This is a genomic window from Lachnoanaerobaculum sp. MSX33, from assembly GCF_000512995.1.
GTDB lineage: Bacteria > Bacillota > Clostridia > Lachnospirales > Lachnospiraceae > Lachnoanaerobaculum.
In genome coordinates, this window is the sequence record NZ_AZXX01000043.1 from 1 (window position 1) to 57,671 (window position 57,671).

The 57,671-nt window shown below is 37.8% G+C and carries 53 protein-coding genes and 1 pseudogene; 3 read left to right on the forward strand and 51 right to left on the reverse strand.

The features are described from left to right. Positions 1–422: 422 nt before the first annotated feature. From HMPREF1495_RS03890 to HMPREF1495_RS04010, 25 genes are all read right to left on the reverse strand, one after another. A complete protein-coding gene (locus HMPREF1495_RS03890) occupies positions 423–782 on the reverse strand; it encodes a DUF2304 domain-containing protein (RefSeq protein WP_034212234.1) in 360 nt (119 codons plus the stop codon). Further along, positions 779–1,471, reverse strand: coding sequence for a glycosyltransferase family 2 protein (locus tag HMPREF1495_RS03895; RefSeq protein ID WP_034212237.1), 693 nt, complete (start codon positions 1,469–1,471; stop codon positions 779–781). The genes HMPREF1495_RS03890 and HMPREF1495_RS03895 overlap by 4 nt, the downstream gene beginning before the upstream one ends. A gap of 2 nt (positions 1,472–1,473) precedes the next feature. Next, the gene (locus HMPREF1495_RS03900) at positions 1,474–2,409 is read right to left on the reverse strand and encodes a glycosyltransferase family 2 protein (RefSeq protein WP_034212239.1); all 936 of its coding nucleotides are present in this window, start codon (positions 2,407–2,409) and stop codon (positions 1,474–1,476) included. Further along, a complete protein-coding gene (locus tag HMPREF1495_RS03905) occupies positions 2,406–3,638 on the reverse strand; it encodes a lipopolysaccharide biosynthesis protein (RefSeq protein WP_034212241.1) in 1,233 nt (410 codons plus the stop codon). The genes HMPREF1495_RS03900 and HMPREF1495_RS03905 overlap by 4 nt, the downstream gene beginning before the upstream one ends. Before the next feature lie 13 nt (positions 3,639–3,651). Next, positions 3,652–4,659 carry an ATP-grasp domain-containing protein gene (locus HMPREF1495_RS03910; protein WP_034212243.1) on the reverse strand — a complete coding sequence of 336 codons (1,008 nt, stop codon included), beginning with the start codon at positions 4,657–4,659 and terminating at the stop codon, positions 3,652–3,654. A gap of 2 nt (positions 4,660–4,661) precedes the next feature. Continuing rightward, the gene (locus HMPREF1495_RS03915; RefSeq protein ID WP_034212245.1) at positions 4,662–6,089 is read right to left on the reverse strand and encodes a lipopolysaccharide biosynthesis protein; all 1,428 of its coding nucleotides are present in this window, start codon (positions 6,087–6,089) and stop codon (positions 4,662–4,664) included. Further along, positions 6,089–7,069, reverse strand: coding sequence for a glycosyltransferase family 2 protein (locus tag HMPREF1495_RS03920; protein WP_034212247.1), 981 nt, complete (start codon positions 7,067–7,069; stop codon positions 6,089–6,091). The genes HMPREF1495_RS03915 and HMPREF1495_RS03920 overlap by 1 nt, the downstream gene beginning before the upstream one ends. Before the next feature lie 8 nt (positions 7,070–7,077). Beyond that, positions 7,078–7,956, reverse strand: coding sequence for a glycosyltransferase (locus tag HMPREF1495_RS03925; RefSeq protein ID WP_034212249.1), 879 nt, complete (start codon positions 7,954–7,956; stop codon positions 7,078–7,080). Positions 7,957–7,965: 9 nt separating this feature from the next. Beyond that, a complete protein-coding gene (locus tag HMPREF1495_RS03930; RefSeq protein ID WP_034212252.1) occupies positions 7,966–8,946 on the reverse strand; it encodes a glycosyltransferase family 8 protein in 981 nt (326 codons plus the stop codon). A 79-nt stretch (positions 8,947–9,025) separates the two neighbouring features. After that, positions 9,026–10,690, reverse strand: a complete 1,665-nt coding sequence (gene leuA / locus HMPREF1495_RS03935; RefSeq protein WP_034212254.1) for a 2-isopropylmalate synthase — start codon at positions 10,688–10,690, stop codon at positions 9,026–9,028. A gap of 62 nt (positions 10,691–10,752) precedes the next feature. Beyond that, a complete protein-coding gene (gene glmM / locus HMPREF1495_RS03940; protein ID WP_034212256.1) occupies positions 10,753–12,099 on the reverse strand; it encodes a phosphoglucosamine mutase in 1,347 nt (448 codons plus the stop codon). Continuing rightward, positions 12,099–12,959, reverse strand: a complete 861-nt coding sequence (rfbD, locus tag HMPREF1495_RS03945) for a dTDP-4-dehydrorhamnose reductase (protein ID WP_034212258.1) — start codon at positions 12,957–12,959, stop codon at positions 12,099–12,101. The genes glmM and rfbD overlap by 1 nt, the downstream gene beginning before the upstream one ends. After that, on the reverse strand, positions 12,959–13,981 hold the full coding sequence (rfbB, locus tag HMPREF1495_RS03950; protein ID WP_034212260.1) for a dTDP-glucose 4,6-dehydratase: 1,023 nt from the start codon (positions 13,979–13,981) through the stop codon (positions 12,959–12,961). Before rfbB ends, rfbD begins: the two co-directional genes overlap by 1 nt. Before the next feature lie 77 nt (positions 13,982–14,058). Next, complete coding sequence (rfbA, locus tag HMPREF1495_RS03955) at positions 14,059–14,952, reverse strand: glucose-1-phosphate thymidylyltransferase RfbA (RefSeq protein ID WP_007594425.1); 894 nt, start codon at positions 14,950–14,952, stop codon at positions 14,059–14,061. Positions 14,953–15,206: 254 nt separating this feature from the next. Further along, a complete protein-coding gene (locus HMPREF1495_RS03960; RefSeq protein ID WP_051402803.1) occupies positions 15,207–16,106 on the reverse strand; it encodes a glycosyltransferase family 2 protein in 900 nt (299 codons plus the stop codon). A gap of 133 nt (positions 16,107–16,239) precedes the next feature. Continuing rightward, positions 16,240–16,641 carry an ATP synthase F1 subunit epsilon gene (atpC, locus tag HMPREF1495_RS03965; protein WP_034212263.1) on the reverse strand — a complete coding sequence of 134 codons (402 nt, stop codon included), beginning with the start codon at positions 16,639–16,641 and terminating at the stop codon, positions 16,240–16,242. 8 nt (positions 16,642–16,649) lie between these two features. Beyond that, on the reverse strand, positions 16,650–18,041 hold the full coding sequence (gene atpD / locus HMPREF1495_RS03970; RefSeq protein WP_009664014.1) for a F0F1 ATP synthase subunit beta: 1,392 nt from the start codon (positions 18,039–18,041) through the stop codon (positions 16,650–16,652). A 39-nt stretch (positions 18,042–18,080) separates the two neighbouring features. Continuing rightward, complete coding sequence (atpG, locus tag HMPREF1495_RS03975) at positions 18,081–18,947, reverse strand: ATP synthase F1 subunit gamma (protein ID WP_007594429.1); 867 nt, start codon at positions 18,945–18,947, stop codon at positions 18,081–18,083. Between the two features lie 12 nt (positions 18,948–18,959). Further along, positions 18,960–20,459, reverse strand: coding sequence for a F0F1 ATP synthase subunit alpha (gene atpA / locus HMPREF1495_RS03980; protein WP_034212264.1), 1,500 nt, complete (start codon positions 20,457–20,459; stop codon positions 18,960–18,962). Positions 20,460–20,504: 45 nt separating this feature from the next. After that, positions 20,505–21,038 (reverse strand): ATP synthase F1 subunit delta, encoded by a 534-nt coding sequence (atpH, locus tag HMPREF1495_RS03985; RefSeq protein WP_034212265.1) that lies wholly within the window; start codon positions 21,036–21,038, stop codon positions 20,505–20,507. Further along, a complete protein-coding gene (atpF, locus tag HMPREF1495_RS03990) occupies positions 21,026–21,541 on the reverse strand; it encodes a F0F1 ATP synthase subunit B (protein WP_007594432.1) in 516 nt (171 codons plus the stop codon). The genes atpH and atpF overlap by 13 nt, the downstream gene beginning before the upstream one ends. Positions 21,542–21,553: 12 nt before the next feature. Then, entirely contained in the window at positions 21,554–21,811 is a 258-nt protein-coding gene (gene atpE / locus HMPREF1495_RS03995; protein WP_007594440.1) for an ATP synthase F0 subunit C, read from the reverse strand. 79 nt (positions 21,812–21,890) lie between these two features. Next, positions 21,891–22,619 carry a F0F1 ATP synthase subunit A gene (gene atpB, locus HMPREF1495_RS04000; protein ID WP_007594442.1) on the reverse strand — a complete coding sequence of 243 codons (729 nt, stop codon included), beginning with the start codon at positions 22,617–22,619 and terminating at the stop codon, positions 21,891–21,893. Next, the gene (locus HMPREF1495_RS04005) at positions 22,616–23,029 is read right to left on the reverse strand and encodes a hypothetical protein (RefSeq protein WP_007594444.1); all 414 of its coding nucleotides are present in this window, start codon (positions 23,027–23,029) and stop codon (positions 22,616–22,618) included. Before HMPREF1495_RS04005 ends, atpB begins: the two co-directional genes overlap by 4 nt. Next, the gene (locus HMPREF1495_RS04010) at positions 23,022–23,312 is read right to left on the reverse strand and encodes an AtpZ/AtpI family protein (RefSeq protein ID WP_007594446.1); all 291 of its coding nucleotides are present in this window, start codon (positions 23,310–23,312) and stop codon (positions 23,022–23,024) included. The genes HMPREF1495_RS04005 and HMPREF1495_RS04010 overlap by 8 nt, the downstream gene beginning before the upstream one ends. A 343-nt stretch (positions 23,313–23,655) precedes the next feature. Here HMPREF1495_RS04010 and HMPREF1495_RS04015 point away from each other — a divergent pair, with 343 nt between their 5' ends. Both HMPREF1495_RS04015 and HMPREF1495_RS04020 read left to right on the forward strand, forming a co-directional pair. Then, on the forward strand, positions 23,656–24,846 hold the full coding sequence (locus HMPREF1495_RS04015; RefSeq protein WP_034212267.1) for a cell wall-binding protein: 1,191 nt from the start codon (positions 23,656–23,658) through the stop codon (positions 24,844–24,846). A 9-nt stretch (positions 24,847–24,855) separates the two neighbouring features. After that, positions 24,856–26,769 (forward strand): GH25 family lysozyme, encoded by a 1,914-nt coding sequence (locus HMPREF1495_RS04020; protein ID WP_034212269.1) that lies wholly within the window; start codon positions 24,856–24,858, stop codon positions 26,767–26,769. A 188-nt stretch (positions 26,770–26,957) separates the two neighbouring features. Here the strand turns inward: HMPREF1495_RS04020 and HMPREF1495_RS04030 are convergent, their stop codons facing one another. The 10 genes and pseudogenes from HMPREF1495_RS04030 to HMPREF1495_RS13545 all read right to left on the reverse strand — a co-directional run. Next, complete coding sequence (locus tag HMPREF1495_RS04030; protein ID WP_034212273.1) at positions 26,958–28,712, reverse strand: IS1182 family transposase; 1,755 nt, start codon at positions 28,710–28,712, stop codon at positions 26,958–26,960. 135 nt (positions 28,713–28,847) lie between these two features. After that, positions 28,848–29,969 carry a plasmid recombination protein gene (locus HMPREF1495_RS04035; RefSeq protein WP_242832842.1) on the reverse strand — a complete coding sequence of 374 codons (1,122 nt, stop codon included), beginning with the start codon at positions 29,967–29,969 and terminating at the stop codon, positions 28,848–28,850. A 573-nt stretch (positions 29,970–30,542) separates the two neighbouring features. Next, the gene (locus HMPREF1495_RS04045; RefSeq protein WP_034212276.1) at positions 30,543–31,325 is read right to left on the reverse strand and encodes a hypothetical protein; all 783 of its coding nucleotides are present in this window, start codon (positions 31,323–31,325) and stop codon (positions 30,543–30,545) included. A gap of 11 nt (positions 31,326–31,336) precedes the next feature. Continuing rightward, positions 31,337–32,800, reverse strand: a complete 1,464-nt coding sequence (locus HMPREF1495_RS04050) for a restriction endonuclease subunit S (protein ID WP_034212278.1) — start codon at positions 32,798–32,800, stop codon at positions 31,337–31,339. Then, on the reverse strand, positions 32,794–34,815 hold the full coding sequence (locus HMPREF1495_RS04055; protein WP_034212280.1) for an N-6 DNA methylase: 2,022 nt from the start codon (positions 34,813–34,815) through the stop codon (positions 32,794–32,796). The genes HMPREF1495_RS04050 and HMPREF1495_RS04055 overlap by 7 nt, the downstream gene beginning before the upstream one ends. 17 nt (positions 34,816–34,832) lie before the next feature. Beyond that, entirely contained in the window at positions 34,833–35,156 is a 324-nt protein-coding gene (locus tag HMPREF1495_RS04060) for a helix-turn-helix domain-containing protein (protein WP_198013543.1), read from the reverse strand. A 183-nt stretch (positions 35,157–35,339) separates the two neighbouring features. Continuing rightward, positions 35,340–35,627, reverse strand: a complete 288-nt coding sequence (locus HMPREF1495_RS04065) for a hypothetical protein (RefSeq protein WP_034212283.1) — start codon at positions 35,625–35,627, stop codon at positions 35,340–35,342. Positions 35,628–35,735: 108 nt separating this feature from the next. Next, the gene (locus HMPREF1495_RS04070; protein WP_034212285.1) at positions 35,736–36,035 is read right to left on the reverse strand and encodes a hypothetical protein; all 300 of its coding nucleotides are present in this window, start codon (positions 36,033–36,035) and stop codon (positions 35,736–35,738) included. Further along, positions 36,032–37,903, reverse strand: a complete 1,872-nt coding sequence (locus HMPREF1495_RS04075) for a recombinase family protein (protein WP_051402805.1) — start codon at positions 37,901–37,903, stop codon at positions 36,032–36,034. Before HMPREF1495_RS04075 ends, HMPREF1495_RS04070 begins: the two co-directional genes overlap by 4 nt. 84 nt (positions 37,904–37,987) lie before the next feature. Continuing rightward, positions 37,988–38,653: pseudogene (locus tag HMPREF1495_RS13545) on the reverse strand (type IV secretory system conjugative DNA transfer family protein); the annotation flags it as partial. Between the two features lie 611 nt (positions 38,654–39,264). Between HMPREF1495_RS13545 and HMPREF1495_RS04085 the strand changes: the two are divergent. Further along, positions 39,265–40,284: a hypothetical protein gene (locus HMPREF1495_RS04085; protein WP_242832843.1), complete on the forward strand. Its 1,020-nt coding sequence runs from the start codon at positions 39,265–39,267 to the stop codon at positions 40,282–40,284. A gap of 88 nt (positions 40,285–40,372) precedes the next feature. On the opposite strand, the gene HMPREF1495_RS04090 is transcribed toward HMPREF1495_RS04085, so the two are convergent. The 16 genes from HMPREF1495_RS04090 to HMPREF1495_RS04165 form a co-directional block, all read right to left on the reverse strand. Then, positions 40,373–41,053 carry a hypothetical protein gene (locus HMPREF1495_RS04090; protein ID WP_034212289.1) on the reverse strand — a complete coding sequence of 227 codons (681 nt, stop codon included), beginning with the start codon at positions 41,051–41,053 and terminating at the stop codon, positions 40,373–40,375. Between the two features lie 36 nt (positions 41,054–41,089). After that, positions 41,090–41,527 (reverse strand): hypothetical protein, encoded by a 438-nt coding sequence (locus HMPREF1495_RS13990; protein ID WP_242832844.1) that lies wholly within the window; start codon positions 41,525–41,527, stop codon positions 41,090–41,092. A gap of 249 nt (positions 41,528–41,776) precedes the next feature. Continuing rightward, a complete protein-coding gene (gene glf, locus HMPREF1495_RS04100; RefSeq protein ID WP_034212293.1) occupies positions 41,777–42,874 on the reverse strand; it encodes a UDP-galactopyranose mutase in 1,098 nt (365 codons plus the stop codon). A 14-nt stretch (positions 42,875–42,888) separates the two neighbouring features. Next, complete coding sequence (locus HMPREF1495_RS04105) at positions 42,889–43,854, reverse strand: prenyltransferase (RefSeq protein WP_034212295.1); 966 nt, start codon at positions 43,852–43,854, stop codon at positions 42,889–42,891. Further along, positions 43,832–44,707, reverse strand: a complete 876-nt coding sequence (locus HMPREF1495_RS04110) for a phosphatidylserine decarboxylase (protein WP_034212297.1) — start codon at positions 44,705–44,707, stop codon at positions 43,832–43,834. The genes HMPREF1495_RS04105 and HMPREF1495_RS04110 overlap by 23 nt, the downstream gene beginning before the upstream one ends. Before the next feature lie 8 nt (positions 44,708–44,715). Beyond that, entirely contained in the window at positions 44,716–45,312 is a 597-nt protein-coding gene (locus tag HMPREF1495_RS04115) for a CDP-alcohol phosphatidyltransferase family protein (protein WP_034212299.1), read from the reverse strand. A gap of 1 nt (position 45,313) precedes the next feature. Then, entirely contained in the window at positions 45,314–45,889 is a 576-nt protein-coding gene (locus HMPREF1495_RS04120) for a CDP-archaeol synthase (protein WP_034212301.1), read from the reverse strand. Then, positions 45,886–46,251, reverse strand: coding sequence for a diacylglycerol kinase (locus tag HMPREF1495_RS04125; RefSeq protein WP_034212302.1), 366 nt, complete (start codon positions 46,249–46,251; stop codon positions 45,886–45,888). The genes HMPREF1495_RS04120 and HMPREF1495_RS04125 overlap by 4 nt, the downstream gene beginning before the upstream one ends. Before the next feature lie 15 nt (positions 46,252–46,266). Further along, positions 46,267–47,331 (reverse strand): hypothetical protein, encoded by a 1,065-nt coding sequence (locus HMPREF1495_RS04130; protein WP_034212304.1) that lies wholly within the window; start codon positions 47,329–47,331, stop codon positions 46,267–46,269. After that, a complete protein-coding gene (locus tag HMPREF1495_RS04135; protein ID WP_034212306.1) occupies positions 47,324–49,462 on the reverse strand; it encodes a PEP/pyruvate-binding domain-containing protein in 2,139 nt (712 codons plus the stop codon). The genes HMPREF1495_RS04130 and HMPREF1495_RS04135 overlap by 8 nt, the downstream gene beginning before the upstream one ends. Continuing rightward, on the reverse strand, positions 49,459–50,559 hold the full coding sequence (locus HMPREF1495_RS04140) for a DegT/DnrJ/EryC1/StrS family aminotransferase (RefSeq protein ID WP_034212308.1): 1,101 nt from the start codon (positions 50,557–50,559) through the stop codon (positions 49,459–49,461). The genes HMPREF1495_RS04135 and HMPREF1495_RS04140 overlap by 4 nt, the downstream gene beginning before the upstream one ends. A 36-nt stretch (positions 50,560–50,595) precedes the next feature. Further along, a complete protein-coding gene (locus tag HMPREF1495_RS04145; protein WP_034212310.1) occupies positions 50,596–51,618 on the reverse strand; it encodes a threonine aldolase family protein in 1,023 nt (340 codons plus the stop codon). A 16-nt stretch (positions 51,619–51,634) separates the two neighbouring features. Continuing rightward, positions 51,635–52,792, reverse strand: a complete 1,158-nt coding sequence (gene hemW / locus HMPREF1495_RS04150) for a radical SAM family heme chaperone HemW (protein ID WP_034212312.1) — start codon at positions 52,790–52,792, stop codon at positions 51,635–51,637. A gap of 6 nt (positions 52,793–52,798) precedes the next feature. Then, the gene (lepA, locus tag HMPREF1495_RS04155; RefSeq protein ID WP_007594483.1) at positions 52,799–54,610 is read right to left on the reverse strand and encodes a translation elongation factor 4; all 1,812 of its coding nucleotides are present in this window, start codon (positions 54,608–54,610) and stop codon (positions 52,799–52,801) included. 91 nt (positions 54,611–54,701) lie between these two features. Continuing rightward, positions 54,702–55,850, reverse strand: coding sequence for a M20 family metallopeptidase (locus HMPREF1495_RS04160; RefSeq protein WP_034212315.1), 1,149 nt, complete (start codon positions 55,848–55,850; stop codon positions 54,702–54,704). Between the two features lie 5 nt (positions 55,851–55,855). Further along, the gene (locus HMPREF1495_RS04165) at positions 55,856–57,619 is read right to left on the reverse strand and encodes an ABC transporter ATP-binding protein (RefSeq protein ID WP_034212316.1); all 1,764 of its coding nucleotides are present in this window, start codon (positions 57,617–57,619) and stop codon (positions 55,856–55,858) included. Positions 57,620–57,671: the final 52 nt, after the last annotated feature.

Genomic DNA, 57,671 nt, shown 5'->3' on the forward strand with positions numbered 1-57,671 from the left:
CCTTTTAAAATTAGAAAATATAAGAAATGTAGATATAGAATTATTAGATATAATGAACTGTACTTTTAATTATTATAATAAATGGTATCGATTAAATCAATATACTTGATATAAATACAACACACTTTTGATTTCTCTTAAATTTATTGACTAATTACTCTTTTATAAATTTTCTCAACAAAAAAGCCCCGGTTTCCCCGGGACTGAAAATCAAAATAAATCACTCATCAAATCTTTTACACTATCAAAAGGGCCGTATAAGTCTTCATTATTTTGGGCAGACTCCATAGCTTTATATGTGGTTTCATTAGGCTCATCTATTTTCACCTCAAATGGTAGACCATGACATCTAAGAGCGCTTTCAACTCACTGTCCATCCTTAATGTAAGATTTCCCTTTGCCATTTCCACACCTCCTACTTACTATTTCGATGCCTCTTCTATCTTATCACCATCCTCCTTCTCCTTCAGCGCCATCTCCTGAGCCAGATTCACCACCTTGTTCTCAAGGAGCGACATCTGTATGCTCATAAAGAAAAGCTTGATAAGGAGCATGCCTATTATTATCAGATAGACTATATTGGCCGGGGATTTGGCGCCGACCAGGTCCGATATAAAATAAATTATTCTTGGGAATATGGCAAAAATTATCAGTATGATGGCAAAGACCACCCAGAAGAGTCCGTCCTCTATTCTTATCTTTGATTTTCTTATTTTTCTTATAATGACCAAAAACGACATTACAGATATTAAAATCAAACCTATTCTTAGTATAGCAGTCATATTTTTTTCTTCTCTCTAAAACTTTGAATAAATATAATGGAGCAAAGCATTCTAAACATATATTTGGCGGCATTTATAGGAGTAAGATAACTTATTCCGGCCACTCTTTCATCCATCTCGCCCTGTATCTCACAGACTCTCATGCCCTGTTTTATAAGATAGGATATGGTATCCGGCTCCGGTGCATAGTTAAGTCTGAGCGCAAACTCTGTAATCAGCTTTTCATTATACATTCTCATACCTGAGGTAGGATCATGGATTGTTGCACCTGTACTTAACTTTATTGCAAGGGCAATAAGTCTTGAGCCCAGCATTCTCATTGTAAACGGCTTTTTCTTGGTTACAAATCTTGAAACAATAACTATATCACATTCCTCGCATTTTTTTCTCATTTCAGGTATATATTCAGGTCTGTGCTGTCCGTCGCCGTCAAATTGTACCGCATACTTGTAGCCGTGCTTGTATGCATACTTCATTCCAGTCTGAAATGCACCTGCAAGGCCCAAGTTTACCGGCAAATCGATAATGTTAAATCCTCTTTCTCTGCAGATTTTAGATGTAGAGTCAATGGAGCCGTCATTTACAATCACATAGTCCACATCATTTAATGTATTTGTCAGTCGCTCTATTACATTTGCAATATTCTTTTCTTCATTAAACGCAGGTATTATTACCAATGTATCAGCCATATCTATCTCCAAAACTCTCTGTTCATACTGAAGGCTCTGACAACACTTTTGGGCAACTTCTTATAGTTTTTCCCTGCCAAAAATCCGGCATATTTGCAGGCACTTATATATACAAGCCTGATTGCACTGATATATGAATGTGTTGAAAGAAGATGCTCCATGGTTTTTAATACCATTTTCTTGCCCTCGTTCTCACTTTTTATATTCTTAAAGATATGAGGATTGCTTGCCTGTGACACTCCGATATCAAAGTTTCTTTTAAACTGCGCGACTCCGCTGTAATTATGAGAATGTGCTACCTTTGCCCATGCTTCGTATTTTATAAAATAGCCGTTTTCTATAAGCTTGTAGGCATAAAGCATATCTTCATTCAAAATCTGTCCGGTATCAAATCTGCCCAAAGCATCAAAGGTCTCTCTTTCGTATGCCGCACAGACATTTGAAGCAAAATATGTCTTTATTCCAAGAGTCTGTCTTTCATTAAATGACTTTATCATTGACTCTATAGGATAATTAAATTCTCTTGTAAACTTCTCTATTTTATTTGCATTTTTATCCGGTACCTGTCTTGCATAAGTCATCTTAATAGACTTATCCATCCCTCTAAGCAAATATTCGATAGTTTTCTTATCAAAGCAGACTGCGTCCTGAGTCATGCAAACAAAATACTCGGCCTTTGACTTTGACACCCCGAAATTTCTGGTGGCTCCATGGTCAAAATCCTGCTTTTCTATATGCTCCAATATAAGTTTCGTATCGCTTTCTTCAAAAAGCTCTTTTAATTTCTCTTCTATTCCGGTCTTATCCCATACATTTTTATCTGTATTTATAATAATAATCTTACCCGGCGCCACCGTCTGAGCCAGAAGTCTTTTTATTGATACCAAAAATTTATTGTCAGGTTTGTATGTAGGTATTATTACATCTACTAAATTCATTTTTTAACCTTTCTGAGTCCGAAAATCACTGCAATAAGGAATGATATTGAAAGTAACAGCATGGTTATCATATATGCAAAAGCCGCTCCGTTCATTCCGAAACTCTTTACCATAAAATCACTGATAAAATATGCAAGCACTGCCCCTACAGCATATATTGAAAATATAACTCCTGTCATTTCAAATATAACCAAACAGTAATATCCGAGATTTACTATTGCATAAAGTCCGCCACCAAGTATTACCAAAACCAAGGCTATTCTATAAGGCTCTATTGCATTTCCGACACTTCCAAGTGCAAGTTTCAAAACAGGAATTCCGAGAGTATATGCCATTCCCATTCCGAATAAAGTTGCTACAAATATAAATACCGCAATCTTTGATATGGTCGAAACAAACTTTTTTCTGTTACCTGTCTTATACAGCAATGAAAGCTTTGTAAGTATCGGCCTTATTATAAAACCTGCCATCAGATTTATAATGGATGTCGGGATAAATATTATACTGAAGTAGCCGTTTAGCTCCTCTCCAAGCCTGTAATTTACAGCATACTTTGCGGCCGCAAATATATAAAGATCTATAAAAGCTCCCAAAAAAAGCCATTTACTCTTATTTATCAAAGTTATATAAGAATTCTTTTTTACAACTTTATCAGGTCTTAATCGTCTTAAGGGCAGTATATCAAATATTATTGCGGCTATCACTATACTTGGTAAAAGCGCCAAAGAACTTAATTTTAAATCCTTTGTAATACCAAGCGTCGCAAGGAATATGCCTACACAAAATATTGTTCTGAAAAGCGTTGCTTTTCCGGTCATATCAAGCCTGTCCTGTCTTTGCATTTCAGACTCAAATATATCACAAAATCCGTCTAAAATCTTATACAGTGACAATATCATATATACTTCAAAGACATAGCTGTCTTTAGTCATAATGATTGTATATACAAAGCCTGCCAAAACAGCCAAAGCTGAGGTAATAACTCTAAGCCTCAGATAATCTCCGAAACTGTATTCATTTGAAACATCGGTAACCTGTATCGGCCTCATTCCAAAGTATGAAACTATATAAAGTTGCTGGCCTAATGTGGAGAATCCGAAGAAAAATATTCCTCCTGCATATGCTCCTGCAAGCTTTGTTACAGCCACACCCAGCAGCATGCTTGTAACGGCATATACGAGACTCCCAAGCATATTCCAAAAATATGCACTTCTTTCTTTACTGTCCATAATATATCCAAATCTATTTTAATTCCACCATGGTTATTTCTTTTGCAAAGAGGCCGTATTTTTTAACACTTAAATCATTTAGCTCTTTGCCTCTGCAAAGTCTTATAATTGCTTCCAGTTCGTTTACTCCTGCATTGTGAGTAAAAGGATAGCCTCCGCCAAATCTTGCATTCATATCTATTATATAGGCTTTCCCGTCCGATAAGAGTATATCCATATCAAGATTTCCTATATGAGAAAGAGTTTTTGCAATCTGCTTTCCCACAGCTTTAAGTTCGCTGTTTTCGGTAACCTCTGCAATATCGGTTTCGCCGGATCTCATGTCATATTTTCTCTTTACCGTAACACTTAGATTCTCACCTTCAAGATCATTGAAAATATCCAGTCCGAACTCATCGCCTTTGATCTTTTCCTGTATAAGTATTGCCCTGTTTATATCGGCATTTGACTCAAATCTCAAATATGATTTTTGAATACTTCTCTTCGCCTTTTCATAGAGAACTTCAAGTTCCTTTTTATTCTCGGCTTCAAAGATACTTAGTGAGCCCATTCCCCATCTGGGTTTTAAAATATAAGTTTTTTTATCAAAATCAGCCCCTTCAATTGCCTTATCAAGATCCAAATATGTTTCAGGCACAGGCATATTTATCTTCTTAAGATACTCAAGCATTTCAAATTTATCATTACAAATATTTATAACATCCTCATTTGAAACAATGACCTTTACACCCAAAGCCTCAAATTCGGCTTTATTCTTTGCGAGTATCATAAGGTCGATGTCAAAGAATGAAATTAAAATATCTATTTTTTCATTTTTACATATTTCCAGTAGAAACGGAATATAATCTTCATCATATATAAGCGGTGACTCAAAAGCCTTATCGGCCACACTCATAGCGGTGGTATTCATATCCGAATTTGTCGCCACGATATTTCCGCTTAATCCAAGATTCTTATATATGTCCCTTAAATAATCGATTATATATGCTCTTCTACCCACACTGGTTAAAAGTATATTCATTCTTATCTCACCTTACTCACTATCATCTTAAAGTTCTCATTTTTCATAACTACAGCCAATGCTATATAAATAATTACACCAAGCACTACCTGTATCAGAAGACTTAAAATACCGATTCCTATATGCTTACCTGCAATGTAAATAATAATTCCCATAATTATAGCAGGGATGAAGTTATTTAAAGCATCCAAACTCTGTTCTTTTAGGGTGTACCCTAAGAGCTTTCCGTTCGGTGCCGCATTGATATATGCACAAATCAGATCCGAAAAGGCCTTAAGCCCCACAAACACAAATACATTATACCTTATTCCAATCAGTAATATGGCAATTCCAAGAATCTTTTTTATAATTTCAAGCTTTAAAAATATATCACTTCTGCCCATAGCATTTAATGCCTCAAGGTTTGAGACATGAATCGGCCAAAATACATATGAAAAACACATCATCTGCAAAAACGGTATTGCAATCCTCCACTTCTCTCCAAGCAGTAAAAGTATCAGATTATCACTGATCGCCGCCAGTCCGCACATCATAGGTGCCACCACAAATGTGGAAAGTCTTACTGATGACTTTAAAAGTGCTTTTACATCTTCCTTACTTTCCTGTTTCTTTGACATGGCGGGAAGAAGTACGGACTGTATGGCTGATGAAAGATTGCTTACTACAAGCTTTGGAAATTGCTCACCTCTGTTGAATGAGCCGAGCATATCTTCACTGTATGCCTTACCTATAACAAGTCCGTGTATATTTGTAAAAATCGTATCTATCAGTGATGCGACCAAGAGCTTTGAGCCATAGGCAAACATGGTTTTTAATCTCTCCAAGCTGAACTTAAGTCCCGGAAAATATTTTATACCTATACCGAGTATTATAAGAAGTGCAAAATAATATACTATCTGCTGAAAAACCAAAGCCCAGACCTTGGCTCCCTCAAGCGCCATAATTACACTCACACTGCCTGAAATCACAGACGAAAGAAATGTTGCAATAAAAAGAGTTTTAAACTTCATGTTTCTGGCAACATATGAATTTTCTATTGATATAATACTTCCGGGCAGTATTATTATTCCCATAACTCTCAGTATGTCGATAAGCTCGGGATTTTTATATATACCTGCTATAACAGGTGACCCCAAAAATAGCAGTATATATATTGCCAGTGATAAGAGTACATTAAAAATCAGCACAGATGAAAAGTCCAAATCATCCGCATGAAACTTTTGTATCAGTGCTGAAGCAAATCCGTTTTGTACCAAAACATTGGCTATTGTTGTAAATATCAAAACTATTGCAACTATTCCATACTCTGACGGGCTTAAAAGCCTGGCAAGGAGTACCGACACTATAAACTGGACTCCCTGCGAACCTCCGTTTTCAAGTATTTTCCAAAAAAGAGATGTGGAAATCTCACTTTTATTTTTCTTATTCATCAGATATTCAACATCTCTCCTATTGTAAGTATTTTTGAACTTTTAAAAAATGAATATTTCAGGATATCTCTTATCTTTGATACTCTGTTTTTAGATTTCATATTTGCAAATGCATTTAAATATTTGCGTGCAAAATATGTATCGGCCGACCTGCTTTTTCCAAGTTCATCTTTATATAATCTTAAAAACTCCTCCACCTGTGCAAACATACAGTCATAGTTTTCTCTTATCCTTTGTTTGTTTCTCCTTTTTATATTGCGAAGTTCCAGAGGATTATTTGCACCAAGTTCATTGCTTTCATGTTGACGATATTTTACAAGGCATTCATTAAGATAACCGACCTTACCGAATGTAAAAGCGATCAGTCCAAGCCACCAGTCATGCATAAAAGAAACCTCAGGCCTTTTATATATATCAAGCAATGCTTTATTTATTATCACCGTATTTCCTGTAATATTGTTTTCAACAAGATATCTTGAAAAACTTTTTTCGGTGCTTATTGTATAAAGGTATTTTGACTCCTTTTTTGCATACTTTATGGCTTCATTTATACCTGTAAGCTCACTCATTTTTTTGTTTTGTGAATTCAGGTTTTCATCCACTATCTCCAAATCCGAATGCACAAGTATCGGCATTTCTTTGCCATACCTTTTTTCAAGCCTTTGTATGGCCTTCAAACTTTTTTCGAGCTTGTCGCTTTCCCAAAAGTCATCCTGATCGCAGAGCGCAATATATTCGGCATCAGCCATATCAAGCAGATTGTAAAAGTTTTCTTTTGCACTGTGAGTATTGCTCTGAACAACCTTTATCTTCTCGCCCAATACACTCTCATAGCTTCTTAATATTTCAAAAGTACAATCGCTTGAATTATCGTCACTTGCAAGTATATAGTAGTCCTTAAAACTTTGACTTGTTATACTTTCTATCTGCTCAGGCAAAAATCTTTCACCGTTATAGGTCGCAAGTAAAATTTCTATCATACGCATTCCTAGAGTAATCCGAAAATAATCACTTCAAGCCTTACAAATGCAAAGAAAACTTTTGCAAATATCTGCTGAAGAGGGTTTATCTTCAGATAATTTTTATAAAAATACATTGTGGACTCTTCTCTGATTTTCTGGCGTGAATAGAGGCTTTTTAAACTTTTTTTGATGCTTGCGGAATGTATATGCTTATACTTATATCCTGTAATAACGGCAGTCTTTAAGCCTATGCCTTCCATCTTTTTTGAAAGCAGATCCTCCTCACCGTATAAAAACATCTTTTCATCATAGCCTCTTAACCTTATAAAGGCGTCAACTCTTACCATAAGGAGTGCACCAAGTACGGCACCTACTTTTCTTATCTTGGCATTATAAAAGTTTCTGTCATAATGAAGAGCCTTTGTAAAGATTCGCCTGCATATCGGACCGTTCTCCGCTAAGGAATGAAGAAAATCTCTCATCGGCCAACATGAAGCACCTTTAAGTACATTTTCTCTGCTGCCGTATACATCATTTGTTTCTACCAAAGGAGCGCATATGCCGATATCCTCATTTTTTTCCATAGCGGACTTTAAGACTTTAACCACTCTTTCTTCAAAGTCCGTATCGGGATTTGCAATCAAAGCCAGATCCATTCCAAGCTTTTTCGCCACGAAAATACCGATATTATTTCCTGCTCCATATCCCTTGTTTTCATGGTTTTCTACAAAGTAAATTTTTTCATTATCTTCACAATAGCTTTTCAATCTGATTCTTGAATCGTCATTTGAGTCATTGTCTACCACAATTACTTTATCAAATACACCATAGTCTGCCGTCTTTCCAAGGACCTTTAAGGTATTATCCGCATCATTATAATTTAATACTACTAAAGCTGTTTTCATTTGCTCTCCTTATTTTCTTTCAGAATGCTTTTTATATGCTTTATCTATGTAATACTCGGATATTCTTTTTCTTACAGCCGGGCAAATAAATGTAACCAAATCCATCATATGATATATAAGCATATACAGATTCTTCCCCTTTTCTGTAGGAACATCTTTAAAAGGAGTCTTCTTCTTAAAGTAATCATATGCTTTCTTATACGGATTAAAACTTCCCGCTATCCAAGGTCTCTCATCTCCGGCAAAATGTAATATTACCGGTCTTCTCTTTGCTTCTTTAAGATCCTTCTTTGTGTAGGAAAGGCTTGCACCATAAACTTTAATAAATGAATTGTATGAAAAATATTTATAATTTGTGAAGAAATTATACTTAGGCAAAAGTTTCTTTATCTTCCATCTGAGTACACCGTTTATGGCATCCTGCTCCCCGAAAAGGCTCTTATCCCATATACTTTTGCTGTAACTTATAGTCTTTTCTCCAAGATTATTCTCTCTCCACTTTTTCAGATCTATAAGCAAAAGTCCGGCATTTACATAAGATGCCTCATAGTCAAGTCCTATTTCATACCTGACTCTCTCAAGTACTGTAGGCTCTTCCACTGCAGCTATTATATTTTCTCCAAGCTTTGTATTGTATAATCCCCTTATAGAACGCAATATAACCATATCGCAATCCAGATAAAGTATTCTATCAACATCTTCCGGCAATATCTCACCTACAAGCAATCTACCCATCTTGCTGATATCAAATGTAGAATCCTGTATACCTGTATCAAAATATTTTGATGTATCATTCAGTTCTATTATTTCTACATCTCTACCAAACTTTTTTGCTATACTTTTCAATTTGCCCAAAGAGTCCTCACCAATTCCTGTGGAAATGATGAAGACTCTGATATCTTTTTCGTATCTGTTTCTCTCATATAGCGAATATAAGCTGACACCCAGGTGCACTGCAAATTTTTCATTTGCTATATAAACTATATTCATACTTACCTCATTTATTATTATATGAACATAAAGGAATACACACTTTAATACGCATGTATTCCTTTAATTAAAAGTACTTTTAATAGAACAATCTATTTACTGCAGAGAATAAAGCTCTGATAGATGATCTTGTAATATTGCCTGAAATACCTACACCATAAGTGGTCTTTCCGCTTTCCACATCAAGCATATGGATATATGAAGCCGCCTTTGCGTTTGAACCTGATGCAAGAGCATGCTCATTGTAATCAAGAACCTTAATTCCCTTGCCGACCACATTTTCAAGACCTCTCTTAACAGCATCGATAGGACCGTTTCCGGTACTCTCAAATACTTTCTCTTCGCCGTTAAATGTGTATGTAACCTTAACATATGTAGAGAAATCTCCGTCCTCATCGGCATCTGTAATAATACATTTGTTGAAATGCAGAGGTTCTTTCTTCTCAATGTAATTTTTCTCAAATTCCTTGTAGATCTCTTCAGGTGAAACTTCACCCTGTGCTTCTGAAATCTTTTGGATAATATCTGCGAATTCCTTATGCATACCCTTCGGCAATTTGAAGCCGTAGAATGTATCCATGACAAATGCAACTCCGCCTTTGCCTGACTGTGAGTTTATTCTTACTACAGGCTCATACTCACGACCGATATCTGCAGGATCTATAGGCAGATAAGGAACCTCCCAGTACGGGTTGTTTCTCTGTCTCATAGCCTGAACACCCTTATTGATTGCATCCTGATGTGAACCTGAAAAGGCCGTAAATACAAGCTTTCCTGCATATGGATGTCTCGGGTCGATGCTCATCTTTGTGGTTCTCTCATATACATCTATGATTTCTTTGATATTGCTGATATTAAGATTCGGATCAATACCCTGTGAAAACATATTGTAGGCTATATTTAATATATCCACATTTCCTGTTCTCTCACCGTTTCCAAAAAGAGTACCCTCCATTCTGTCGGCTCCTGCCAAAAGTGCAAGCTCAGCAACGGCTGTACCTGTACCTCTGTCGTTATGAGGATGTGTGGAAAGTATTATTGCCTCCCTGTTCTTAAGATGGGTACTCATCCACTCTATTCTGTCTGCAAATACATTAGGTGTTGTCATCTCCACTGTATTTGGCAGATTGATTATTATCTTATTATCCTTTGTAGCACCCCATGCATCAACTACGGCATCACATACATCAAGCGCAAAGTCAAGTTCTGTTCCCATAAAGCTCTCGGGTGAATATTCCAATATAATTTCACCGTCATGGTCTTTCATATACTTCTTAACAAGAGCTACACCTTCAAGTGCAATATTTTTTATTCCTTCTCTGTCAAGAGCGTATACCACGTCTCTTTGTAATGTATCGGTGGAATTATAGATATGCATTATACATTTTTTAATTCCCTTTATAGCTTCAAAGCTTCTTTTTATAAGATGCTCTCTACACTGGCAAAGTATCTGTACTACAACATCATCCGGAATCAGTTTTCTGTCCACAAGCTGACGAAGGAAGTCAAATTCTATCTGGGATGCTGCCGGGAAACCAATCTCTATTTCCTTAAAGCCCAACTTTACAAGCAGATTAAACATTTCTATCTTTTCTTCTACCACCATCGGTTCGACCAATGCCTGGTTGCCGTCTCTTAGATCTGACGAACACCATATAGGTGCTTTCTCTATTTGCTTATTCGGCCATGTTCTCTCTTTAAAATCCACTACAGGATTTCTCTTATATCTTTCAATATGATACATTTAATCTCTCCTCTTTCCTAATCTAAGTTTAAGCTTTGTCCCATTCTCTAATTTTTGTCCCCCTATATTAAAAGTCCTTCTTTTCCCATAACTTTTATTACTTCATCTGTATATTTTTCGCATTCTTCCATGCTCTTTGCTTCTACCATTACTCTGATAAGAGGCTCCGTACCGCTTGGACGAAGAAGTATTCTTCCGTCATTTCCAAGTGCTTTGCTTACTGCATCTACCGCCTCAAGCACCGCCTTGTTTTCTCCGGCTTTTTGCTTGTCCACAACTTTCACATTCTTTAGAACCTGTGGGAAGATATCCACTTCACTTGCAAGTTTTGATAAAGTCTGCTTGGTTTCAAGCACCACCTCCATTACCTTAAGTGAGGTAAGTATTCCGTCACCTGTTGTGGCATGTTTTGCAAATATAATATGTCCCGACTGCTCACCGCCAAGGCAGTGACCGTTGTTTTGTATATTTTCATATACATATTTATCACCCACGGCAGTCTTTTCAAAGTTTATATTTTCTCTTTCAAAGGCTTTGTATAGTCCGAAGTTTGACATAACTGTTGTAACTACGGTGTTGTTGAAAAGCTCTCCTCTCTCCTTCATATACTTGCCGCAAATATAAAGAATAAGGTCTCCGTCCACCACATTACCGTTTTCATCAACACAAAGGCATCTGTCGGCATCTCCGTCATAGGCAAAACCTATGTCACAACCGTTTTCCAAAACACATTTTTGAAGGCTCTCCATATGTGTTGAGCCGCAATCTGTATTTATATTTATACCGTCAGGATTGTTATGAATTACATAAGTATCCGCTCCCAAAGCATCAAATACATTCTTTGCAATGCTTGAAGCCGAACCGTTTGCAAGATCCAGTGCCACCTTCTTTCCCTTAAAGGATCTGGTAGCTATAGAGATTAAATATCCTATATATCTGTTTCTACCTGCGGCATAGTCTATCGTTCTTCCGATATCTTCCTTTGTTGCAAAAGGAATGGCATCTGCAGTTCCGTCAATATAGCTTTCTATCTTTTCTATAACTTCCTCTTCAAGCTTTTCACCTTTACCGTTGATTACCTTTATACCGTTGTCATAGTATGGATTATGGCTTGCGGAAATCATTATACCGCAGTCAAAATCATCACTTCTTACAACATAGGATACACTTGGTGTTGTAGTAACATGAAGCAGATATACATCAGCTCCGGATGCTGTAAGTCCCGCTACCAAAGAATACTCAAACATATAGCTTGATCTTCTTGTATCCTTACCTATAGCAACTCTGCATTTTTTCCCGTCCTTAGAGTAGAAGCTTCCCAAAAATCTTCCGACCTTATATGCATGTTCAACTGTAAGGTCTATATTTGCTTCTCCTCTAAATCCGTCTGTACCGAAATATTTTCCCATTATCTATTCTCCAGTTCTGACAAGTATCTCTTTAGAGCGTCCTGCCACGAAGGCAAAAGTTCAAATCCGTTTTTTGTCAGCTTTGATTTATCCATTCTTGAGTTGTGTGGTCTCTTTGCCTTTACCGGAAATGCATCCGACGATACCGGCGTTACCGCTACATCAAGTTTTGCCTGCTTGAATATCTCAACTGCAAAATCATACCATGAGCAAAGCCCCTCATTGGTTGCATGATATCTGCCGTATTTATCACTTACAATCATATCTACCAAAAGTCTTGAAAGATCCGGTGTATATGTAGGTGATCCGATTTGATCGTTTACCACGCTTACAGCTCCTCTTTCTTTTCCGAGTCTTATCATTGTTTTTATAAAGTTATTTCCATGAAGTCCGAATACCCAAGAAATTCTTACTATAAAATATTTCTCAAGTAATTCTTCTACATATAGCTCTCCCTTATATTTTGCCATACCGTATACATTGAGAGGTGCTCTACTATCATCCGGTTCCCAAGGTCTTTCGCCTTCTCCGTCAAATACATAGTCTGTTGAAATATACATCATGGAAAGGTCAAGTGCCTTTGCCACCTTCGCAATATTTTTAGTACCTGCCGCATTTATCTTCGTTACAAGGGCTTCATTATCTTCCGCCGCATCCACTGCGGTATATGCCGCACAGTGGATGATTGCATCAAGCTTTTTATCTGCATTGATTTTTTCTATTAATTCCTTTGTCGCCTCAGGATCCGTAATATCCAAATCATCAATGTCTATGCCTATCGCATCAATATTTCTATTTGACAACTCGCAAAGAAGATCGCTTCCAAGCTGACCCTTTGCACCTGTTACCAATACTCTCATTAAAGTCTTTCTCCGTACATATTCTCAAAATACTTTGTGTATTCGCCACTGATGATATGCTCCCACCAGTCTTTATTGTTAAGATACCATTCAATAGTCTTTACAATACCTGTGTCAAATGTATACTCCGGCTTCCATCCAAGCTCGGTTTCTATCTTGGTCGGGTCTATGGCATATCTTCTGTCATGTCCCGGTCTGTCCGTTACAAACTTAATAAGGCTTTCAGGCTTGTTAAGCGCCTTAAGTATTGTCTTTACAACTTCAAGGTTTGTTCTCTCATTGTGTCCGCCGATATTGTATACTTCACCTACTCTACCCTTTCTTACTACCAAATCGATAGCCTTGCAGTGGTCTGTAACGTATAGCCAGTCTCTTACATTGTCACCTTTTCCGTATACAGGAAGCTCCTCATCATTGAGTGCTCTGCTTATGATAAGCGGAATAAGCTTCTCAGGGAAATGGTAAGGTCCGTAGTTGTTTGAACATCTTGATACGGTCACAGGAAGTCCATATGTTCTGTGATATGCAAGTACAAAAAGGTCCGCACTTGCCTTTGATGATGAATATGGGCTTGATGTATGAAGAGGTGTTTCTTCTGTAAAGAACAAATCAGGTCTGTCAAGAGGAAGGTCTCCGTATACCTCGTCTGTGGATACCTGATGATATCTCTTAATTCCGTACTTTCTGCAAGCATCAAGTAAAGTTGTGGTTCCCATTACATTTGTTCTTACAAAACTCTCAGGATCTGTTATCGATCTGTCTACATGGCTCTCTGCTGCAAAGTTGATTACCACATCAGGCTTCTCTTCTTCAAAAAGTTTGAAAATAAATTCTCTGTCAGCTATATCACCCTTCACAAATTTGTAATTAGGTGCATTTTCCACCGGCTTCAAAGTCTCCAGATTTCCTGCGTATGTAAGAAGATCAAGATTTATAATCATATCCTCAGGATATTGATTTACCATATAGTGGACAAAATTTCCGCCGATAAATCCTGCACCGCCAGTAACAATAATTTTCATAATTAACCTCTTTTATAGTTTTAATTTTATAAACCGGACTGAGTCTTTAAAGATTCCCGGCCCTAATAAATCATAAATTATGACTGATGTATATGGTCTATGTATTTACCGTCATATACATCTTTAAGATATTTGCCATACTGATTTTTCTTGAATATTTCATAAGCTTTCAAAAGTTCTTCATCATTTATCCAGCCGTTTAAATACGCAATCTCTTCCAAGCAGGCAATCTTTCTGTGCTGATGTGTCTCCATCGTGTATACAAAGTTGGTAGCCTCAACAAGGCTCTCATGTGTTCCTGTATCCAGCCATGTAAATCCCTGTCCGAGTACTTTCACCTCAAGCTCACCTTTTTCAAGATAGATCCTGTTAAGATCTGTAATCTCAAGCTCTCCTCTGGCAGAAGGCTTTAAATTCTTAGCGTACTCAACCACATCATTATCATAGAAGTAAAGTCCTGTAACACAGTAATTGCTTTTCGGTTTTTCAGGTTTTTCCTCTATGGAAACTGCCTTGCCGTTTTTATCAAACTCTACAATACCGAATCTTTCAGGATCGTCTACATAGTATCCGAATACTGTAGCTCCCTTTGTCTTTGAAGCTGCTGATTTCAAATGATTCTTAAGTCCATGTCCATGGAAAATATTGTCTCCAAGTATCATCGCCACCGGCTCATTACCTATGAACTTCTCTCCGATAATAAATGCCTGTGCCAGTCCGTCAGGGCTTGGCTGAACTGCATATTCCAGTTTCAGTCCGAATTGTGCACCGTCTCCAAGTAATTCTTTAAATCTCGGAGTATCATCCGGTGTGGAAATTATAAGTATCTCTCTAATCCCTGCCTCCATCAATACGGAAATAGGATAATAAATCATTGGCTTGTCATAAATAGGCAATAGCTGTTTTGATGTAACCTTTGTAAGCGGATATAATCTTGTGCCGCTACCACCTGCTAATATAATACCCTTCATTGTTCGTCCTCACTTTCGCTAGGGCTTTTTCAACCTCAAAGCCGTTATGAATATAACTTTCAATAATTTTTATAATACCATAATTTGACAAATCTGTGAAGAAATAAAAAACTTGCACCAAGATTATTCTTAATGCAAGTTCTGTTATCATTGTTTCAGGTCTAAAGCTTCAACAAGATCGTCTTTGCCCTATCACTTTTTATTCCGGAATCTTTATATTACAACTTGATAATCTATTATAATAAATGTAATTACTATTCTCTATTGTTATATAAAATACCTTCAATTTCACTGTCTATTAAATCTGCTTTATATCTGTTATCTATTATCTCCTCCGATATACTTTGCAGGAACGAAATAAATTCTTCTCTAAAAAAATATAATTCTTCTCTTTTAATACAGTCTAATATATTATTTACAATCCAGTAAACCAGTTCATCTTTATATATTTCATTTACATTATCTATAACATTTTTATATGCATTTATCTTGTGCATATAGTTTTCTTTGGAAAATGTTCTGGAGATTGATTTATCTCTAATAAAATAATAATTCAGATACTTCTTAACATAAACTATTCTGTTAGATTTACTTATAATCTCAGGAATTAATGACAAATCCTCAAAGTACTTACTTTCAAATGAAAATCCGGCCCATATCTCTCTTTTGTAAAGCTTATTCCATGCAAGTTGCATATACTTGCCATCTTTCAAGTATTTATCGACCGGTACTATGCCACCATCTAAACTCAAACTTTCGATTTCTTCTTTTTTTCCATTTTCATGCACTTTAATAACATCGCAAAATGCAATATCCGCTTTTTGAAATGTTATCGCCATATAAAGTTCCTTATATATATCTTTATTTACATAGTCATCTCCATCAAGAAATGCGATGTAATCTCCGTTTGAGTGCTGCACTCCATAGTTTCTTGCCTTTGATACCCCACAACTTTTTATATGAAATACCTTTACATTGTCATTTTTATAAGCAAACTCGTCAGCTATTTTCCCCGAATCATCTGTGCTTTCATCATCAACTATTATTATTTCTATTCCACAAAAGCTTTGATTTAATAACGAGTCTATGCATCTATGTAAATATTTTTCCAGATTAAATACAGGTATAATGACTGAAATCCTATAATTGTTCATTATTCACCTCGATTACCACTTAAATGATACCCCCTACTATAGATACTAAAATTTTCTATTTTAAAAAACTCTGTAATTCTAAAAAAGGATTGTATGCCACTATTCTTTTAAAATAACATACAATCCTTATAATTTATTTAATCCCTGCTACATCCAGACGAACCAATGCTCTTCTGAGTGCAAGCTCAGCTCTGGCAACATCTATACCATCTCTTTGAGAAAGTCTTTTTTCAGCTCTCTCCTTTGCTTCTTTGGCTCTGTTAACATCTATCTCGTCACCATACTCACATGAATCGGCAAGTATTGTAACTTCATCCTGTAAGATCTCCGCAAAGCCTGAGTGAAGAGCACAAGTCTTTACACTTCCGTCCTCACAATGTATAGATAATTTACCCGGTGCTATTACATTTACCATAGGGATATGCTTGGCATATATACCGACATTTCCCTGTGTTGTTGTAAACTCCACCATTGTAGCATCCCCTTCAAAAAAAACATGGTCGGGACACATTATCTTTAATGCAAACTTGTCCATACTACCTCCTATTTAGAGGCACGCTCTACAACCTCGTCGATAGTTCCTGCATTTAGGAAATATTGCTCAGGTATATCGTCATGCTTTCCTTCAAGAATTTCTCTAAATCCTCTGATAGTCTCTGATAGAGGTACATACTTTCCGTCAATTCCTGTAAACTGTGTTGCCACGAAGAACGGCTGTGAAAGGAATCTCTGGATCTTTCTTGCTCTTGCTACAGTAAGCTTATCTTCTTCAGAAAGCTCATCCATACCAAGCATGGCAATAATATCCTGTAACTCTTTATACTTCTGCAATACCTCCTGTACGCTCTGTGCTACCTGATAATGCTCTTCTCCCACTATATGCGGTGAAAGTATTCTTGAAGTAGAACCAAGAGGATCTACCGCAGGATAAATACCCATCTCCACTATAGAACGGTCAAGAACCGTAGTAGCATCAAGGTGAGCGAATGTATTTGCAGGAGCAGGGTCGGTAAGGTCATCCGCAGGCACATATACAGCCTGAACAGATGTAATTGAACCGTTCTTTGTAGAAGTGATTCTCTCCTGAAGCGCACCCATCTCTGTTTGAAGTGTAGGCTGATAACCTACCGCAGAAGGCATACGTCCAAGAAGCGCTGAAACCTCTGAACCTGCCTGTGTAAATCTGAAGATATTGTCGATGAAAAGAAGTACATCCTTTCCACCCTGATCTCTAAAATATTCCGCCATTGTAAGACCTGTAAGTCCTACTCTCATTCTCGCACCCGGCGGCTCGTTCATCTGACCGAATACCATGGTTGTCTTATTGATAACTCCCGAGTCGGTCATTTCGTGGTATAAGTCATTACCCTCTCTGGTTCTCTCACCTACACCTGTAAATACTGAATAACCACCATGCTCTGTTGCGATATTTCTGATAAGCTCCTGGATAAGTACGGTTTTACCTACACCCGCACCACCAAAGAGTCCAATCTTTCCACCCTTTTGGTATGGACATAAAAGGTCAACTACTTTGATTCCTGTCTCAAGAATCTCGGTCTGCGTAGACTGCTCCTCAAAGCTTGGAGCCTTTCTATGTATAGGAAGGTACTCCTCTACCTTAGGTGGTTCTTTCTTATCAATTGCCTCTCCAAGTACATTGAAAATTCTACCTAGAGTGTTTTCTCCAACAGGAACTGAAATAGGCGCTCCTGTTGCTCTTGCTTCCATTCCACGAACAAGTCCGTCTGTACTTCCCATGGCAATGGTTCTTACTATATCATCTCCCAGATGCTGTGCAACCTCTACAGTGAGCACTCCGTCAGCTGTATCTATCTTTATTGCCTCATTGATCTGTGGCAAGTGTCCTCTGGAAAACTTAATATCCAAAACGGCACCGATAATCTGGGTTATTTTGCCAATATTTGGCTCTGCCATCAACTTTTCTCCTTCCTCTTCTTCATCCGTTTCCGGTCGTTATTCTATGGCGTTGGCTCCGGCCACAATCTCTGTAAGCTCTTGAGTGATAGCACCCTGACGAGCTCTGTTATACTGTAATCCGAGCTTATCTATAAGTTCTTCCGCATTTGATGTTGCAGAATCCATAGCGGTCATTCTGGCACCGTTTTCTGAAGCAACAGACTGCATCAGACCTCCATAAATAACAGAAGAAATGTATTTTGGAATTATAGCATCCAATACTTCATCTTCATTGGGAGAATAATTCATAAGGGCTCTTGGACCCTCACTTTCTGTAGTCTCAGGCTGTAATAAATCTTCCTTGCTGATAGGAAGCAATTTCAAAAGTACGGGATCATGTACCACCGTATTCTTGAAATTGGTATATATCACATAAATCTCTGAGAGCTTTCCGCTTTCATAGTCGTCAAGCAATACCTTTGTAATATCTGCGGCATCCTTGTACAGCGGCTCTTCCACAATCTCTGAAAAGTCTCCCTCTACTTCAAAGCCTTTATGTAAGAGTGTATCTCTACCTTTTTTACCCACTGCATATATAAGTGTTTCATTGCTTTTGAATTCGCTTATTACCTGCCTGCTTACAGCATTGTTATAGCCTCCTGCAAGGCCTCTGTTACCTGTAATAACCAATACTCCTGTCTTACCGCCGTCATTCTTCTTAAGATACTTATGAGATATATTCTCACTTTTCTCAAGCATTGATGCGATAGTTTGATACATTACGGTAAAGTAAGGCTTGGAAGCATCCGCTTTTGCCCTTGCTTTTTGAAGCTTAACCGTTGCTACAAGTTTCATGGCTTTGGTAATCTGAGCAGTGCTTTGTATCGCCGCACGCCTACGCTTTATTTCCTTCATTGAAGCCATAATACACCTGCACTATGCTTTCTTACATTCATTGATAACATCTGTAAGTCTTTTTGCCAAATCGTCGGAAATTTCTTTCTTATCTCTAATCTCAGCAGCTATCTCAGGATGCTTGCTCTCTATAAATCTGAACAACTTATCCTGGAACTCAAGTACCTTCTCTGTAGGAACATCAAGCAAAAGTTTCTTTGTAGCGGCAAAGATAATTATTATCTGATATTCAACCGCCATCGGCTTGTAGTTTGGCTGCTTTAAGATTTCTCTGATTCTCTCACCCTGTGCCAACTGATTCTTTGTAGCTTCATCAAGCTCTGAACCGAACTGTGCAAATGATGCAAGCTCTCTGTACTGTGCAAGCTCGACTCTTATAGGTCCTGCAATCTTCTTCATAGCCTTGATCTGTGCGGAACCACCTACTCTTGATACTGAAAGTCCGGCATTGATAGCAGGTCTGAATCCCGCATTGAACATCTCCGTCTCAAGATAGATCTGACCGTCGGTGATAGAAATAACATTTGTAGGAATATACGCTGAAACGTCTCCTGCCTGTGTCTCTATTATAGGCAATGCGGTAAGTGAACCGCCGCCAAGGTCTTCTGACAATCTTGAAGCTCTCTCAAGAAGTCTTGAGTGAAGATAGAATACATCACCCGGATAAGCCTCACGGCCCGGTGGTCTCTTAAGAAGAAGTGAAAGTGTACGATATGCGGCAGCATGCTTTGTAAGATCATCGTATACTACGAGTACATCCTCTCCTCTTTCCATCCATTCCTCACCTATAGCACAACCTGAGTAAGGTGCGATATATTGAAGCGGTGCAAGATCACTTGCAGTAGAAACTACTACTGTAGTGTAGTCCATAGCACCGTAATCCTCAAAAGTCTTTACAATTGATGCAACAGTAGAAGCTTTCTGTCCTATAGCTACATAGATACAGTGAACATTTTGTCCCTTTTGATTGATTATAGTATCTACAGCGATAGAAGTCTTTCCTGTCTGTCTGTCACCGATTATAAGCTCTCTTTGTCCTCTTCCTATAGGAATCATGGCATCAATAGCCTTTATTCCTGTTTGAAGCGGTGTATCTACCGATTTTCTTTCGATAACACCATGTGCAACTCTCTCTATTCTTCTAAAGGTATCTGAAGTTATAGGTCCCTTTCCGTCGATTGGCTGTCCAAGCGCGTTTACAACTCTACCTGTAAGTGCATCTCCTACAGGAACCTCTACAACTCTACCTGTGGTCTTTACTGTATCACCCTCGCTGATATTCTTCTTATCACCAAGTAAAACAGCACCGACATTGTCCTCTTCCAAGTTAAGAACCATGCCGTAAACATCTCCCGGGAATTCCAGAAGCTCACCCTGCATAGCCTTTGCAAGACCATGTATTCTGGCAATACCGTCTGCCACCTGGATAACAGTACCCACATCTGATACCTCGAGTTTAGTTGAATACTTATTTATCTGCTCTTTTATAACTGAGCTGATTTCTTCAGGTCTTAGATTCACTAGACTCGTACCTCTTTTCTTTAAACTTTTTGCCGGTAATACGGCTTATGATAACATTTTTCTCATCTTATCAATTCTTGTTTTTACACTTGAATCCACAACTCTGTCACCGATTCTGATGACAATACCGCCTATAATACTCTCATCAACGACATATTCCGCTTCGAGAGACTTATAATGTGATGACTTCAAAAGCTCATCCACTATTCTCTCCTTCTTTGAATCATCAAGCGGCAGCGCAGTCGTAACAGTTGCCTTTCCGATAAGAAGAAGCTCCTTTACACAATCTATAACATAATCAAGTATAGGTAAAAGTTCAGCCTGTCTCTTCTTTTCGATTATAGTCAATAAAAATCCCATTGAATCCACACTGATGTGTTTCTCAAATATTCCCTTTATAAAGTCGATTTTTTCCTCATCGTCCATCTTAGGTGAATCAAGAAGTTCTATAATCTCGACATTCTCAAGCAAAGTATTTTTTACGGATTTTATCTCCTCAAGTGCATCAATCAGATTGTTCTTTTCAGATACTACCGACACATAAGCATCTCCATATACTTTGGACACTAATTTTGCCATGTACCATCTCCGATTTCTTTTAAAGTCTCTTCAACAAGTCTATCCTGCACTTCAACATTCATTGCAGAATTGACTGCCTTGCTTGCAATAATCGAAGCAACATCCACTATATTTGATTTTACTTCTTCCATGGCTTTTTTCTTTGCCAACTCTATTTCGTTGTTAGCCCTGTCAGTAATTCTTCTAGCTTCCGCCTTTGCTTCTTCTATGATTTCGTTTTCTCTATCCTTTGCCCTTTTTCTGGCATCCTCTAAGATAGCGTCAGCCTGCTTTTGGAAAGAGGCCAATTTTTCTTCGTACTCCGCCTTAAGAGCATCAGCTTTTGCCTTTGCATCTTTTGCACTTTCCAGGTCTCCGGCAACTCGCTCTCTTCTTTTTTTGAGCATATCCTTAGCCGGATTAAAAAGCAAATAGGAAAGAATAAAGAACAAGAAAAGGACCGCCAAGCCGGTAATGGCTGAATCAGCCAAAAGCTGAGGGTCAAATCCTATCAGTCTTTCCATAAAACCTCCAAATTAAGCGCCGAAAGGCTTAACGAACATAAGAATCATAGCAACTACAAGTCCGTAAAGACCTGTTGTCTCGGCAACGGCCTGTCCGAGAAGCATTGTTGATGTGATATCCGCTCTTGCTCCCGGGTTTCTACCTACTGCAGCCGCACCATGTCCTGCTGCAATACCCTGTCCAACACCCGGTCCGATACCTGCTATCATTGCGAGTCCCGCACCTATAGCGGAGCAACCAAATATAAAATCCTGTCCTGTCATATTCATAAATAACCTCCAAAATATATGATATCAAGTGAGGCACTTCCTCACTTAAATCCATGAAAATATTTTACTATTCAATGAACTATTCTAATTTGTCATTGATATAGACCATGCTGAGCATACAGAAAACATATGTCTGTAGTGCTCCTGAAAATACATCTGTATACAGATGTAAGAATGACGGCACACCAATCTTTAAAAAGATCGGCATCATACCATACCAAAGCCCCATGATCAAAACACCTGAAAGCACGTTTGCAAAAAGACGCAATGATATAGATATCGGGTTTGCTATCTCACCGATAACATTTATCGGAAAGAGCAACGGTATCGGCTCAAAGAGCGATGTAAAATGTTTTAACTTTCTGTTCTTTATACCCTGGAAATTTACTATTAAGAATGTAAAAAATCCAAGCATAAAAGTTACACCATAATCCGCTGTCGGGTTTCTAAGTCCGAGCAAACCGCTGAAGTTAGAAACAAAAATAAAGATAAAGATTGTTCCTATATAGTTTAAGAATCTATCCTTGTTTGCACCAAGTATAGTATCGGTCATTCCCTCTAATGCTTCAATACCACATTCCAAAAAGTTTACAAATCCGCTCGGGACATTGTACGGATCAGCCGCCTTTATTGCTCTGTTTGCAAAAATTGCAAATATTGTAATCAATAAGACAACAATCAATAAGGAAACTGTAGTCGTAGTCAAATAGAGTTCCTGTCCGAAAAGCTTATACTTATACAGGCCATGGATCATGAAATCCAAATTTTTGCTTCCGGCTGCACTTTCAGCTAAAATACTTAAGCTCATGTCTCCTCCTTTCTTCTTTTTTCAAATATTTTTTTAAACAATGGATACATATATGCACCCGATTTCAGTCCGAAAACAGATATGACAATCGCGAGTGCATTTATGTATCTACTGTTCCAAAATATTGCTACAACAATAAATAAAGCCGCCTTCCTAAGCAAAGAATGAATCATAATCTTTCTCTGTGCAAAAGAAGGGTTCCCCCCATACAGGCTGTCTTCTGTGGATATCCCCATATCAATGACCATGCCTATTACCAAAACACTACCTATAAGTATCCCAAGTTCAATCGGATAAACGGAATACTTCATAATTCCGGCAAAGGGAATTGCCGCCAGGCTCAAAATGATTTCATAAAGTAAAACTCCCATACCCATATAAAGGCATGTTCTTCTTGTTTCCTTATTCATCCTTATTCTTAAAAATCCTACTTTCTCTTTTTGGCAAAACAAAAGTATTTTCTTGTTTTTGCAGGTTTTCTTCTTTCTTTTTGTCCATCTTTTTTATGGTATTCATGATCAGTCTAAACCCCGACATACATCCGCTTATCACTCCTATAAGCATAAATATCAGAGTAAACGGAAAGTGAAATCTTTCCTCCAATTTCATACCCAAAAAAGTACATAGTAAAATCGGTGTAACCATGGTAAAGCCGACCTGCGAAATCAGTGACAAATATTTTAAGGCTTCCATATCTCATACCTCCTACTATACTCCAAAACCTCAAAAACTTTCAATATTGCATTTTATACTAAATTTTTTTCGGTTTTCTTATTATACCTATATAATTCTTACTTGTCTATATCCGTGTTATTTTTATCAGTATCATTGTTAAATTAAAAACTTATTTTCAAAAAAATTATACAAAAATATTTTTGAGCTGAAAGATGATAAAATGATGTTCTGTAAATCGTAAATATTTGTTATAATATAGGAGCTATTTTATTGTTGACTAAGATGCTATAATAACTTGATATAGGGAATCGTGAGATTAAAATCAGTTTTATTCCCGGATAATCTAATAAAAGGAGGACATATGAAACATACTATCAGAAAAATGTTGGTTACAGGTATGATAAGCGGCTTGCTTTCACTTTCTGCCGTTTCTGCGGTATATGCTGCAAACGGTTGGAAAGAGTCAAACGGTACCTGGACCTATCTCGATGACAACGGACAATTGCACAAAAGTTGGCTCCCGTCTTCAAACGGGTATTATTATATGGATTTGTCTACAGGCGTTATGGTGACCGGATGGAAGAAAATCGATTCCAAATGGTACTACTTTAAGTCTAACGGAATAATGGCTACAGGCTGGTTCAAAGTTGATAATGACTGGTATTACACGCTCAGCAGCGGAAACCTTGTACAAAACAGCTGGTTAAAGAGCGATTCAAACTACTTCTACCTTAAGGGCACAGGTGTCATGGCCACAGGTTGGAGACAGATGGACGGTGCGTGGTATTATTTCAAGCCTGACGGAAGAGCCGCTTTCGGTTGGACAAAAGTTGGAGATAAGACCTATTATTTCTCCAGTTCCGCAAAGATGTATACATCATGGAATCAAATCGACGGCGTTTACTACTATTTCAATGCTGACGGTTCTATGAAAACAGGTTGGATAAATGACGGTACTCATAAGTTCTATATGGAAGAAGCTGAAGGCGAAAATCACGGTAAAATGACATTCGGTCTTAAGAAAATTTCCGGTGCATCTTACTATTTCAATGAAAAAGGTCATATGATCACCGGTTGGTTGCAATCAAACGGCAAGTATTATTACTTTGATGCCGACGGAAAGATGGTAACCGGTAAATCTATAAATATAGAAGGAAAAGAATACACATTTGATGCAAATGGTGTATGTACAAATCTTAGTGGCACTCCTAGCAGTGTCACTAATGCTATATCCGAAACAAAGAAATCAGACGGTAAAAGCAGTACGGCAGCACCTACTGCAGCCGCTAATGAGGCACCTACAGTTGCACCCGGAGCAAAAACCGAATCTTCAAGTTCTTCTTCCTCTTCAGCTTCCCAGGCTTCTGCCGAAGCTAAACCCGGAAGCAAAGAAACAACAGCTCCCGCTTCACCGCTTGATGAGGCAAAAGCAAAAAATAATAAAGAGGAAGCGAAAAGTCCGGCTGATGAGAGCAAAAAGAATGCACAAAGTTCTTCTTCAAGCAAGGATGAAGTAGGTTTAAAACCCGGTGAAACATCCGGACCGAAATAGAGGTACAAAATGCATTTAAATAAATTTATAAAAACGGCTATATCTTTGTCACTTGCGCTGTCTTTGCTCAGTCCGGTTACATCATTTGCAGCCAATGAATGGACAATGCAAACACCGGGAGTATATCAAATGCTTGACGGATCATCCCTCACCGGGGTAGTTGCAAGAGGTATTGATCTTTCACATTATCAAGGTGATGTAGACTGGGACAAGGTTGCCGCAGATGATGTTCAGTTCATCATACACGGTACCAGATACAAAGGTCAGATTGATCCTGTTATAAGAAGAAATCTTACTGAAGCAAACAAAAGAGGTATAAAGCTCGGAGTATATATTTATTCCTATGCAATGACAGTCGCACAGGCTGATGCAGAGGCTGATTTTGTTCTGGATATAATAAAGGATTATCCTATTTCATATCCTGTAGCTTTTGACGTGGAGGATGCCAATACACAGGGTAAACTTCCAAAAGACGAGCTTACCGCTATAATAAAGACATTCTGTAATAAGGTGGAAGCCGCAGGATATTATCCTATCGTATATGCAAATGACTATTGGATTGCAAATAAGCTTGATATGAATGCTCTAAAAAAATACGATATCTGGGTTGCCAGATATAATGTAAAGCATTCATATCCAAATCCTGTTATCTGGCAAGCTACAAGTACAGGTAAGGTAAACGGTATAAAAGGCAATGTAGATATTGACTTCCAATATAAATCTTTTTCCGACAAAATCCCTGCAAATACCTGGAGAACTATTGCAGGAAAGAGATATTATTACAAAGACTACAATATGGTAAAGGATTCATGGGTACATGACTCCGATAATTCTTACTATATGGATTCAAACGGTTTGGCAAAGACAGGTTGGTTTAATTCAAATAATGCAAGCTATTATCTGGATCCGGCAAAAAACGGTGCCGCTAAAAAAGGATGGTACAAAGAAAATTCCGATTGGTACTATCTTGACAGTACTGACGGAAAGATGATTACAGGTTGGATTACTGACGGAAACAAGAGATACTATGCCGACAAAGACGGTAAAATGCAGACAGGTTGGCTTGTAGACGGTAAAAACACATATTTCCTGGCTCCTTCAGGTGTTATGACTACCGGTTGGGTAAATGACAATAGCACATGGTACTACATGGATAACAGCGGTAGAATGCAGACAGGCTGGATTGATACCGGTAACCAAAGATATTACATGGACAATACCGGTAAGATGCAGACCGGTTGGACAGATATCGGAAACTCAAGATATTTCCTCACAAAGTCAGGTGCTATGTATAAGGGTTGGCTGAATGATTCAGGTGCCTGGTATTATATGGATAATAACGGTGCTATGAAAACAGGTTGGATCAACGATAAGAACACCTGGTACTACGCTGACAACACCGGTAAAATGCAAACAGGTTGGATAAATGACGGAAAAAACAGATATTTCCTTACCGACTCGGGTGCAATGAAAACAGGCTGGTTAAAGGATGGCAACGACTGGTATTATATAGACAAGTCAGGCTCTCTAAGAACCGGATGGATAAATGACGGAAATACATGGTACTATTTGGACGGCTCAGGCAAGATGCAAACAGGCTGGCTTGATCAAAACAATCAAAGATATTTCCTATCACCAAGCGGTGCTATGAAGACAGGTTGGATAAATGTTGATAAAAACTGGTATTACATGAATAATTCAGGAAGTATGGCAAGAGGCATGATAAATGTAAATAATGTATCATACTATCTTGATGAAAGCGGAAAAATGCTTTCCAATACAACTGTAAATGTAAACGGAACAGACTACAGTATAGATGCTTCAGGCGTTATGTCTCAGATTGTTTCTGAGATAACAGCGACCCCCGAAACCTCTACGGCTGCCGTTTCCACACAGGCAAGTGTAGGACCGGCAGGAAACTAAATTAAAATGATAAAGGGGGCTGTCGGGAAATAAGTAATTTTACTTCCCGCAGAGCGAAATAGAAATATCCTGACAAATACAAGGCGTTTTGGCTTTGTGACTTTGTCAGGATATTTTGTTTTTCTATAATACCGTATATTTTTGGGCATAAAACCCCCTTTGCTGAAATTTTGTTTTTGCATTTTTTACTATGCTGTTTTCTCCTGTGGTTTGCCTTCAAATTTTTTTAGTTTTGCGTAGAGAAAACGATGATATTTATTTATATTTCTTCCTATTGCAAAAAGCATAAATTCTTTATATACCTTATCTGAAGAACGATAGTTAAAGCGTCGGAAATCTTCATTTTCTTTAATATCTCCAAAATGACCTTCTGTTTGAATAGAGCGTGTCTGTCGTTTTAGGATACCTTTTTCACTCTGTATGTTAGCATGTGATTTCTCTCGAAGTTCTTCCCATACTTCATTGATCTTCATTACTTTGTTCTTATCAACATCTTTATCAGGATTATATTTGTATAAGCATTTAGGCTTATGTTCACATCCACTACAGTCTGAACATCCATATACTTCATACGTTTGTGTATAACCATTCTGTTCTTTCTTTTCAGTGTTGATATGTCTAAGTTCACGACCGTCATGACAGATATAGACTTGTTCATCCTCAAATACCATTGTCTTCATGTTGTAGTATTTACCTATATCTTTACTGTATGCTCTTGTTTTACGTTTTTCATGATCCTGCAGTTTTATATAACTGTCTATCTTATTTTCTTTTAGATATAAGAGATTTTTCTCACTACAATAACCGCTGTCTGCCGTAACTTCTTCAAGTACTTCTCCAAATTCTTTTTTATGTTTTTCAAGGACAGGAATTAGTGTGTTATAATCTGTACGATCATTACTTACATAACAATGTACAATAAAATAATTCTCTACTGCTATCTGTACATTGTATGCAGGCTTTAGCTGCCCGTTCAACATATGATCTTCCTTCATTCGCATAAAGGTTGCTTCCAAATCAGTTTTGGAATAGCTGTTTCTATCTTTCACCATAATCTCAAAGCATTCTTTATAGTGCATTAATCGCTGTCCACAATGTTCAAGCTCTTCATAGAGTTGTTGAAGTTTTGGCTTTCTCTTACCCTTTCCGTTAACAAATACAATACCTTCTCCGTCAGCAATAGTCATAAGGTTTTTCTGAAGCTTAAGTATTTCAAGAGGCGAGCAGTTATCAATCTCTATAATACGGTTATTAGATAACTTTTTATGTTTTGTAATCTTTCTTTTTCTGTTCTTTTCAATAATATCTCTAACTTTATCAATCCCGTCAATCACAAACATTTGTGCATTTCCAAACTCGTACTTTTCACCAAATCCATTATCTTGTAAAAAAGAATTATAGTCTGAATAGAGCTTATCAATAGAATCCAGAAGACCTGCAAGATGATAATTAATGCTTCCACGCCATACAAAAGTATAACGATTAGCATTAGCTTCTATTTTCGTTCCATCAATAAACAACTCTTTTAATGTTACAAGACCTTCTTTTTGTAATCGTCTCATAAACTGATAGTTTAGATTATCAAGGATATCTGAAGTAAGTTTCTTACTTTTAAATTCATAAAAAGCATCTCTTTTAGGCTTTCTCCCTTGAGTAAGCCAGATAAAAGCAATATCTCTTTCACATAAATCCACAATACGATCAATAGAGCGTATTCCTCGCATATTTGCATAAGTAATAACTGCATACATCATGATTGGATTATACCCTGTTCTTCCCTTGTCCGAACAATTGGCTAACAGTCCGGAAAAATTTAAATCCTCCATAACTTTTTTTAGGGTATAGACCGGATCGTCATCGGGTAAACTCAATTCATAGAAACTAAAGTTGATTTTCTGTTGACCTATTTCAAAAAAGTCGTTATAATAATTAACTGTAAGCATAGTTACATTATAACATGTAACGGAGAAAGATGGTTGTCGTTAGCCATCTTTTTTTATGTAAAAACTTAGGGAGGTGTGACTCGTTTTGAGTTACTCCTCCCTTTTTATGGCTGCCATTTCCCGACAGCCCCCGGTTCATCTGTCCAAATCTGTATTCTTTTTTCTTGTCGGCCTTGATCTCGATGCGTTATAGTCATCGGCCTTGGCCTGTGCGTTTGCAAGCAGCTCATGAATGGATCTTCTTGCAGAATTTTTGATTGCTTCCTTGCCTGTCTGCTTGACCTTCGAATCCTGAAGTCGCTTTGTGACGGTCAGGGCCGTTGCCTTCAGCTTTGCTTTCAAATCGGTCATGATATCCGTGATCAGCTTCACAACGTTGGGCTTGGCTCTGTTCCAGGCAACTGCCTTTTCCTGAAAGTCATTTACGATATTCAAGTCATGATCCTGCGTTTCCGCTCTCACAGTGTCTGTGACGATCTCCACGGCCTTTTCATAGGCAACCTCAGCAACCTGATCGAGCAAAGCTTCCGTGTCCTCAAGCCGAACAGAGGCGGCCGCCAGTTCCCCGGTGACTGCTTCCAAGTCCTCTTGTTGCCAGAGCAGCTGCTCCTTCTGTTTCATCAGAATATAGTCCTGCTTTTCCAGATAGACCCGGCCACCGTAGGCCGGTTCTTCTTCCAGATGCAGGCCATGTTTTTTGCAGATATCAAACAAGATTGTCCGGCAAGTTGCATCGAAAACCATCTTCCGGCTGTTGTACTTTCCCGGTTTCTTTGTCGGATCCGGCGGCTCAAAACCGAGTGCTTCCAGTGCCTTATCCTGTCCTGGCTGAATCTCTCCATAGCGGTTCGTGTAATCAAAAACATGCCGCTCATGAATGTGCGGAGTGCCTTCATCCACATGAAGCGCCCAGTTCAAAACATGAACGTGATCTCCGAACCGGCGGTCCAGTTCTTCTAGAAATTCATTGGCAACGGAGAGCAGTGTTCCCGGATCTGCATAATCCTCAATGGTGCCAATCTGGTAGATGGTTTCCTCCGAACAAAAGCGTTTGTCAGCCAGAATATCTTCGGCACTGCGATCTCGTTCCGGGTGTCGGGCTTTTGCATTTCTTTCATGCTGACCAAGGATATGATCCGCAAAACGGTCACTGTAAAACAGCTTTTCCACCTCAGCAAAAGAGGGGGCTTCTGTCACCTGATCCCCACGAAGCGGCATCTGGCTGAAGCAATCCCAATACACATTGAACTTGGTCATTTCCGAGTCGATGTGATCTGCATTTTCGAGATCAAACGGCGGTCGTTGTGGTCTGCTTTATAAACTCCATTCTTGTTAGCCCTGCCATTGTGGCGGGTAAGTCGTTGTGCCATTTCTTCAAACTCTCCTTTCCGGGCAGGGGATGAAACCTGAGCGAAGCGAAGGAATCTGCCTACTTTGCGGTAGATAATAACCTTTTATAAAGTGTCGCAAGCAACACTTCACTGGGCCAAGGGCTTTTGCCCTTTGGAATCCTAAGCGAGGCGTCTGCCTCTGCACTCCGATCAGGGCCTGTCACCCTGAACCCCACACAAAGGGATTGCATTCCTCTGTACTCTTGCTCCGGAAAATAAGCTGCTCACCGTTTGCCCGGCGGTTCGCATTTTCTTCTCCGGCTCTGTTTCCAAAAACTGAAAAATCCTTGTTTTCGGAAAACAGAAAAGCCGATGACTTTCTCCCCAGAGAGGGGAGTGATCACCGGCTTCGTTTCCAGACCGAGCTGCGCATCTCGATCTTCAAATGGGCAAAACAAAACCGACCAACATTTCTGCTGATCGGCTTTGGCTTGCTCATTTATTTGAGTTTTTTTAATGGCATACACAATATTTCATATGCATATCGGTATACTGCATTTGCGGATTCATCTGGTGAAATATCTCCGTGAGCCAAACAACACCGAAGCATATACAAAACCGTTATAATACCTTGGCTGATTTTACTTACATCATTGACAAATCGATATGTACCTACTGCCAAATGACTGTCTTCAGTAGCTAGAATACTGGTCATTTTATACGGTACAAGTGTTTTATAACAATCCTGACATTTTCGTTGACGTTCATCTGATAAACGCTGAAAAGCAGACTGTTGCATCAAGTCAGCAACATTATACTCATCTTGCTCATAGCGAAGTATTTCTGTACTGGTTCTTATTTCCGTGATCACAGTTGTAATTTTCCCACGAGCGCGAGAGCATTCATACTTTACATTACGGAATTCAAAGCTTCCACGTGCATTGCTGTTTTTAACAGCAACCTCCGAAAAGGATACTGTCTGGCGCACCCCAATATACTCTTGTGTCGTTATTGCTGCACTCAATAGGGATGAGTGCAGAGCAGCAAGACTTGTTCTAAAAGACTCACCTTCGGCTGTTTCAGATGAAAGAAGATTTTCCATATAGGACTTGAAGCGATTGCTTCTTCCACCAATAAACTCAATGCATTCTTTGTCTGTTTTTCCGGTGACTTCACCGCTAAAATTATACCACGCATTAAAGGCAATCCATGCTTTCATAAATGCTGAAAAATAATCAACCTTTATGTCGATGGCATCAATCCAATCTTTGTATCCGGGCATATTAGCTCACCTCACTTTGTATAAATGATATCATCATTCATGATGCGGAGAGCTTCTTGCTCCAATTTATATGCTTCATAGCGTTTTTCATTTGCCTTGAGGGCAATGTCGTTGATACGCTTTTGGATTTCGGAGTTTTTTAGCAATGGAACTGGAATCTGATGAACATGATTATCATCAATTTCATCAACTACCGAGCCATAGGTGTATCTTGTAATGAGTTGGTATCCGTAATCCGATGACAAGAAGATACTGATGTATCCAGCAACTTCTTCATTGACCGGAACAACACGAATAATGTGCTGATTTGCCGTCCAGTTTTCCCAATGCTTTCCGACAAGTGTAACCTTTCCAATTGTGCCACTACAGGTTATCATCGTCATGTTTTCGTGTAGTTCAAGCTGCTTTGTGATGCGATCAGCATGATGCACAAGGGATAGATATTTCTTGTTTGAGGGGTCTAATTCCCATAGTTGCTTGCCACCAATAAATACACGTCCATATCCTTCTTCAACATAAACACGCTTAAATCTTCCGGGTAAGATAATTTCTTTACTAATCCGGCTATCTCCGATTGTTGTGACCTCCAAGGCATGCGCTTGTAGATGATTAACAATAGCATCCACAATCGGCACATGATACGATGCATCCAAACGCAAATTCATATCACTGAGTTTCACACTATAGGTTTTCACAGGAGCAGTTTTCTTCTGCATTTCTGCAATCGGCGGTAAAGCTAACTCATCTACAAGAAGCTGCGTGGCCTCATCAATCAGTTCATTCGATTCATCTCGCAATGCATAAGAGTGGATAATTAAATCGTTGATTCTCTGCTTGATTGCTGCCGGAGCATTCGGGATAGGAATGGTTGCAATATGTTCTGGCTCAACTTGAGATATAACCGCGCCATAAATATTGGAGCGGATGAGAAGCTGTCCAATAGTCGATTTCAAAAATGCATACACATATCCCGGATTTGCTTTGCATTCCAAGCGCATTGCATGTTCGCTGATTAACAGTTTTGAAAGTGTCTTATTAACAAAAGACATATTGCCAATTGTTCCAGAGCGAGAAAGTAACACAGCGCCTTCCTTAACTCTCAGATTCTGAATTTTTGATGATTCTACCATAAACTTTACGGGTTGTGGCTTTATGTCTAACATTTCTGAACTACCAATAAAGCCAATAGAATTATCATGAGTTTTTTCTACGTAATTTCTCTTTAATCGTCCACCATAATGGGCTTTCTCAACCGGACCTTCCGCACTGATAAGAGAAACCGGGGCATATTTACAGTGTTTTATGATTTGATAAGCTTTTTTGGAATCTACATCAAAAACACTGGCTTCTAATCGTTTTCCTCGGTTGATAACATCAGAAAGCGATACTTCGCACCATTTTAATGGGCTCTCACTAATAACCGGTTCCTGCTCAGGCGCATCATCTACGCGATAAGCAAGATTATTATTTACCATGCCAACCCCTCCTGTATTTTCCAGTCAGCAAAAATAGCAGGCACATCAGGTGTCTGGTCATCTTCGACTTTTCGCTTCTGTTGGTGTGATACCGTACGTTCTCCTTCACCAGTTTCACTAAGAACAAGCACACTGTTTGTGTCAGGAACAAGGACCTCATTTCCTTCATTATCACGTTTGAACATCGGATTTCCACGCTTATCATGGCCAACCTTCTCGACCATTGCCATGAAAATGTTATAATCAGCCATTTGTCCGGAAGTTTCCTCGCTTAAAATCTGTTGTTCGGTTTTCTTCTGCAAAATCAGTACAGAAGTCTGTGTTCCGTTACGAGGCTGGAACGTATCTGCATGAAGGTCAATACTTGCGATAATCCTATGGTTTTTAATCATCCACTCACGGATATATTCAAGGCCAGGAGCGCCAAGGATGGAGTCTGGCAGAACAATACCCATACGACCACCTGGAACTAAAAGCTGCGTGCAACGCTCAATAAACAGAATTTCCGGTGGGACTGAAGATTGCAATCTGGGAGTCATCTTCCATACCCCAGTTTTCTTATCATTTTCCCAAATGTGTGCAAGCTGGAACTGCTCAAGAATGTTCTTATCCTTAATTGGGATTTTGCTACCAAAAGGCGGATTGGTCACAATTACATCAAAGTACGCAATACTGGTATGATTTCGAATTTCACTCTTTTTTACATGAAGCGCATCTGCAAGGCGGGCCTTGAACTCGTCGGCCCACTCATGCGGTGGCAAAAGAGAATTTGTCTGAAGAATATTGCCACTGCCATCATTATTCATAACCATGTTCATTTTTGTGGCCTTGACCAAATCAGGGTTAATATCGAAACCATAATAATTCGATGCAGCCATTTCTGAAATTCTATCTTGGAAAGTACGAATGGTATCACTGTCCCAATCGGCTCGTTTTACACCAAGAGCGGCAGAAAACTCATTTTCAAGCTGGCTGATAACATGAGTCATGGCAGTAACAAGAAAGCCGCCAGTACCACAGGAAGAATCAAGAACCTTTTCATCCATACGAGGGTTAATCATTTCAACTACCATTTTCATGACATTTCGTGGGGTGAAAAATTCGCCTCTGTCACCACGAAGATTTGCACCGACGATTTCTTCGTATGCTTTGCCCTTGATGTCAATATTCGTGTTCAACAAGCTGTACCGCTGTAGTTCGCTAACAATATATGCAAGGCTACGGGGGCTGAGCTTAATTTCATCATTAGCATCAAAAATCTTGCCATGACGTTTTTTTACACGTTCGAAAATCTTACTAATTCTCTTGCGAACAGTAAGCTGTCCATCTGGATTAGAACGTTCCTCAGATGTGGTGTAAAACTCCAGTGGGTTCGGGATATTGCGTTCGTCTTCAATCTTACAGAAGATCACCTTCAGAAGTTCAAAGAACGCAGGCTGCTTCTGCATACCATCATTTACGTAAATGTGGTTGTGGCAAGTTTTGAAAACAAACAACAGGTTATCGTCAGATGCATTCCGAAGGCTGGTACGGGAAGGCCTGTTGACATCGTCCAGATTACCGTCAGCGGATGGAATATCATTATACTCCATGAACTGGATATTTCCATTAGCGTCAACATACTTGCGGAATACATATTTCTGAATACTGTTCGTCCACATACCCCACTCACAATTGGGACAAACAGACATATAGGACTGCAACTGTGCAAGGCCATCCTTGGCATTTCTCGCATCTACGGTTTCCTTTTTACACTCAATGATCAGTTTGATGGTACCCTGAGTCTGTTCTTCAGCATCTTTTTCCCAAATAACTATGTCGGCACGAGGCTTATTGGAACCGACCTGTAAAGTAAATTCGATTGCAATCTGGCCAGGAAGATATTTATGCTCATTCACCAGACGCTTCTCGATAGTCTGACGTACATATTCCTCCGGTGTATCATTTCTAAATTTTCCATCGATATAATCGCAGATTTTACCATCTGGGATTACGATAACTTTTTGTGTACTCATAATGTTCCTCCATAAGCTTAATTGGTGGCCATGCGAAGGCTGTTTCTAATTGAAGCAATCGCATCGGGATTATTGGAAATCATCTGCGTTATATCTGCAGGCATCTCGCCACGCTCCTTTGCGGCCAAGTTAAAGAAGCGTATTTTGGTTTCCTCATCAGCGTGGAGGATTTCTACCGCCTTAAACTGCAAATGGGGAGGCGGCGGATTTACACGGCCAGAAGCAATGTCATAGAAGTACGGCTTTCTAATACCAAGTTGAGTATAAAAATCCGTTTGGGTTAATCCAGCTGCTTTTATCAATTGTTTTAGATATTCACCGAAACGGGGTTCTTCATTCATCAGCACCTTCACCTCCATATTGTATGTTTGTATATAAACTAACATACTTCAATTACATTTTCAAGAGTATCTCAGGAACAAGACGTAGTTATTACATCTTAGGCCACCGAGTTTTAAAACGATTTATTCTATCTTGAAATAGAGCCCCCATATCCACCTTTGTATGATCAGATAATTTTATTCTTATAGCTTGCTCATCAGCTCAGACTGCTTGGCTCGTTCACTGGATGCACGGCGGCGTTCTTCACTGTAAGGCTCCGTCAACCGAATGGAAAGCCGAGCCTTGCTGATCCGATAGGTCACGCTGCCTTCCTCTGTAATAGCTTTCAGTTCACAGAGATCCGGGTGATTCTTGGCATAAGCAGCGAACCGCCGCTTGAGTGTCGGATTGAATGTGTAGAGTTCCCAATAATCATCCCCCTCAGAGGAAAGAAGTATGGTTTCCTTTTCGTACTTTGTCAGTTTAGTCATGGTGACATATCCTCCTTGATTTTGACAGATTTATAGCCGCCTCCCGGCATGGAAAGCGGCTATGTAGGGAAGTGACCACAGGCCACTTCATGTATTCTGTTTGTCGGTTCAAGAGCCAAGAAAATCAGCCAAGATGAACCGCACATCAATGATTCGTTCTATGAACCAAACACAGATATGTGGAATGAGAAAAGCAATAAACGCAATCAGAATCATCTGCCAAGCTTCGTGTCCAGAACATATCCCCATCAGATATCCAAGGATAGCAACAGCCCTGAACAGGAAGGACAGGATTCCAAGGATCACTTCCACAATCCCGGTGCAGAAGGTTCCGATCCACTGCATGAGGATCAATATCAAGATAACCGGCAGAACCAGTATCTTCAGGATGGCTTTTATCACAATCATCTTGGAACACCTACTTTCGGAACAATTTCACTCATGCCGGAAACAGGGATAAACACACCAGCGGCCATATCCTCGGCCCGGATCTGTTCTTTCATTGCCTTCATCTTCCTGTGCTTCTCAGATTTCACTCGTTCCTCGTATTTGCGTTGCCATCCACTTTCTTTCCGGCGAAGGTACTCCTGATGCTGTTTGTCCTTGAGTGCTTCAATTCGCTTGATTTCTTCCAGTTCTTCCTCTGTTGGCTCTGTCGGTTGAAGTGTCTGAGGAACAAACTTCCCTACAAAGTTGAAATAGATTTCAATCTCCTGAGTAGTCTTAATGCTGCCTTTTCGGCTACGCTCATGAACGAGGATCTTTTCCACGAACTCATTCAGCATGGTGGTGGTCAGTTCATCGAAGCTTTCATACTTATCAATCAGAGCTACAAAGCGATCAGCAGATTTCTTTCCTTGTTCAATGGACTGAAAATAAGCTTCAAGTTCTGCACACTCTACCTTCAAAGTCCGCTGTTCCTTTGCATATTGCCGATCAAGAAACGAATATCTGTCATCAGGCAACTTGCCAAGCACATTATCCTCATAGATGCGGATAATCAGTTTTTCCAGATCTGCAATGCGCTGTTTCACTTCATCCATGCGATCTTTCTTCAGCTTAAACTCTGTTGTCTGCTGACATTTCTGTGTTTCCTGAACAATCTTCAGAAATTCTTCCCGGTCATTTTGAGAATACTCTGCGATTGCCTTCAGCATGGCCTTAACGGCATCAATTACCGAATCAGCATTAATTCGATGCTGGGTTTTGCATCGAGTACCGACCGGCACTTTGCTATAAGCAGAACAAGTATATTGCGGAACTCTTTTTCCATTGGTAACACGATGAACATACATTTTTGCCCTGCAGTCAGCGCAATACATCAATCCGGTCAGCGGATGTGTTTCACCCCAACCATTCGGATACCGCCGGACATTACTGCGAAGCCTTTGAACAATATCATAGGTTTCCTGATCAATAATCGGTTCCTGCGTATTTTCAAAGACGACCCATTGATCCTCAGAAACATAATGACTTTTCTTATCTTTGAAGTGCTTCCGAGTCTTGAAATTAACTGTGTGACTAAGGTACTCTCGCTTCTTGAGAATGTTCACGATGGTGGAAGATCCCCAGTTATACGGATCCTTGAAGGTCTTGTTCTTGTTCAGGCCTTGTCCAAACCGGGCCATGTGAACCGCCGGAATCTCGACCTTTTTCTCTTTCAGCAGAGAAGCAATCTGATAGGGGCCGAAACCTTCAATCGTCCAAGCGAATATCTGTCGGACGATGGCAGCTGCTTCCGGATCCACGATCCAGTGATTGCCGTCATGCTCATCCTTGAGATAGCCATACGGACAGCTGCTTGCGACATGCTTACCGGCATTTCCTTTTGCCAGAAATGTGGATTTGATCTTTTTACTGGTATCTCTCGCATACCATTCGTTCATGATATTGCGGAAAGGGGTAAAGTCATCATCCCCACGAAAGCTATCAATCCCATCGTTCAAGGCAATCAGACGGATGTTACGCTGCCGAAGCATTTCCATGAACTGACCAACCTGAAGATAATCACGGCCCATACGGCTCATATCTTTGATTACGATGGTACTTACATTCCCGGCTTCAACTTCTTTCATCATGGATACGAAGCCCGGTCGATCAAACCAGGTGCTGGATATTCCGTCATCCGTAAAATGCAGATATGGCGTAAGATTATTATCTTCCGCATAGTTTTCAAGCATCTTTTTCTGATTGGTTATGCTTTTCGATTCTCCTTGCAGTTCGTCATCATGGCTTAGGCGCTCATACAGAGCAGTAAATTTATTCTTCACTGACATTACCTCCTTCCTCTGTATGTAATAAATGCTCTAAGCGAACCTCAGTAACGGTGTACTAAAAGTTCTCTTAGAGCATATAACATCGGCTACAAGCTTATATTTTCGGTATTGTTTCACTGCAAAATGTGTCGGTTCTCGTTTTTCCAATGCTTCAAAGAGCCTGTCAATCGGATTCATATAGGTTTCGTCATCTTCTCTGACCTCAGAAGCGTCAATCATATCAAGAAGAGTCTTAAAATTCTTTTCTTCTCTTGGAGCTTCATAAAAGATATAACCTATCAATGCCGTATACTAGAGCTTTTCGGCTTTCACCCAAAAATCTTCCCCCGACCTTTCTCCTTCTCCCTTCGTATTGGCGATAATCGTCTGAACCAACTTCAAAATATCCTTCTCACTCTTGATATAGGCGAAAAGATTGTATTTCATCGACTTCTTGAAGTTAATAGTATTCAAGATTTTAATCTCATATCCATTCTCCTGAAGCATCTTACCACACTCCAAGACGATCGTTCCCTTTGGATCGGTTACGCAATATGACGAGTGCATCTGCATTAGATTTGGCTTAACAAAAAATCTGGTTTTACCACTTCCTGAACCACCGATCACAAGAACATTTTTATTTCTTGCGTGTTTCGGATTCTTCGGTCGTCCGTTCATCGTGAGCCTTTCTGTCTGTGTCAAAAGAATGTTATTCTCCATCTTTTCATCGATATACGGCTCTATATCTTTAGAGTTTCCCCAGGAAGCGTTTTGTCAAGTACCTTTTTATATTTATGGACGCTTTTTATATTATATTTATGGGCGCTTTTTCTACAAGGTATTTTAACTTTTGAGCAAAGAAAAAGGGGCTGTCGGGAAATAAGTGATTTTACTTCCCGCAGAGCGAAATATAAATATCCTGACAAATACAAGGCGCTTTGGCTTTGTTACTTTGTCAGGACATTTTGTTTTTCTATAATAAGGCATAGAAACTAAAGTTGATTTTCTGTTGACCTATTTCAAAAAAGTCGTTATAATAATTAACTGTGAGATAGTTACATTATAACATGTAACGGAGAAAGATGGTTGTCGTTAGCCATCTTTTTTTTGTAAAAACTTAGGGAGGAGTAACTCATTTTAAGTTACTCCTCCCATTTTATGGCTGCCATTTCCCGACAGCTCCTTTCTCTATATTTACAAGCCATGTATTTAATGATATCATTTAAAGAAATAGATTTTAAACATATTTTAAGGAGAATGTATAATGAAAAAATAAGCTATTTATCTTATTCCTATTATCATTTTTAATATATTCACTTTCTGGATGTCAATCATCAAGAGAAAGTGAAACCTCTGTTGCACAAGAAAGCGAGTCTCCATCAATGCAAGATACTTCTACACAAGAAAGTTCTACATCTTCAACAGAGAGTGACATGGCTCAAACTTCAATAAATGATGGACTTTCCATATCACAAAGCATCTATTTTCCGTATGAAAATTTAAATGAGTTAACTATTAATGAAAATATTGATAAGGACAGCTTAAAAAATATCGTTAGCAAACTCCCTGAAATAGCCGAGTATATACAGCTTAGTGATGTGGAGCTAAGTACGGACTCTTCGACCATCACAATCAAATATGATGAATTTTATGAAGGTGCAATCGCATCCAGGCTTTATGATATTGATTTAACACCACCAGGTATAGATGAAAATCCTTTGCATTCTTCACCATATATATTTCCAAGGCTTGACAATAATGCTTTGCTTTTAATAATAGCCAATGATTCTATATCATATGTAAATTATGAGATTTCTGTACCTGAGGAATTTTTTGATTCAAAACCTCTTACTCTAAAACTTGCAAAAGAAAACTTTACAAAGCACTTAGGTGATATATCCGGTGCCAGAGAAGATAAAAGCCGTTATGATATTTTATTAGATTATGATAACGCCATATTTGCCAATAGAATTCACCTTAATGGTGTAGTCCTTGGTTCTAAAGAGGAAGTGCTCATTAAAAGATATAAAGAACCTAATGAAAAAGATGGAAATAATTATAAATATCTTTCCGAAGATAGCACTATAACATTTAGGCTTGAAAAAGAAAAGCCTGAAGATAATTTATTAACTGTTACCAAGATTTCAGTTCGCCCACTTAAAAAAATCATATATGAACAGTTTTTCCCACTCAGTATAGGATTATTACCTGAGCAAAATGGAGTTTTAAGCAAATCTCGTGTTGTGGGCTACCTTGGAGAACCTAGAATAAAAACTTCGGATACTTATTATTATAGACTAACCTCCGGTTTATCTGATTATCTATACTTTACATATGATGATAATGAAAATGTAATAGAATATGGAATGGTAAGAGAAGAACTTATACCTAAAAATCATTAAATATAAAATGGGCTGTAACATATAAAAAATTACGTTACAGCCCCCTCTTTTATACAAAACTATTTTATTCTATCATAGATTATTCAAGTTACTTTACAAATCTGGAAAACAAGTCTATCAATATTCCAATTAATATACTTACAGCAATACATATGAAAGTTATCCTTGCAAGCATCCTGCCCTTATTCCAGTACTTTGTACTTATATGCAATCCGTCTATTAAATCTATTCCCAGTATCCGTTGAAGGATAAAATGCACTGAAGTTCTCTCAAAAGTCATCTTCTTTTGCTTCCTTGTAATGTCCAAAATACAAATAGTTAATATAAAACATGGCAACTCTATTAAAGTTGTGCATACCAGCAGTACAGGTAGTAAAATCCACATACCAATTATAAATGGCCAAGTAATAATGACAAACGGCATTAAAAATACCAAAAAAAAGGCTCCTACTCCGAATAAGCAAATAAAAACAGGCAGACCTCTACCAATTAACATAATTGGCATAAGTGTGTATTTATAAAAGAAATAGTTATTTATACAGTAATCTATATCCTCTGTCTTTATTGCTTCCAGTATATTTATAATTTGTACTCTGATAAGTATTACATATACCACAATAAACAATATATTATTCACTGCAACAATTACAGTAGGAATACTTACATCTGATTCCGATAAGATTTGATGCAAAACAATTATATTAAAGCATAGCCATGCATATATTAAAATTATATAGAATATATCTAAAACAGGCCGGAATTTCTTCAAATTATTTCCTCCGTACTTATTTACACAAGATTATACCTAAAATCTATTTGCCAAATAAATCGATAATACCAATGCTGTTACGCAAAAGGTAAAAACAGCAGTCACAACAGCCAATCCCCTGCCTCTATTCCAATACTTTATACTTATATACAGTCCGTCTATAATATCCAGCACCGGTATCATCTGCAATAAAAAATGTATCGTTCTTTCCGCAGAAGACATACCGTATTTTCTTTGTGTAATACCTAAGACACAATCGATTGATGTAAAACACGGCAACCCTATTACAGCAAATACTATCAACGAATATGGACCTATCGTAATAATAAAAGTAATAATAGAAGAAATTATAAGAGTTATAATAAACACAAGTAAAGTAGATACAAGCCTATCTTCCGGCCAATGAATTATTATTCCGAATATTGCAAAAATAATAGTACCTATTATTCCTGCGCAGGTTAATTCAACAGGCATCGTTATATATTTGTATACAAAATATGTTTTCAGACAATAGTCTACATCTTCCTCCTTTTTAGCAAATGAAATATTTCGCGTTTGTGATATCAAAACAAATACAAACAGGATACACATAGGAATAATTAATACCAGTGCAGTAGCAGCTCCTATAATACACAATATAGCTAAAACTATTGAACCATATATTGCTGTTGCATACAGTATACCCAACAACAAAGGGTGTTGTTTTTGATCATACTTCATATATTATAAATTCTTCTCCACACAATCGAGTGCCGCTTCAACCACCTTGTCCATATCATAGTACTTATATGCACCAAGTCTGCCACCGAAGATTATCTCAGGTCTGGTTTTTGAAAGCTTGACATAGCTTTCATATAGAGCATTGTTCTTTTCATTATTGATAGGATAATACGGTTCCTCACCCTTTTGCCACTCTGTAGGATATTCTTTTGAAATAATGGTGAAGTCCTGATTGCCGTATTCGAAATGCTTATGCTCTATAATTCTTGTAAACTTTACATCTCTTTCTGTATAATTTACCACTGCATTTCCCTGATAGTTATCGGTATCAAGTCTTTCATCCTCAAAGTATACTCTTCTGTACTCAAGCACTCCAAGTTTATAATCAAAGAACTCATCAATCATTCCGGTATATACAGTTTTATCAGCTATATCAGGATTTTCCTTTATGAAATCTCTGTACTCGGTATTTGTTCTTACTTCTATACCCTCAAGAAGCTTTTCAACTATTCCGGTATATCCTCCTATAGGAATACCCTGATATCTGTCATTGAAATAATTATTATCAAATGTAAATCTCAGTGGAAGTCTCTTTATAATAAATGCCGGAAGTTCCTTTGCATCTCTACCCCACTGCTTTTCCGTATATCCCTTTATAAGCTTTTCGTATACATCTTTTCCGACCAAAGATATGGCCTGCTCTTCCAGATTCTTAGGATCTGTAATTCCTGATTCCTGTCTTTGTTTTTCTATAATCGCCTTTGCCTCATCAGGTGTTTTTATATTCCAAAGCTTGCTGAAAGTATTCATATTAAACGGCAGATTGTAAAGTTCATCCTTATATATAGCAACAGGTGCATTGATATAATTATTGAACTCTGCAAAATTATTTACATACTCCCAAATCTTTTTATTTGAAGTATGGAAAATATGAGCACCATATTTATGAACATTTATTCCGTCTACATTCTCGGTATAGATATTTCCGGCTATATGATTTCTCTTATCAATAACCAAAACACTCTTACCGCGCTTCTTTGCCTCATATGCAAATATTGCTCCGAAAAGCCCCGCTCCAACTACTAAAAAATCGTATTTCATATACTACTCCTTATCTATATCTTTCCAACTATCAAATAAATTACAATAGTTGCAATCATCATACATTCCTGTATATATGTATATCTTTCCACCTTACTGACAATTCTGTATTTGCCGGGATCCTTCTTATATTCAATGAATTTCATAGAACACCATACTGTGTTTGCAAGTAATGCCACTACAGAGATCTTATTAAGATTCCATACCAAAACCACATTTGTAAGTATATCAAGCCAAGTAAGAAGAAATACAAAATCAACGCATTTCTTATATCCGAACAGCTTTGAATATGTGACATATTCGGTTTCCTCTTTAGGTGCACGGATTTTTCTGGAGATCTCCCAAATAAGTGCGGGGAAATAAAGTGTCATAACCGCCATCAAATTTGTAATATCAAATATCGGAAGTTTATACTTCATTATCGCATAAGAAATAACATAAATATTTAATATTATCTGTACCGGATTATGTGTAACCAAGGCAAGAGGCAATGACTTTGCTATCTTATGCTTTTGGAAAAACCAAACCGCCATCAAACTTCCGTAACTGTAAAGTATCAGACAGAATATAAAGTTCCTCATAAAAAGTATATTTATAAAAATTGTTATTCCGATAAGTATAGTGGCAAAAATTCTTAAATCATCCTTATGCACTCTGCCTGACGGAAGCGGTCTGCTTGCAAAAAGTCTGCAATCCAGCTCATAATCCTTAAAATCATCCGCAATACGCAGCCAAAGTAAAAAGCTGAATATTGTAAATCCTCCGATTATTACGCCTATTACATCATGCTGTATAAAATAAGATATTAAATCTGATTGACCTTCAACCTTATCAAATAAAAGCAGCTGCTTTCCCGTTACTCCATGATTTAATAGTACAATAAAGTATATTTCCAAAAATACAATGTAGCCAAGACATAGTCTTGGAATAAGCGGAAACATTTCATTAAAATAAACTCTAAGCCTTTTTAATCTTTCCATATCCTATCCTCTCTCCGATTCGGATTTTAGTTTCAAAATTTCTTTTACTGTTTTCTAAGATATCTCTGTCTATCTCTATTTCCTTGCCGACTATCTCAACTATACTTGAACCGCCATATGAGAAAAAACCCTTTTCCTCACCTTTATGAAAGTAGCGTTTGTTATGGTTATGAATATGTCCTACAAGCATTGCTCCTATCTCCATATGAAGCATCTTGCCATATTCACTCATCCAAAATTCCAACACCCTTTTATTCTCAGCAAATGCTCTCCAGTATGCGGCATCTCTTCTGACACTTTCAAGTCTGCCGGAAATTTCTTTTCTTTTTTCACTTCTTCCTGTTAACGGATAAATATATCTGTGATAATCACAAAGACTTAGTCTGTATAATAAAAGATATCCACCTCTTGCCCATTCGGGCAATGGGTCTTTCAACAATTTATCCATATTGTAAACATTGCCCTTTATCATTATACTAAGTTTTTTATTTCCAAGATAGAGTTTTCCGTCTTCACCTATTTTAAATACTCGAAGTTTTCCACTTGCAGTGGCTAAAAAACCCTCATTATCCACATTTATCTTTTCTTTTCTTGAAAAAAAAACGGCAAAGCTTTTAAAATTTCTCTTTAAAAGCCCTCTATCCAAATCATATTTTTTTATAAAGCTTTTTATCTTATTTTTAGACAAGGGACTTTTATAATATATCGACAGCAATTTTGAAAAATATGGCCTTGCAAAGAAGAGTTTTAAAAATAGCCTCCCAAAAAAACTGTGATATAAAAATTCTATAACTTTTGCCGAGTCTTCCTCTTCTCTTATTATTTTACCGCTTCTTCTATCAATTATTTCCAAAGTATCACCTATATCAGCAATAAAGCTATAAACACAATGGCAAGAATCAAAAAAGCTGTTCTGATATACAGATTCGGCTTTCTTATCTTCTTATTCCACAAAAATGCCAAAATTAAAAATATATACAGGCACTCAATCGGTAAAGCCGAAAAACTCTCTATATACTTTGCAATAACCACATACAAAGATATAAAAAATGCGGAGTACGTTACAGCAAGTCCTGTAAAATAAAGCTTATCTTCACTTCCCTTGCAGTTAAAATACGCAAGTCTTATTATTACCGCCAAAATATATAAACTTACAAGTACAAATGAAATATATATGTTTTTAGAAAAAAAGCTTATATATATCTTTGCGGGAAACAATCCGAATGAAATCAGATCTGCAAATGAATCTATCTGTACTCCGAAGTTTTCTTCAAGCTCAGTTCTTTTATACATTCTTGCAAATATTCCGTCAAATGCATCACAGACTCCTGCAAGCATCAGTAAAATAGTAGCAAGGTACAAGCTCTCTGCAAAGAAAATCCCGAATATCGAAATCAATACACCTATATAAGTCAGTATAACACTTGGATGATATACTCCCAAAAATATCTTTTTCATATCATAAATACTTTCTTACTTTAAACAAAATCAAAATCATATTTACAGCCACATGAGTGATCCCACCAAGTAAAACCGCCAAAATATATTGCATGAAGCTAAGCTCAGCAAATATTGCAAGCACCAGCATTACTCCTATCATCGAATCTATCTGATCGTATACGAATGTAGCTATATTTGTCGGAAATCTGCCTCTAGTTGTCGCATCTATATCAAATCTTCTTTTTATAAAGCTGTTTGGCAGCTCAAAGAGCATATATGCAAATCCGAATAATGCTCCGGATAAAAGATTAAAATAAACCATATTGGGATAATTTTTATAGATCAGATTGTAATGCTCCAATCCCGTTTGTTTTAAAAATAATCCCCAAAGTATTGCCGCAAGCACAGTGCCAAGTATCATTCCTATAAACCCAAGTACCGTCTTACTGTTGCCGAAAATTCTTTTTCTTTTTAAACTTTTACCGCCGTCTACAGGTATTCGTAAAAAATTTAGCGCCTTTATCTTTACAAAGAGCATATTGAAAACTCCGCCAAGGATTACAGGAAGCATACTTATATACAGTGATATGATCATAATGCTACTCCTAAATAACTTATACATTCCATAATCTGTACGGCAAAAAACGCTATACCGAAGCAAAGCACTCCGGCAGCTCCCATATCCTTAATAACCTTTATCTCAGGATGAACCTCTGCTGAAATAAAATCAGAAATATGCTCTATGGAAGTATTTATACATTCCAGGCCGTAAACAGCTGCAGAGGTAATAATATATGCATACCAACCGGCCTTATCCGGCTTAAATACAAAAAAGTCCACGAGAAAAAATATAATATCTATAACAATGTAATACTTATAGTTCTTTTCTGTCTTTAGAGCAAAGATAAGTCCCTCTATAGCACAATATATACTTTTTAAAAATGTCTTATTCTTCATCTATATCTCCGGATACTAAAGCATTTTTTCAAGCATCACATACTTTCTTTGCTCTTTTATCTTGTCCTTAAAATACCCTCCGCTTGCCTTACCGCTGTGAATAAGTGCGGATATTCCACTTGCCTTTTTTACTTTAAGAATATCTACAACCTGCTGTGAAAGTGCCGAACCGAGTCCAAGGCAGTCTCTTTTAACTCCCATATATAAGAGTACATATCTTTTTACATGAGACTTTACATTCATCACATTTAGTAAGAGTGCAGGTGTTCTTGCTTTACAAAGTAAATTTCCATAATCCGGCAGACATATTAAAAATCCCTTTAATACGTCGTCCTTATATGCAAGAAAAACCGTCTCCGTATCTATTACCATTTTTAAAGGTGAATAAAGCTTTACAAAGTCCTCTTCAGATATCATCTTAAATCCGCAAAAGTCTTTATATCCTTCTATCAAAACAGGATATATATCTCTTAGGTATTTTTCAAAATTATCTGTATCAGGATGTGTAAATATATATCCCTCATCTTTTGCATCCTGCAGTCTCTTCCTTGCCTTTTCGCTGTCAAAGCTTTCATCCGCAACATCAAAGAAGTTTGAAAAGTACTCTTCGGATACTTGAAATCCGTTCTCTTCCCAAAGTTCTTTATAATATCCCTTATTTGCAGGCTCTCCGATATATGGCAAATCCTCAGAAGTGCAAAAGCGATACCTTGCCCAGAAAGAAAGGTCTATAGGTCCCAAAACTTTCTTCTTTCCTTCTTCCCTAGCAATACTCTCTGCAGTTTGAAGCAGTTCTTTTGCCACCTCACTGCTATTGACCGATTCAAAAAATCCTATATATGCAATATCATCTTCATAAAGTGAAAGCAGGCATCTGGCTACCACTTCTTCCTTTTTATCCTTCGCTATAAGCGGTATTATCTTTACACCTTTACATAATATATTGGTGTTTTCCAAAACTTCCCTTTCAAAAACCTTATCCTGCATTATATGTTTATCATCATAGATTTTTGAAGGAAATCTGAGGAACAATTCCTTATCCTTGTTCTTTTTTACTATGCTTACAGTTATCTCACTCAATTTTGCTCTCCCTTTTTATCTTGCAGTATCCCTTATCGCCGTCAAGCTCCACTATATCACCACTTTTTATATAATTCATCAAATCTGAAATCCCAACCACCGCAGGCTTTTTTAACTCTCTTGCAACTATTGCGGTATGAGAAAGTAAAGAACCTCTCTCTGCTAAAATTCCCTTTGCTACATCAAGTAGAAGAAACCAGCCCGGATCAGTTGAATATGTGGCTATTATCTTATCCTTCACATCCTTTAATGACACGGTTCTCATATCTGTTATTTTAATGACTTCACCAGTAATTTTTCCGCTTGAAACTCCTCTTCCTGTAAGAAAATCTCTCTCAGTTTCTTCATCACAAATACTTCTGTCCATAATTGAAAAATCTATAACCGGATCACCCAAAAGCACAACTTTTTTAATAGTCGGAAGCTCATTGTATACAAGCATCAGCCTTTTTTCTTCTTTTATTTCTTCGGTAAAATCCTTACCTGAAAATATCATTTCTCTTATTTGTGGAAGTGACAGATGATAAATATCTTCGCCAACAGTCTTTGCACCTATTTTATCTATAAGTTTTCTCATTAGTCCGAACAGTCTGCTTCTGTTCATCCTTGAAATCTCTCGATAATTGGTTGAACTCCTTGCCAAAGACTTCTTTATCTTTACAGTACTTTTATTAATATCCTGTACGGGAAGCATCGCCCTTTCTTCCACCATCTTATCAAGCAGTTCCGGATTTGTTGCAAATGTCCTTGTCTCAAGCTTCAGCTCCCCTATAGTTCTGTCACCATAGTATTTGATATAATCCGCTTTCTTTTCTTTATATTCATCCGAGCTTGCACCGAATTTTGAATATGTATGTACCAGTTCATTTAACGCTTCTACAGGCTTTTTACTTTCAAGTGCCAGGGTATTTTTCACATTTTTCCCTGCAAAATGTGTGGACAAAAATGACACCATATCATTTATCAATGTCCAGTCCCACTCTTTAAAGAATACAGCTTCCATTTCCAAAAAAAGATTGTACAGCTTCTTTGGGTCCTCTTCATTTTCAACTTTTGCACTATAGTATTGGAATTCTTTTTTGAAAAATAATGAAAGATCCGCCATCTTTTTTTGTGAGATCAAAAACAGATAAAGAGTTGAAAAGAAAAGCTTTGTTTTTATAAATAAGCTTGGTCTTTTTTTAGAAAAGTGTATTTTTTCATCCTCTACACCAAGCATCTTTTGCCAAATAGGGATAATCTTTGAAGAGAAAGGTAATAGTCTTAAAATATCGTACCAGCTACTGATTTCATAGTACATCCTTCCCCCAAAGTAACTGACCATATGCGTAAACAAGTCTTCATACCTGTTTGCTGATTTTCCAAGCACTCTTCCTATAAGTCTTGTAAATATCCTTGTGTATGCCTCCCCGGCAAAGCTTCCGGTCAGCTTAGAACACACTCCGGGGTAACTTTCAGCAATATTACTGTTATCTAAAATGCGAATATTTTTTGTAAAATCAAGACTCGTAATCTCTCTTGCCTGTAAAATATATATTTTTTCATCCTTGACGGCAAACTCTATATCCATCGGCTTTCCAAAAAGCTTTTCGATTCTTTCTCCGGTTTTTTCAAGTTCCTTTACAAGGTTTTCAGGAAAGTTCAAGGCATTTCCCTCTTTATATGTAGCTCCGTCTCTGTAGTGGTGATAGGTAATTGTTTCAGCTTTATCCTCCACTATACTGCTTCCAAGTCCTTTTCCTACCACTATCACCGTCTCATTTAAGATGCCTTTAGGATTGGCAGTAAATAAAACACCTGAATATTCGGAAGCCACCATTTCCTGAATTATTACACTTGATATTTTGTTTTCTGCCTGTATACCAAGCTTTTCTTCGTAGTATCTGTTTTTATAACTGTCTACCACTGATTTTATAGCCTTATCCACTTCTGATTTTGGAACATTTAAAACAGTTAAAAATTGTCCTGCATAGGAAAAGTTTTCACCGTCCTCATGTGCATCATTTGAGCGAACGGCAAAAAGTTCCGAATCAAAATATGAAAAGTCAATCTCATCTCCGGGATAAGCTACTTTAAACTTTGGAACCTGAAAGCCGTTTTCTTCCAAAACCTTTAAGTTTTTTGCTTTCATAGTTCTCTCCGTATAACACTGCATATCCTCTCTACCTCAGCCTCTTCCAAATCAGGATATATAGGCAAGGTCAAAACCTTTTTTGAAATATCAAGTGCAATAGGTGTTTCATTTGCATCAAAGTTTTCACTATAACATTCATAGGCATTTGTACATGGGTAAAAATACTTTCTTGCAAAAATATTTTCCTTTGCCAGTTTGTCGTATAATTCATCCCTGCTGCCCCTTTTTACAACTATTGGAAAATATGCATAGTTGTATGTAGTGTCATCATTATATTTATTAAGTCTAATAGACTTTATATCTGAGAGCCTGTCTGTATATAGCTCACAGATTCTCTTTCTTTTTTCTATGTACTCAGAAAGATGCTTCATATTGCAAAGTCCCATAGCGGCCGCAAACTCATTCATCTTTGCATTGCTACCCACATAAGGAACATTTTCCTTATCCGCAATACCGAAGTTTTTCAAAAAATCCAAAGACTTTCTTCTCTCCTTATCTCTGAGAGCTATAGCACCACCTTCTATGGTGTTAAACACCTTTGTTGCGTGGAAGCTGAATATACTCATATCTCCAAAATCCGCCACACTCTTTCCTTTATATCTCTCACCGAATGTATGTGCCGCGTCGTAGACTACATATAATCCATGCTTTTTTGCTATTCTATCAATGGCTTCCACATCACATACATTACCATATACATGTACAGGCATTATAGCTTTGGTATCTTTTGTTATAAGCTTTTCTATTTTTTCAGGATCAATTGTAAAATCATCTTCCTTTATATCGCAAAAAACCGGCTTAAGTCCGTTTCTTACTATGGCATGAGTGGTAGATGCAAATGTAAATGGCGTTGTTATAACTTCACCTTCTATCTTTAGAGACTGTAATGCAAGCTCCAATGCCAGATGTCCGTTTACTGTAAGAACTATATCCATATCGTCCATAAATTTACTTAAAGTATCTTCAAGCTCATTATGTACATCACCCATATTGGTAAGCCAGGCACTCTCCCATATCTTATCTACATACTCAAGGAATTCCTCCTTAGGAGGCAATGTAGCCTTTGTGACAAATATTTTCTTTTCTTCCTTCATACGCCTCCTTATATACCGGTTAATATTATATCTTTTTTACAATATGGAAATCAGCCTCTCCACATCTTCATTCTCAGTTGCCCAGCTTGTACAAAATCTTATAACATGCTTTCCGTTTGAAAGAGTCTCCATAAATCCGAAGCCTATATCCTTTGATAATCGATCTCTTGTAACATCATCAACTACAATAAACTGTTGATTGGTAGGGGAGTCTATATAAAGTTCATACTCTTTCTCAATCAAAGCCTTCTTTATCTTCATAGCGGCATCTACACCTTTTTTTCCAAGTTTTTTGTACAAATCATTACTGAACAATGTATCAAACTGTATTCCAAGTAGCCTTCCCTTTGCCAATACAGCTCCAAAGAGCTTCATATCGGTAAAGAAATGTTTACTGAGCCTTTTATTTGTAAATACTATCGCTTCACCTATCAGTGCACCGCATTTTGTACCGCCTATATAAAATACATCACATAATCTTGCAATATCTTCCAAACCTGTATCACATTCACTGCTTCCAAGTGCATATGCAAGTCTTGCTCCGTCTATAAAAAAAGGAATATTATATTCAGCACAAACCGATCTTATCTCTTCTAATTCATTCTTTGAATACAAAGTTCCATACTCTGTAGGCTGTGATATATAGACCATTCCGGGATATACCATATGCTCATGATTTACATCTGCGTAAAAGTCTCTGCAGAATCTTTTTACAGTATCTGCCGCCAGCTTGCCGTTCTCAGACTTCAATCCAAAGACCTTATGTCCGGTGTTTTCTATGGCTCCCGCTTCATGTACCGATATATGTCCGGTATCTGCCGCAATTACACCCTCATAGTTTTTCAAAATACTTCCGATAACTATTTTGTTTGCCTGAGTACCACCACTTACAAAGAAAATTTCAGCATCGGTCTTTATAGCTTCCTTTATCTTTTCTTTTGCGGAAATACAAAACTCATCACTTCCATAACCTGCCTGCTTGGATAAATTACTTTCCTGTAATTTGTCTAAAATCTCAGGCGTTGCACCCTCGCTATAATCATTTATAAAATATAACATACTTCCTCTCAGTCTTTTAATCCAACAAAAAGTCTGACATTACCATATTGCTGAGATCAAGTCCCTTTTCGGTTAGCCTTAAGTTTGGCGAGTTATATTCCATAAGCTTTAACATCATATTTCTCTTTATCTGTCTGTCAAATACCTCAAACATATCTACACCGAATCTCTCGTTGAACTCATGTCTGGATACACCTCTTGTAAGTCTGAGACCGAGGAACATAAATTCCTCCATATTTGCCTTGATGTCAAGTTCTTCCAGATCACAGTAAAGCGGTGTAATATCCTGCTGCATCTTTACACTCATATATTTTTTGTAATCCGATTCCACATGGAAGCGTCTGTTCATCACATAACCTGAAGCGCCTACTCCAAGACCAAGATAAGAAACTCCTGTCCAATAGCCTATATTATGTCTGCACTCTCTTCCGGGCTTTGCATAATTGCTTATTTCATATCGCTCATATCCATGCTCTCTTAAAATATTTTTTGTAAGAGCATACATCTCTCTGTCTATATTCTCATCTGGTAGGAGCATACTGCCCTCTTCACTTCCGTACTTGTCAAAGAAAGGAGTATCCGGCTCTATTATAAGTGAATACGCACTTATATGCTCAGGCTTTAGGGCACATACTCTTTTTAATGTAGTCTTATAGCTGTCAATTGTCTGATTCGGCAAACCGCTCATAAGGTCTACATTTATATTTGTAAACCCATACTCTCTTGCAAGCTGATAGCTTTGTAAGAAATCTTTATAGGTATGTATTCTTCCAAGCTCTTTAAGCTCCTCTTCGATACTGCTTTGCAAACCGAAGCTTATCCTGTTGATTCCGGCCTTTTTTATATGCATTATCTTGCTCTTTGACAATGTACCCGGATTACACTCAATAGAAACTTCCGCATCGGTTTCAACTATAAAGTTCTCACGAACAGCATTCATAATATCAAGTATCCAGATTCCGCTAAGTGTAGTCGGAGTACCTCCACCGATAAAAATTGAACTCACAAGATATTCACCGTAATTTTGTCCCTGCGCTTTTATCTCCTCTATAAGCTGATTAACATATGCTTTCTTTTCACTGTCGTCAGCTCTAAAGGATAAGAAATCACAATACCTACATTTTTCTTCGCAAAATGGTATATGCACATATAATTCCAACTTTTTCATTGACATACTTTATCAATCCTCATCCAATTTAAGTACACTCATAAACGCCTTTTGAGGGATTTCCACATTTCCGATCTGTCTCATTCTCTTCTTTCCCTCTTTTTGCTTTTCAAGAAGCTTTCTCTTTCTTGAGATATCTCCTCCGTAACACTTTGCCAAAACATCTTTTCTCATGGCCTTAACGGTCTCTCTTGCTATAACCTTTGAACCTACTGCCGCCTGTATAGGAATCTCAAACAGGTGTCTCGGTATCTCCTCTTTAAGCTTCTCACACATCTTTCTTCCTCTTTCATAAGCGGAATCCGCATGCACTATAAATGACAGCGCATCCACCTCTTCCTTGTTTATCAAAATATCCAACTTCACAAGCTTTGAAGGTACATAGCCCTTTAAGTCATAATCAAGTGAGGCATAACCTCTTGATCTTGACTTTAGTGCATCGAAGAAATCATATATTATTTCATTCAGAGGCAAATCATATTTTAAAATTGCACGATTCTCCTCAATATATTCCATACCAAGATAAATACCTCTTCTCTCCTGACAGAGATTCATAATAGATCCTACAAATTCTTTTGTAAGCATTATCTCGGCAGAAACTATCGGCTCCTCCATATGCTCTATCTCTGAAGGATCGGGGAGGTTTGAAGGGTTTGTAAGTTCTATAACCTCTCCGTTAGTTTTAAATACCTTGTATACAACACCCGGTGCTGTAGTAACAAGGTCAAGATTATATTCTCTCTCAAGTCTTTCCTGTATTACTTCCAAATGTAAAAGCCCAAGGAAACCGCATCTGAATCCGAATCCGAGAGCAAGTGAAGTCTCCGGCTCAAAGAAAAGCGAAGCATCATTTAACTGCAGCTTCTCAAGTGCCTCTCTAAGGTCATTGTACTTTGCACCGTCCGCCGGATAAAGTCCGCAATAAACCATAGGTGTTACCTTCTTATATCCCGGCAATGCCTTTTCACAAGGATTATTATTTAATGTAATAGTATCACCGACTCTGGTATCCTTTACATTCTTTATACTTGCCGTAATATAGCCTACCATGCCTGCAGAAAGCTCATCACATGGAATAAACTGACCTGCACCGAAATACCCTACTTCCACAACTTCCGCCACAGCTCCGGTTGCCATCATTTTTATAGGATCGCCTTTTTTTACACTTCCCTCTTTGATTCTGACAAATACTATTACTCCCTTATATGAATCATATATTGAGTCGAAAATAAGTGCCTGCAAAGGTGCCTTGGGATCTCCCTCCGGTGCCGGAACCTTCGCAACTATCGCTTCCAGTACATCCTCTATATTCAGTCCTATCTTAGCTGAAATTCTTGGAGCGTCATGTGCCTCTATTCCTATAACATCTTCTATTTCACTTGCAACCAAATCAGGATCGGCACTTGGCAAGTCCACCTTATTTATAACAGGAAATACTTCAAGGTCATGATCAAGTGCCATATAAACATTGGCAAGTGTCTGTGCCTCTATACCCTGTGCCGCATCTACTACAAGTATGGCACCGTCACAGGCAGCGAGAGACCTTGAAACTTCATAGTTAAAATCCACATGTCCCGGTGTATCTATAAGATTGAATATATATTCATTACCGTCATTTGCCTTGTAAACAGTTCTTACCGCCTGACTCTTTATGGTAATTCCTCTTTCCCTCTCAAGATCCATATTGTCAAGAACCTGAGACTGCATCTCCCTGCTGGTCAAGAGCCCTGTCTTTTCTATAATCCTGTCTGCAAGTGTAGACTTGCCATGATCTATATGTGCAATAATACAAAAATTTCTAATTTTACTTTGATCAACAATCATCTTTTCTTCCTATCGTTAAACCTTGAATAATAATGCTTATAATAACATTTTTTCGGCATTCTTACAATAATAGTGGGAAATGAAGCGCTTATTACATACCGTACATTATGTCAATATACAGCCTGCATGAATCAAAGAGCTGTGAGAGCTTGACATATTCATTTTCCCTATGTACCACCGATAAATCTCCCGGTCCTATAATTACAGGTATCAGTTCATTTTTTATAAGCATACTTGCATCTGTAGAGCCTGTAAAGGTGTCAAATTCCAGATCAATATCCAGCTTTTTTAATGTGGCTTTAATAGTCTTTATGAGTCTGTCCTCCTTTGATGTATCCCATGATGTTCTCATATCGGCTATCTTGTATGTAGCATCAAAATGAGGATTTTCCGCTTTTATTTCATCTATAAGCTCATCCAGTTTTTCCCATATATGCTCAGGCTTATGTCCTACCTGTAGTCTGGCATCCACTGTAAACACACATCTGTCAGGCACTACCTGCGGCTCAACACCTGCATTTATAGCCAATGTTCTCCAGAATGTATCGGGATAATCTTTAAATTCAGTGTTCTTTATCTTTTCTATAAGCTTTATCGCAAGATATATGGCATTTTCACCTACACCCTTTTGTGAACCGTGAGCAGTCATGCCATGTACACAGACATCAGCCCATGTTCTACCCTTTTGACGATTACATATCTTCATATCGGTAGGCTCGCATACGATAAGATATTTTGCATTATCAAACACCTTATTTTGATATAATGCCTTTGATCCCTTCATAAAGTTTTCTTCATCTATGGTAGCCGCAATTATTATATCTCTCTCAGGAATAATATTGTTTCTCTTCAAAAGTATCATAGAATATATAGCACTTATGAGTCCGCTTTTCATATCGGCACTTCCCCTGCCATATAATTTTCCGTCCTTTATAGTGGATTTAAAAGGCGGTGTATTCCATCTTTTCATCTCATCGTCGGAAACCGGCACAACATCCATATGCCCTGTGAAAACAATAGCATCCTTATTTGTTTTTCCTTTAAGCTTTGCTATAACATCATATCTTCCATCTTCCACCGGTACCGTAAAATAATCTATAGCATTTTCCTTCAATAAGTTTTCTACATACTCACACATAGGCTTTTCATTGCCTTTTGGATTTGTACTCGGTATGTCCACTGCTTTTGAAAATATGTCTACCAGCTCTTTTTCATCTATCAAATCAAAAATACTTTCCATAATATTTATTCCTTTAATTCATCGATATTCTTATTGTACAGATTAAAATATATTCCCTCTTTATTCATCAGCTCTTCATGTGTGCCTGACTCTTCTATACCGTTTTCTGTAAGTACCAAGATTTTGCTTGCATTTCTTATGGTTGAAAGTCTATGTGCTATTGTGATTGTAGTTCTGCCCTTACTCAATATTTCAAGTGACTGCTGCACTATAGCTTCAGAATTATTATCAAGTGCTGAAGTTGCCTCATCAAGTATAAGTATCGGTGGATTCTTTAAGAATACTCTTGCTATGCTTATTCTCTGCTTTTGTCCACCTGAAAGCTTTGTGCCACGCTCTCCTATATATGTATCAAACTTATCCGGAAGCTCCATAATAAAGTCATAGGCACCGGCCATCTTTGCGGCTTTTTCTACATCCTCAAAGCTTGCATCCTTTTTTCCGTAAACTATATTTTCATATATGCTTCCTGAGAACAGGTACACTTCCTGTTGCACAATACCTATATTATCTCTCAATGACTTTTGCTTGAAATCTCTTATATCTGTGCCGTCTATAAGTATTGCACCTTCACTGACCTCATAAAATCTCGGTATAAGATTTGATATAGTTGTTTTACCTACACCTGAAGAACCTACAATAGCGATATTCTCTCCTTTATTTATTGAAAAGCTGATATCATCAAGTACCTTTGCGTCACTGTCAGGATATGCAAAGCTGACATTTCTAAACTCAATATCGCCATGTACGTCGGTCAAAACTCTCGCATTTTCCTTATCGACTATATCGTTTTTTACATCCATTATCTCAATGAATCTTTCAATACCTGTCATTCCCCTTTGGAACTGCTCCATATAGTCAACTATTTTCTTTACTGTATTTAAAAGCATATTTATATACAATGTGTAAAGAAACATATCACCTGCATTTATTTTACCGACCTTCATATAGTAGCTTCCAAGTACTATAACTGTCAGATACATAATTCCGTCAAATATTCTGTATACCACCTGAAAATTTGACATATATTTGTAGAACTCTTTTTTAATATCCAAAAATCTCAAATTTTCTTTATGGAACTTCTTTACTTCCAACTCTTCATTTGCAAATGATTTTACAACCTTTGCACCCAGAATATTGTTTTCAATGCCTGAATTGATCTCACCGACATGATTTCTTTGTTCTTTTTGTGCCTTTCTCATATGGTTATTGGTGGAAGACATAAAGAATACCATTATCGGTATCATAATAAATATGGTAAGTGTAAGAGTAATATTTATATTTATCAGTATTACAAATGAAACTACAAGTTTTACCAGTGCTATAAAAAACTCTTCCGGACAGTGATGTGCAAACTCTGTAACATCAAAAAGGTCGGTAGTAATTCTTGATAATATCTGACCTGATTTATTTGTATTATAGTAGGAATAAGGAAGTTGCTGTATATGAGAAAAAATATCATATCTCATATCCGTTTCTATCTTTGCCCCCATCACATGACCTATATTTTGCATATAGTAGTTTGCTATGGTATCCACCACTCTGAGTAAAACAAATATTACTCCAAGTGTCAGTATAAGTTTTACAGTCAGGAGGCTCAAATCCTGTCTTGCAGTATTTGTCAGATATCTGAGTATTATCGGCAACACCAGATCACACATGGTTGAAAAACCTGCACATATAAGATCCAGTATTAATGTTGGATAGTACTTGCCGTAATATGGTAAAAACCGCTTTAACAAATATAAATTTGTATAAGTTTTTTGCATAAAATCCCCTTCTTTGATTTATAGTTATATAAGTAGTATATACAATAATAAT

Excerpts from the sequence above, each read along its gene's own strand:
- HMPREF1495_RS03890 (WP_034212234.1), bottom strand. The coding sequence starts at position 782 with ATGACTGCTATACTAAGAATAGGTTTGATTTTAATATCTGTAATGTCG.
- HMPREF1495_RS03895 (WP_034212237.1), bottom strand. The coding sequence starts at position 1,471 with ATGGCTGATACATTGGTAATAATACCTGCGTTTAATGAAGAAAAGAAT.
- HMPREF1495_RS03900 (WP_034212239.1), bottom strand. The coding sequence starts at position 2,409 with ATGAATTTAGTAGATGTAATAATACCTACATACAAACCTGACAATAAA.
- HMPREF1495_RS03905 (WP_034212241.1), bottom strand. The coding sequence starts at position 3,638 with ATGGACAGTAAAGAAAGAAGTGCATATTTTTGGAATATGCTTGGGAGT.
- HMPREF1495_RS03910 (WP_034212243.1), bottom strand. The coding sequence starts at position 4,659 with ATGAATATACTTTTAACCAGTGTGGGTAGAAGAGCATATATAATCGAT.
- HMPREF1495_RS03915 (WP_034212245.1), bottom strand. The coding sequence starts at position 6,089 with ATGAATAAGAAAAATAAAAGTGAGATTTCCACATCTCTTTTTTGGAAA.
- HMPREF1495_RS03920 (WP_034212247.1), bottom strand. The coding sequence starts at position 7,069 with ATGATAGAAATTTTACTTGCGACCTATAACGGTGAAAGATTTTTGCCT.
- HMPREF1495_RS03925 (WP_034212249.1), bottom strand. The coding sequence starts at position 7,956 with ATGAAAACAGCTTTAGTAGTATTAAATTATAATGATGCGGATAATACC.
- HMPREF1495_RS03930 (WP_034212252.1), bottom strand. The coding sequence starts at position 8,946 with ATGAATATAGTTTATATAGCAAATGAAAAATTTGCAGTGCACCTGGGT.
- leuA (WP_034212254.1), bottom strand. The coding sequence starts at position 10,690 with ATGTATCATATTGAAAGATATAAGAGAAATCCTGTAGTGGATTTTAAA.
- glmM (WP_034212256.1), bottom strand. The coding sequence starts at position 12,099 with ATGGGAAAATATTTCGGTACAGACGGATTTAGAGGAGAAGCAAATATA.
- rfbD (WP_034212258.1), bottom strand. The coding sequence starts at position 12,959 with ATGAGAGTATTGGTAACAGGTGCAAAGGGTCAGCTTGGAAGCGATCTT.
- rfbB (WP_034212260.1), bottom strand. The coding sequence starts at position 13,981 with ATGAAAATTATTGTTACTGGCGGTGCAGGATTTATCGGCGGAAATTTT.
- rfbA (WP_007594425.1), bottom strand. The coding sequence starts at position 14,952 with ATGAAGGGTATTATATTAGCAGGTGGTAGCGGCACAAGATTATATCCG.
- HMPREF1495_RS03960 (WP_051402803.1), bottom strand. The coding sequence starts at position 16,106 with ATGAACAATTATAGGATTTCAGTCATTATACCTGTATTTAATCTGGAA.
- atpC (WP_034212263.1), bottom strand. The coding sequence starts at position 16,641 with ATGGACAAGTTTGCATTAAAGATAATGTGTCCCGACCATGTTTTTTTT.
- atpD (WP_009664014.1), bottom strand. The coding sequence starts at position 18,041 with ATGGCAGAGCCAAATATTGGCAAAATAACCCAGATTATCGGTGCCGTT.
- atpG (WP_007594429.1), bottom strand. The coding sequence starts at position 18,947 with ATGGCTTCAATGAAGGAAATAAAGCGTAGGCGTGCGGCGATACAAAGC.
- atpH (WP_034212265.1), bottom strand. The coding sequence starts at position 21,038 with ATGGCAAAATTAGTGTCCAAAGTATATGGAGATGCTTATGTGTCGGTA.
- atpF (WP_007594432.1), bottom strand. The coding sequence starts at position 21,541 with ATGGAAAGACTGATAGGATTTGACCCTCAGCTTTTGGCTGATTCAGCC.
- atpE (WP_007594440.1), bottom strand. The coding sequence starts at position 21,811 with ATGAATATGACAGGACAGGATTTTATATTTGGTTGCTCCGCTATAGGT.
- atpB (WP_007594442.1), bottom strand. The coding sequence starts at position 22,619 with ATGAGCTTAAGTATTTTAGCTGAAAGTGCAGCCGGAAGCAAAAATTTG.
- HMPREF1495_RS04005 (WP_007594444.1), bottom strand. The coding sequence starts at position 23,029 with ATGAATAAGGAAACAAGAAGAACATGCCTTTATATGGGTATGGGAGTT.
- HMPREF1495_RS04010 (WP_007594446.1), bottom strand. The coding sequence starts at position 23,312 with ATGGAAGCCTTAAAATATTTGTCACTGATTTCGCAGGTCGGCTTTACC.
- HMPREF1495_RS04015 (WP_034212267.1), top strand. The coding sequence starts at position 23,656 with ATGAAACATACTATCAGAAAAATGTTGGTTACAGGTATGATAAGCGGC.
- HMPREF1495_RS04020 (WP_034212269.1), top strand. The coding sequence starts at position 24,856 with ATGCATTTAAATAAATTTATAAAAACGGCTATATCTTTGTCACTTGCG.
- HMPREF1495_RS04030 (WP_034212273.1), bottom strand. The coding sequence starts at position 28,712 with ATGCTTACAGTTAATTATTATAACGACTTTTTTGAAATAGGTCAACAG.
- HMPREF1495_RS04035 (WP_242832842.1), bottom strand. The coding sequence starts at position 29,969 with ATGACCAAGTTCAATGTGTATTGGGATTGCTTCAGCCAGATGCCGCTT.
- HMPREF1495_RS04045 (WP_034212276.1), bottom strand. The coding sequence starts at position 31,325 with ATGCCCGGATACAAAGATTGGATTGATGCCATCGACATAAAGGTTGAT.
- HMPREF1495_RS04050 (WP_034212278.1), bottom strand. The coding sequence starts at position 32,800 with ATGGTAAATAATAATCTTGCTTATCGCGTAGATGATGCGCCTGAGCAG.
- HMPREF1495_RS04055 (WP_034212280.1), bottom strand. The coding sequence starts at position 34,815 with ATGAGTACACAAAAAGTTATCGTAATCCCAGATGGTAAAATCTGCGAT.
- HMPREF1495_RS04060 (WP_198013543.1), bottom strand. The coding sequence starts at position 35,156 with ATGAATGAAGAACCCCGTTTCGGTGAATATCTAAAACAATTGATAAAA.
- HMPREF1495_RS04065 (WP_034212283.1), bottom strand. The coding sequence starts at position 35,627 with ATGACTAAACTGACAAAGTACGAAAAGGAAACCATACTTCTTTCCTCT.
- HMPREF1495_RS04070 (WP_034212285.1), bottom strand. The coding sequence starts at position 36,035 with ATGATTGTGATAAAAGCCATCCTGAAGATACTGGTTCTGCCGGTTATC.
- HMPREF1495_RS04075 (WP_051402805.1), bottom strand. The coding sequence starts at position 37,903 with ATGTCAGTGAAGAATAAATTTACTGCTCTGTATGAGCGCCTAAGCCAT.
- HMPREF1495_RS04085 (WP_242832843.1), top strand. The coding sequence starts at position 39,265 with ATGCAAGATACTTCTACACAAGAAAGTTCTACATCTTCAACAGAGAGT.
- HMPREF1495_RS13990 (WP_242832844.1), bottom strand. The coding sequence starts at position 41,527 with ATGCCTGTTGAATTAACCTGCGCAGGAATAATAGGTACTATTATTTTT.
- glf (WP_034212293.1), bottom strand. The coding sequence starts at position 42,874 with ATGAAATACGATTTTTTAGTAGTTGGAGCGGGGCTTTTCGGAGCAATA.
- HMPREF1495_RS04105 (WP_034212295.1), bottom strand. The coding sequence starts at position 43,854 with ATGGAAAGATTAAAAAGGCTTAGAGTTTATTTTAATGAAATGTTTCCG.
- HMPREF1495_RS04115 (WP_034212299.1), bottom strand. The coding sequence starts at position 45,312 with ATGAAAAAGATATTTTTGGGAGTATATCATCCAAGTGTTATACTGACT.
- HMPREF1495_RS04120 (WP_034212301.1), bottom strand. The coding sequence starts at position 45,889 with ATGATCATATCACTGTATATAAGTATGCTTCCTGTAATCCTTGGCGGA.
- HMPREF1495_RS04125 (WP_034212302.1), bottom strand. The coding sequence starts at position 46,251 with ATGAAGAATAAGACATTTTTAAAAAGTATATATTGTGCTATAGAGGGA.
- HMPREF1495_RS04135 (WP_034212306.1), bottom strand. The coding sequence starts at position 49,462 with ATGAAAGCAAAAAACTTAAAGGTTTTGGAAGAAAACGGCTTTCAGGTT.
- HMPREF1495_RS04140 (WP_034212308.1), bottom strand. The coding sequence starts at position 50,559 with ATGAAGGAAGAAAAGAAAATATTTGTCACAAAGGCTACATTGCCTCCT.
- HMPREF1495_RS04145 (WP_034212310.1), bottom strand. The coding sequence starts at position 51,618 with ATGTTATATTTTATAAATGATTATAGCGAGGGTGCAACGCCTGAGATT.
- hemW (WP_034212312.1), bottom strand. The coding sequence starts at position 52,792 with ATGTCAATGAAAAAGTTGGAATTATATGTGCATATACCATTTTGCGAA.
- lepA (WP_007594483.1), bottom strand. The coding sequence starts at position 54,610 with ATGATTGTTGATCAAAGTAAAATTAGAAATTTTTGTATTATTGCACAT.
- HMPREF1495_RS04160 (WP_034212315.1), bottom strand. The coding sequence starts at position 55,850 with ATGGAAAGTATTTTTGATTTGATAGATGAAAAAGAGCTGGTAGACATA.
- HMPREF1495_RS04165 (WP_034212316.1), bottom strand. The coding sequence starts at position 57,619 with ATGCAAAAAACTTATACAAATTTATATTTGTTAAAGCGGTTTTTACCA.